The sequence below is a fragment of the Streptomyces sp. NPDC012935 genome (assembly GCF_042900345.1).
Taxonomy (GTDB): domain Bacteria; phylum Actinomycetota; class Actinomycetes; order Streptomycetales; family Streptomycetaceae; genus Streptomyces.
Genome location: NZ_JBIBBC010000012.1, coordinates 1 through 57,356 on the forward strand (window position 1 = coordinate 1; position 57,356 = coordinate 57,356).

A 57,356-nucleotide genomic window follows, 5' to 3' on the forward strand; every position below is an offset into this window, starting at 1 on the left:
GACGACCAGCTGCTTGATGTTGAGGATCAGGTCGGTGACGTCCTCCTTGACGCCCGGCACGGTGGTGAACTCGTGCAGCACGCCGTCGATGCGGACGGACGTGACCGCAGCACCAGGGATCGAGGAAAGGAGCGTACGACGCAGGGAGTTGCCGAGGGTATAGCCGAAGCCCGGCTCCAGCGGTTCGATCACGAACCGGGAGCGGAACTCGTCGACGACCTCTTCGGTCAACGAGGGACGCTGAGCGATGAGCACGAGGTATTGCCTCCAGTATTTGGCGCCCGCTATGTGACGCCGTAGACAACACGAAGGGTACGTGTGGTTCGGCGTCATTGGAGACCGAACCGCCCGTACCTGATCAGCCGGTTGCAGGGATCCGGACGGGACTCATGGCGCAGCCCGCTGCCTGCAGGGCTACGGGCGCCTGCCGTCCAGCGCCCGACGAAACGTTCGCAAGGTGACGTCGTTCCCGCGCAGCAAGCCCGCTGTGACTCAGGCGGCCTTCGACTGCGACGTCCGAATACAGCCTATGCGCCGGCTGCAGGGCTGAGACCGGCCCGGGCGATGAGCAGGGCTACGTCGTCGTGATCGCCATCAGCACGCAAGGCGTGCAGGAGAAGGTCGCAGGTGGCGTCAATGGGGCGGTCGGGGTCGTCGAGGACCTCGAGGAGGGCGTTCAGGCGTACGTCGATCGGCTCGTCGCGGGTCTCGATGAGGCCGTCGGTGTACAGCACGAGTTGGGTCCCGGGCCTGAACTCGATGGAGGTGGAGTCGAACGGAATACCGCAGCCCCCCAAGGGCGCGCCGGTGGGCAGGTGGAGCAGCTGGCGTGTGCCGTCCGGGTGGAGGAGCGCGGGCGGGAGGTGTCCGGCGAGGGAGACCTGGCACTGCGCGGTGTGGGGGTCGAAGACGGCGTAGACGCAGGTGGCGATGGTTTCGACGTCGTCCGTCACATGGTCGAGATGGTGCAGGACCTGGTCCGGGGTCAGATCGAGGCCGGCCAGCGTTCTGGTGGCGGTGCGCAGCTGTCCCATGGCGGCCGCCGCTGTGACGCCGCTGCCCATGACGTCGCCTACGACGAGCGCGGTCTTGTCGCCGTTCAGGGGGATGACGTCGAACCAGTCGCCGCCGATCTCGATGGTGGCCTGGGCGGGGCGGTACCGGAAGGCGACGTCGAGTCCGGGTCGCTGTGGAGGGGGGTGGGGCAGCAGGCTGCGTTGGAGGGTGAGGGCGGTGCGGCGCTGTTCTTCCACGGCGTGGTGCCGGTCGGTGACGTCGACGCTGGAGGTGGCCACGCCCAGCACTTTCCCATTGGGGGATTCGAGCCGGTAGAACGAGATCGACCAGGCGTGATCGTTGTCCGGGTCGGCCGCTGTGCGGCCGACGATGTAGTGGTCGACGATCGGCGTCCCGGAGGCCAGGACTTCACGCATGGCACCTTCGAGGGACTCGCCCACGAACGGCAGCACTTCGTGGACGTGGCGGCCGATGTGCTCGGCGGCCGGTACGCCGTTCATCCGTTCTTCCGCGGGGTTGACGGAGATGTACCGAAGATCGGTGTCCAGCATGCCCAGCCCGATCGGTGACTGGGACACCAGCTGGGCGGACAGGGCCAGGCTCCGCTCCACCTGCCGCACCGTCGCCTGGTCCGTGGCCAGACCCAGCGCCCAGTACTCCTGCTGGTCGTCCTGCAACCGCATGTTGCGGAACTCGACCATGCGCGTGCTGCCGTCCTTGTGCCGGACGGGGAAGACCCCTGCCCAGCTCTCGCCGCCCTGCATGACCTGCGCGAACAGCGTCAGCACCGTGTCGAGGTGGTCCTTGTCGATCAGAAGCTGGCCCGCGTACTGACCCAGGGCCTCCTCGGCGCTGTAGCCGAAGAGGGTCTCGGCCTGCGGGCTCCAGAGATCGATCCTGCCTTCGGCGTTGAGGAGGACGGCGGCCACGTTCAGCACATCCATCAGGCCGCCCGGTCTGGACGCAACCACACCCGCCGTGCCGGGATCGTCGCGGAAGGATTCGGTCGCACCCATACCTCAGGCTCCTTCCCGCCGCAGATCAGGCCGCCGCCCTGCCAGGCTGACATGTGCCGGCGCCAGTGTCCCCAGCCATCCCATCGTCCTCCTGCGCCGCCCGCGCGTGCACCCCGATGCCGACGGGTCACGTCTTGCGGATCATCGATGCGATCATCCATCTGCATCGCTGCGGGCAGGTCTTGCAGGCCGCACTCGAACCTGCGTGACGAAGGATCTTGTGATTCTTCATCCGCCGATCGCGCGCTCGACAGGCGCCGCCGCCCCTTGCGGTGCGCGGCGTAGTCCTCTGGCCCCGGTGGGTCTGCGCCGGGCGGATGCGGGACTGCGTCCGCCGTCTGCCGGCACCAGCAGGACGAACGGCTGGAGTACCTGCCGCGGGGCGCGGCCGAAATCGGTATGCATGCACCGTGTCGACTGGAGATCGTTCCGTGGCGAGCCTCCAGGACCGCTGTCGGTTGTCGCCTCCCGGCTGCCGCGCACGCCCTGCCTGCGGAGGCTGTGCGAGGCCGGGATCGGGGGCCCTAAGGCGCGTACCGCGGCACCCCAGCGGCGTATCGGCATCCCGTCGGCGCATCAAGCAGCCGCGGCCCCCTCAGCCGGGCCAGGTGCCGTCAGGCGTCGGCCCGGGATCGGGGGCCTTAGATGGCGCGTGCCGCGGCACCCCTGCGGCGTATCGGCATCCCGTCGGGGCATCAAGCAGCGCCGCGGCCCCCTCAGCCGGGCCAGGTGCCGTCAGGCGTCGGCCCGGGATCGGGGGTCCCAAGGCGGCGCGTACCGCGGCGCCCCAGCGGCGCACCCAGCAGTGCCGCGGCCCCTCAGCCGGGCCAGGTGCCCGTCAGGGGTCGGGTCACGGTGGCACCCGCGCGGTCCACCGCGGCCTTGACGCCCGCGAAGACGGCGCCCTGGAGGGTCGCGGCCGTCAGGACCTCCTGCCAGGTGCGGTCTCCTCGTCGGTGGCGTCCGGAGCGTCCATGGCGTGACCGAGCATCTTCCAGGTCTGCTTGAAGGCCGCGCTGGCCGGCCTGCCGCTGACGGCGCCGAGGGCGACGCCCGCGGGCCTGAAGGCGATCTTGAAGGTCTTCATCGGTGGGCTCCTGTGCGGCGACGGCGTGCCAGCAGTACTGCGCCGCCCAGAACGGCCGTCCCGGCCAGCAGAGCCCCGCGGTGCTGGCGTGCTGTCCGAAGGCCGGTGTCGGTCCGTGTTCGTATGGGCTCGGGCGTCCTGTCGTGCACCATGTGGCCTGCCCTGGCCGCGCTGTCCCGGACGCGGTGCGCGGCCCGGTCGGCCTTGTCGTGCACCGGCTGCTGCACCTTCTCCCGCACGCGCCGGGTGACCTGGGCGGTCGTTCGGCCGACCTGCTCCCGGGCCTCGTGGGCCTTGTCCTGGGCGCGGGCCTTGACGTCGGCCCGAGTGGCGAGCTCCTCCACGGTCCGGCCCAGTTCCTCGCGGGTGTGCTCGATCTGCTCGCGCAGTTCGTCAGGGCCCTTGCCGGATGTTGCGTCGCTGGTCATCGCTGTGCCCTTTCCCTGATCTCGGCCACGTCGGCCTTGACGCTGTCGACGGTCTGCTCGGGGGCGGGCGGGGTGGCCCCGCTAACCTTGGCCCTGCCGAGTGCCGCCATCAGCGCGGCGACGACGATCAAGGCGCCCGTGATGATCAGTCCGGCGGCCCACACCGGCAGCGGCACGGCCAGCGCCGCGATCGCGGTGGCGACCATCGCCTGCAGGGCCAGGAAGCCGACCAGCCCGGCGCCGCCGAACATGCCGCCGCCCATGCCGAGGCGCTTGCCCTTCTGCGTCATCTCTGTCTGCGCAAGCCGCATCTCGGCCCGGACCAGGTCGCTCAGCTCCTGAGAGGCCTCCTGGACCAGTTCGCCCACGGAGGCGTCGGAGCGGGAGCGGTACCGCGGGTGCGTGGTCGTCATGAGGGTCACCTTCTCCCTGCGTTGCGTTGCGCTTCGCGAATGGAACTGACGCGCCGGGTACCCGGGCGCCGGCCTCCCGTACCGCGGTGCGCCGTCATGGACCGCGCAGGCGTCGCCGGTCCTCTTCGTCCCATGCGCGGGTGTCGCGCGGCGTCACGTAGGGCTCCTCGTCGGGCGGGTGACCGCCGGTGATCGCGCGCTGCCGTACGGCTTCCGCGTCGAACTCCAGGCCGAGCAGAATGGCCAGGTTGCCGACCCACAGCCAGACCAGGAAGACGATCACGCCCGCCATGGTGCCGTAGGTCTTGTTGTAGGAGGCGAAGTTGGCGACGTAGAACGCGAAGCCCGCGGAGGCGACCATCCAGATCACCAGGGCGAGGAAGCTGCCGGGGGTGATCCACCTGAAGCCGCGCACCTTGGCGTTGGGGGACGCCCAGTACAGGATCGCGATCATGGTCGTCACCAGGACGGCCAGGACGGGCCACTTGGCGATGCCCCAGACCGTCAGAGCCGTGTCGCCGATGCCCAGCGTGGAGCCGACCTGCCGGGCCAGGGCACCGGTGAAGACGACGATCAGCGCGCTGATCACGGCCAGAACCATGAGTACGACGGTCACCCCGACCCGGATCGGGAGGATCTTCCACACCGGGCGCCCCTCGGGCATGTCGTAGACCGCGTTCGAGGTGCGGATGAAGGCCGCGACGTAGCCGGAGGCCGACCACACCGCCAGGACGAGGCCGACCGCGGCCATGATGGAGCCGATACCGGCGTTGCCCTGCAACTGTTCGACCGCGCGCGTGAGGATGTCGCGGGCCGACCCGGGAGCGAGCTGGTTGATGTTCTCCAGAACCTTGTCGGTGGCCGACCTGCCGACCAGCCCGAGCAACGACACCAGCACCAGCAGGGCCGGGAACAGCGACAGCACCCCGTAGTAGGTCAGGCCCGCCGCGCGATCGGTCAGCTCGTCGTCCTTGAACTCGCGCAGGGTGCCCTTGAGCGCTGCCCACCACGAGCGTTTGGGCAGTTCGGTCGGCGTGTCGGGCGCCTGCCGCTCCACCTGTGGATCCGGCCCGACGCGCTCCTGCGAGGACTCCGCCCCGGACTCCGCCCCGGTGGTGTCCGGTGCGGTGGCCGGTCCGTCCCGCTCAGAGTCCGGCTGCGGAGGCGGACTGTGCCGCGCCCCATGATCCTTGTGCCTGGTTTTGATAAGTCGAGTCATGGCCCCCGTGTATCCAGGCACTACTGTCCTCAAGCGCGGCAGCGTGAGTACGGCGAGTATGGCCGGACGGCCCGCCCCACCGGCCGGTCTGCGTGCATCCTCCGAGCCGGCGAGGTGGGGAGCCGTCTCTCATGGACCTCTCCTTGAGACCGCCCGGGTTCAGCTTGAGACCGCCCGGATTTCAGCCGCGAGGACGACGGGCCCTCCCTGGGCCGCGCCCAACCTTCACCAGCCCGGACTTCGGCGCGGGCCGGCGCAACGAGCACCCCCACCGCTGCTGTGTCCGTCTGTGCTGAAACGCGCGCGACCTCGCGCGAAGCGCGTCCGCCCGGTCTGCAAAGGCCTCGCCTCGACACGTTCGCCAAGCCGCCACCGTGCCAAGGCCGCCCACCGATGGACGGGACGGCTCCACCGGCCCGGATAAAGCCAGATCTGCCGACCGGTGCTCTCAAGCGATCCGCCCGGGTTCTCGTTCGGCCTGATCGTCCTTGCCCGGAAATCAGGCAACCAACGGCGCCCGGCAGCTCTGCCAACGCCCCGCGGGCTTCGTGCGTTTCGGACACCCTCACCGTGTCCCGTGCCGTGACCATGCTGAATGGCTCAATGTCACGAGGGGAGCCGCTGCCGGGAGGGGAACCTGCTCTTGACGTTGTTCCCAGTGCACTCAGGTGCAGGAGCGGAGACGAGGGATGGCCACCAGGTTGGGCGGAGCCCCGGCAGGTACGGCACAACCGGCGAGTATCCAGCTGCCGGGCATCGTGCTCGGCGTAGGCATGGGCGGGTTCCTCGACGGCATCCTGCTGCACCAGTTGCTCCAGTGGCACCACATGCTCAGCAGCACCAACCATGACCGCATCGGCGTGAAGTACTACAACCCGGATACGGTCTCCGGCCTGGAGATGAACACCGCGTGGGACGGCATCTTCCACACCGTGTGCTGGCTCTCGGTTCTGCTCGGACTCGCCATCCTGTACTCGCGTGTCACCCATCACCGGATGCGCGTGTGGACCTCCCGGGTGCTGTGGGGGTGGATGTTCGTCGGCTGGGGCCTGTTCAACCTCGTCGAGGGCATCCTGGACCACCACATCCTCGGCATTCACCACGTCTACGCAGGGGACGGCCAGGCGTGGTGGGACCTCGGCTTCCTCGGCCTGGGCGCGCTGCTTCTTGTCGGCGGCTACCTGCTCCAGCGCAGTGGCCGGCCCTTCGACCCCAACGCTCCCGTCGGGCAGCGTGAGGGCCGGCGAGCCTGATGGACCATGACATGCCCGCTCACGGGCACACGGCGGGCAGCAGCGTCCAGGAAACGCTGCTGCCCGCGCTCGCCCTGCTGGCCTGCGCCGGCGCGTACCTGCTGCTGGCCCACCGGGCACGCCGTGGCAATCCTGCCCTTGGCTGGAGCCGCCGGCGCACGGCATGGTTCATGACTGGGATCTTCCTGCTCGGCGTGGCGCTGCTGCCGCCCGTGGCCCCCTTCGCCCATGAGGACTTCCGCGGCCACATGGCCCAGCACATGCTCATCGGCATGTACGCCCCGCTCGCGCTCGTCCTGGCCGCTCCGGTCACCCTTCTGCTGCGCACACTGCCCGCAACCCGGGGACGGCAGTTGACCGCCGTTCTGCACAGCCCGCCCGCACGGGTGATCGCTCACCCTGCGGTGGCACTGGCACTGTCCACGGGCAGCCTCGCCGTCCTCTACTTCACCCCCCTCTACAACACGACCACGAGCAACCCGGCCGCACACTGGCTGCTGCACGCGCACTTCCTGCTGTCCGGATGCCTGTTCGCCTACGTCATCGCCGGCCCCGACCCCGCCCCCTCCCGACCCGGGGTGCGCGCCCGGCTGGTCTGCCTCGGCGTCGCCATCGCGGCACACGCGGTGATCTCCCAGCTGATGTACGGCGGTTTCTGGGTGGACATCCATGCACCCGTCGAGCAGGTCCAGGGGGGCGCGGAGATCATGTACTACGGCGGCGACGTCGCCGAACTGCTCCTGGCCGCCGCCCTGGTGGCGAACTGGCGCCCCGACCACCGCAGTCGGACAACACCCAGCACGGTTGCCCCACAGGGCATGTCCGAGGGGTGGGAACGTGTGCCGGGGGCTGGTGGTTGATGGCGGATTGCTGGTGAAGGCCGACGGGGCTGCGGGCCTGGCCTCACCCATCGCCAATGACGGCGATTGTTCGGTGCTGTGGGAGGCGGGTGCCCAAGGCTCCCAGAGCGCCCGCGGTGCCGTGGGTTCGCCAAGGCGAGTCATTGTCGAGATTTGTCGATCGAGTCGTTCGGGTCGTTCAGGTCGTTCGGTTCGTTCGAGTCGGTGATGCGGTCGCTCGGCTCGAGGAGGTAGGTGCCTCTTGCGACGCCTTGCAGGATGCTGTCGGCGGTCGCCTCAGCGGTCAGGTCGCTGGAATCGAGGACGTGGACCTCATAGACGCCCAAGTCGCTGAACTGGCCGTGCAGTGAGCGAATCGGCTCGGGGTCGGTCAAAGCGTCGTCGGCCCGGCTCGTTGCCCGTTCCAGTGTGGTGTGCTGGTCCGGCCGGAGGATGACGTAGTTCAGTGGCAGGGCCCGCTCCCGGGCCGTCACGCGGAACAGATCGATGAACCAGGGTCCGACGACACCGTCGCAGATCACCTGGTAGCCGCCGTCGGCGTAGCCGAACGCTGCTGAGACCAGTACCTGCAGGACCACCTGATTCTGCTGATGTGCTTCAGGCAGGTAGGGCGCGATCCAGCCCTGCTTGATGTAGCGCCAGAAGCCGTCGCTGTGCAGGTGGACGCTGGGAGTCAGGCGATCGGCCAGCAGTTGCGCCACGGTGCTCTTGCCGGCTCCGGGCGGCCCGGTCAGGACGATCACCTGACCGCGGGGAGGGGACGTCCGAGAGAGGGGCGGCGGGTTCATGCCGCCACCGTGCCACGTTCGACCAGCGCACCGCTGTCGAACTCGGCTCCTGCGCGAACACGGGCACCACGTGGCCGTCGGTGATCGCGCGCCGACGGGCCCGAGCGCATTCGACGAGCTTCGACCTCATGCGACGTGAAGCGTTCCTCAATCCGGACCTGGTGGGCTCGCTGCCGGACGGCCGACCGCGCGGCCTCTTTCCTCTCCGAGCAGGGGAGCCGTCCGTTCGTCAGGATGGCGCGTGAGCCGGGTCGGCCTGACGCGTGCTGACGTATCGTGCGGTCGGGCCCCACTTCTCCAGGGCGCGGCTCATGCACCACTGGCACAGCGGCTGGCCACCGCGGCCGTACTTGTGCGTCTTGCGGTGGCACGTGGCGCACGGCCCGACCTGGTCAACGGGGCAGGACAGTGCGGACGGGTCCGGCTCTGTGATCGCGGGCGGGGGAGTTGTCATCGCATTTTCCTGTTCTGGGTGATACGTACCCATCTCTTCGACCGCAGAATGGTTCGCCACTCGGTGCGGGTGGTCGGGTCGTGCCGCAGACGGCACGGGTGGCTAAGTCGAGGATGTGGAGCCGGTTGTCGGGCTGGCAGTGGATGCAGGCCCGTAGTCCCGCGGCGAGCAGCCGGCGGGCCTCCTCGCGGCTGACGGCTCGGCGCCGGTGTCCGGCCATGTGGCAGTCGCCGGCGTGGATCTCGATGGGCGGTCGTCCGTCGCCGATGCCGAGTTCGACGATCCACTCCGGCGGCCGCGGCCGGGTGCGCCGGGCGTGCTCCTCTTCTGCCTGCCGCTTCTGAAGGGCTGCGATCTTGTGGTCGATGCGCTGCAGCCACAGGGCATGCCAGACCCGCAAGGTGTGCAGGCGGTCTAGATCGGGCGGCAAGTCATCGAACACATTTTTGATTCTATGCTCATGATCCACCGGCTGCGCCTCGCGTGTTCGATTTCCTGTTCGATATCGTGGGGTGCGGGAGGTGGACGTCATGACTGTGGACGGACGGGCGGGTGAGGTGTCGACGGTGATGCATGTGCGTTGCCCGGACCGGCTGCCGGAGGAGGCCTACCGGCAGGTCCTGGAGCAGCTGGCAGAGCTGTCCCCGGCCGTGCAGGCGCTGCCTCCGTCAGCGGCCCTGGTGGAGCTCAAGGGCGCCCTGCGGTACTACGGCGCGGACACGCGCCGGCTCGGAGAGATGCTGCGGGTGCGCACGATCTCCCGCCTCGGCATCGATGTACGGGTCGGGATCGGGCCGTCCATCACCGTCGCGGCCACCGCTTCCGCCCAGGTCCCCGGGCCCGGGGGAGTCCTCGCCATCGACCCCGGTGAGGTCGGCGCGTGGCTGGGACCGCTGCCGGTCGACGCCCTGCACGGCATCGGCCCGGGCCAGGCCGAGGTGCTGCGCGACTACGGCATCCACTCGGTCGGCCTGCTCGCCGCCGTGGCGCCCGCCACCGTCCAGCGCCTCCTGGGCGGCCGCTCGGGGCGTACGGCCGCCGACCGGGCCCGCGGCATCGACCCCCGCCCCGTCGTCCCCCGGGCCCTGCCCGCTTCCGCAACCGTCACGTGCCGCTTCGCCCGCCACACCCTGGACGGCGCCGGCGCCCGCGCCGCCCTCCTCGACCTGGTCGTCCGGCTCGGGCTGCTCCTGCGCCGACGCGGTCAGGCGGCCCGCGCGCTGACCGTGAGGCTGACGTTCGCCGGCAACAGCAGCTGGGAGAGGACCCGCCGCCTGGCCGAGCCGTCGGCGCACGACGACGACCTGCGCAGGCTCGCCTACCAGGTGATGGACGCCGCCGGCCTGCAGCGCGGCCGCCTGACGGGCCTGACCCTGAAGGGTGAGGACCTCATCGATGCCGGCCAGGTCGCCCAGCAGATCAGCCTCGACGGCGCACGCGAGGACCGCCTCGTGGCCGAAGCCGCCGTCGACCGTGTCCGCGACAAGTTCGGCCCCCGCGTCATCGGCCCCGCTGCCGTCTTTCGCCGCGCCTCGTGACCCGACCCGCCCCCCGGCACGTGGAGGTGACACCCGTGCTCCTTGCCCCGCGCGGATGGCCGAGGCTGATGTCAACCCGGTGTCAACAAGCCCGCACCTCGACTGACTTGGGCTGACTGCGGCTGAAGCGCTGCCCGATAGGCGGCGTGATCGATCTCGCCTCCCGCCGACCGGACCGGGTGCTGTTGCGGACCCCGGCGGATCGGTACACGAGGCGGATCGGTACACGCGATAGTGCCCGCCGCCGCCTCGACCGCTTGTCACCGAAGGTCCTTTGGCAGGGGCTGTACGGCCTGGGCGACCGCAGGTATCGACGTGGTGGCGCAGGACGACCTGCGGGCAGGCAGGGAACGGGGAGCCCCGAGCACGGCGCGGGCAGCGCCGGGAGCCGAGGGCTTCCCGAGCCCCGATTCGGGGAGCCCCGGCGTCGCGAGCGGGGTCGAGCGCGTACGTGCATGTGCGAGGTCAGCCGCCGAAGTGGACGATCCGCGGCACCAGGTCGCCCTCGGTGGCGATGCCGACAGACCACAGCGCGGAGCTGCCGGGCACGGCGGCGAGCCCGCGGGTGCTGATGCCGGGCGCGGCGAGCTTCTCCCAGCGGTGCTCGGCCTGGTCCCAGCGCAAGCCGACCGAAGCCGAGCCCTCGCCGCCGACGGCCCGGACGGAACCGTTCGCCGCCTGGCCGACTGCGCGCAACCGGCCGTCGGGGACGTCGGAAGTCGCCGTCCTCGTCCCCGAGCGCCCGGAGCCGTCGTGACCGGTCGAGCGGCAGGGCAACACGCCCCGGGCGGCGGGCCGAGGCGTTCGTCCGTCGCCGCACGGGCGCCGCCGGGGGCGGTGCCCGTGCACGACCGGCGGCTGCCGTGCCTCCAAGGCCGCGGCGGCACGGTTGCGGAAGGCGCGCCGGCGGCAGGCGCCGGAGCAGTACTTGGCGGGCCTGCCGCCCTTCCCCGGGCCCCGCTCCCCGACCCGACCCGGCGCGGCCACCTCGCACGTCCGCTTCGTCGACGCCACTGCGGAAACCTCGTGTGTAAGGGCCCGAGGCAAGGCCGGTTCCGGGCGCGGTGGGACCGCGCACCGATCAGTACTTCGGCCCGAGTGGCGGCCCCGCTCGGTTCGGCATGCGCGCCCAGCAGGCGAAGACCACGCCGGTGATCACCAGGGGAGGGGACGGCCAACCGACGTTGACGCCGGCCTCTGGTTACAAGTGGTCAGTCCGGGACGATGCGATCGATCAGCGTCTGCAAATAGAGCCCGCGTTGGGCGTCCAGTTCGGCCGGTGTATTTGTGCGGACGGCCGTTGCGAAGTCGCGGCGCACGATGGGCCAGCACTCCTCATGGTCGATGTCGGCGGTGTCGTAGATCAACGGTTCGGTGGCTCCGAAGAGTTCGACGCGGGTCACGACGCGCGGCACGGTGACGGTGCCCGACAGGGATGCCTGACTGACGGCACCGTTCTCGTGGTGGCAGGTGAGTTCGATCCAGCGGCGGGGGTCGCCGGTGCTGCGGATGTGGGTGATCGGGCCGATGGCGGCGTCCAGCAGGTCGAGCAGATGCGGTCCCAGGTCGAGCAGTGCGCCGTGTTCGAGGCGCCAGCCCGTGGCGAGGTCGCCGCTGAGGAAGGCGCCGTGGAGGTAGCAGGAACGGGCGCCGGTCACGTCGTGGGCGCGGGCGGCCGCCAGGAAGGCGCGGGTGGTGGGGTGGTAGCGCTTGGTGAGGACCAGCTGGGTGATCACGCCTGTCTCGGCGATGGTGTCGGCGACACGGCGGGCTGCCGGCAGGTCGGGGCCGAGTGGCTTTTCCAGCAGCAGCGCCTTGCCGCGTTTGGCGGCGAGAGGTGCGAGGTCCGCCTGGACGGCGGGCGGGACGGCGAAGGCGACGGCCTCGCAGCGGTCGAGGAGTTCGTCGAAGTCGGCGGCGACATGGGCGCCGTAGGGAGCTGCGGTTTGTTGCGCGGCTTCGGGGCGGCGGGCCCAGACGGCGGCGAGCCGGGTCTCGGGACCGGTGGCGAGCATACGGGCGTGCATGGCACGGGCCCAGGGGCCGGCGCCCACGAGACCGACCTCGACTGGCCGGTGGCTCCAGGGGTGCGCGGAGGGTGGGGTGGTCATGGTGGTCCTGTCTGTGCGGGAAGGCCCGGCGTCGCATCGGCAGGGATGCCGAGGGAGGCGTCAGGTCGTGAGGCGGGCGTCCGCGCGGGCGGGGGAGTAGAGGACCTCGACGACCATGGAGGCGGCTCCGATGAGGCCGGCGTGGTCACCGAGGCGAGAGGTGACGATCTGCAGGTGTGCGGTGCTGCGGGGCATCGCGCGCTGGTAGAGCAGCTCGCGCACACCGGTCATGAAGGGGACGCCGGACAGGTCACCGGCCAGCATCAGAACGCCCGGATTGAGCAGGGACACGACGGTGACCAGGACCTCACCGAGGCGTCGCCCGGCGCTGCGGGCGAGTCGGATCGCGTCCGGGTGCCCTTCGGCGATCAGGCGTCCGACGTCGGACCCGGAGGCGCTCTCGAGACCGAGGGCGGACAGCTCCTTCGCCAGCGCGCGTCCGCTGGCCACGGCCGCCAGGCAGCCGTGCGAGCCGCACATGCACAACGCGTCGGGCCGGTCGTGCAGCCGGATGTGCCCGATGTCGCCGGCGCCCCCGTCGATGCCGCGGTAGAGGCTGTTGCCCACCACGACACCCGCGCCGATGCCGGTGGAGACCTTGACCAGGATGAACGCTGCGCAGTCCGGGTGGTTGGCCTGGTGCTCGGCGAACGCCATGAGGTTGGCGTCGTTGTCGACGAAGACGGGGACGGGGCCGTCGTCCATACCGGCCCCGACGTACTGGGTGTAGGCCTCCTGCAGCCGTTCGCGGATGGGGTATTGGTCCCAGCCGGGCATGATGGGCGGCTGGACGACCTGGCCGGTCTCCCAGTCGACGGGGCCCGGCACCGACAGGCCGATTCCGCAGACGTGCGTGGTCTCGATGCCGGCTGCGGTGATCAGGCCGGGGAACCAGGCCGCCACTTGGTCGAGCACCCGGTCCGGGCCCTCGTTGATGTTCAAGGGTCCGGTGTGCTCGGCGATCATGGTGCCGGCTAGGTCGAGGACGGCTGCACGGGCGTGCCGGGTCTCCAGGTCGACGGCGATCACCGAGGCGTGGGTCGGGTCGAACACGATGCGTTCGGAGGGCCGGCCGCCGGTGGAGTGGCCGGTGGTGTGGCGCAGCCATCCGGCGCGGTTGAGCACGTCGAGGCGCTGGCCGACGGTGGAGCGGGACAGACCGGTGACGCGTTGCAGGTCGGCGCGGGTGTTGGCGCTGCCGCTGCGGATCAGGTGCAGCAGCTCGCCCGCACTGACCTGGTTCGGCGTCATCATGATTTCCCCCATGCTTCAGCTCTTGTCGGCGCCGCTGGTCAGGCCCTCGGTGAGGAGACGTTCGGCGGAGAAGAACAGGAGTACCACGGGGATCGTCAGGACCACGGATCCCGCCATCAGGATCGTCTTGGAGACCTCGATGCCGTTGGAGAGCTGGGCCAGCCCGAGGGAGACGGTCCACTTGTCGGGATCGGCGGCCAGGAACAGCAGCGCGAAGAGGAACTCGTTCCAGGCGATCATGAAGACGTACAGGCCGGTCGCCATGAGGGACGGCAGGGCGAGGGGCAGGATCACCTTGCGGACGGTCTGCAGTCTGGTGCAGCCGTCCAGGGCCGCGGCCTCTTCGACGGAGGCGGGGATGGTGATCAGGTAGTTCTTCAGCATGTAGATCGACACCGGCACTGTCTGGGCGACGTAGACGATGGCGAGTCCCACGAGGCTGGAGGACAGGTGCAGCTTCGCGAAGATGACGAACAGGGGGACCGCCAGCAGCGTGGCGGGGAAGAGGTACACGGCCAGGAACAGGGCGCTGACCTGGCGGTGGCCGAAGAACTTCAGGCGGCTGATGGCGTACGCGCCGGGCACGGCGGCCAGCAGTGTCAGAACGACGGTGCCGAGCGAGACCAGCGCCGAGTTGAGGAGGAACTTCATGAAGCCCTGCCCGCCGGCGTCGGTGGAGCGCAGCACGTCGCGGTAGGTCGTGACCGTGAAGTCCTTGGCGGAGACCCACAGGGAGCCGGGGTCGAGCAGCAGCGCGTCGATGGGCTTCACCGACAGCAGCAGCATGTAGTAGAAGGGCAGCAGGGTGATCACCGCGAGGAACGCGATGACGATCCAGCGCAGCACGCCGAAAAGTCTGTCCTCGAACTGGGCCCGCGTCAGGGCGGCCTTGCTCACGATTCCTCCTGCACCTTGGTCGCGAAGAACTTGAAGTAGAGGCCCAGCAGGACCATGAGGACGACGGCGAGCACCAGGGCCTGGGCGGCCGCGGCTCCCACGTCGTAGCGGGCGGTGAGGAAGTCGTAGACGCGCACGGCGGCGACATCCGTGCCTGCACCGCCGCCGGTCAGGAGGTACACGTCGTCGAACTTGTTGAAGGTCATGATGAAGCGCAGCACGCACAGCAGCGCGATGACGGGCATCAGCTGGGGCAGCAGGATGTGGCGGAAGCGCTGGGTGGGCGTGGCCCCGTCGACGGTGGCGGCCTCCTCCAAGGTGTCCGGCACGGCCTGCAGACGGGCGAGGATGAACAGGAACGCGAACGGGAAATAGCGCCAGCACTCGAAGGCGATCACCGTCAGCAGAGCCAGCGGGATGTTGAAGTGGGCGCCGAGGAAGCTCACTTCGTACTCGCGGGTCGACAGGAAGGCGATGGGGTCGTCCCAGCCGAACAGGCGCCGGCCCCAGTCGTTGACGATGCCGTACTGCGGGCTGAGGGCGACCTCCCAGACGAAGGCGACGGCCACGACGGGGGCGACGTAGGGCAGTAGCATCGCCGCGCGCAGGAGTCCGCGGCCCCTGAAGGGCTTGCGCAGCGCGAGGGCGGCGACCAGGCCCAGCAGGACGGAGCCGGCCGTGGCGCCCGCGGTGTAGAGCAGTGTGGTGGCCAGGCTGGACCAGAAGCCGGCGGAGTCGAAGACCTGGGCGAAGTTGTCCCAGGTCCAGTTGCCGAACAGGCCCATGCCCTGGATGTCGACGAGCTTGGCGTGCTGGAAGGCCAGGAGCACGGTCCACGCGATGGGCAGGACGACCACCACGAGGACGACGAGGAAGGTGGGGGAGACGAACGCGAGTCCGGCGCGGCTTGCGCGGCGGCTGGCGGTCATCGGGCGTCGGCGGCGGGGAGCCGGGCCGTCTGCCGGTGGGAGGTCGGGTGCCCGGCGCTGCGCCGCGCCGGTGGGGGCTGTGGTCATGGTGAGACTTTCGTGACGTGCAGGCAGGCGGCTACTGCAGGGATTTCTTCAGGGCGGCGACTTCGTCGTCGGCTTCGCTCGCCGCCTGGGACGGGGAGATCTGTCCGCTGGTCATGGCGCCGATGGCCTTCGGTACGGGCAGTTCGCCGTTGGTGGCGCCGACGAGGGCGCCCTCGCCCTGGGTGATGCCCCAGCGGCGCATGTTGCTGACGCCGTCGGCGAGTTGGTTGAGCAGGCGTGTGGGGAAGACCTGATCGAAGGGCTTCTTGGTGTCGACGCCGATGTCGCTGTGCCGCCAGGCGTCGAGGTAGCGCTCCGGCTGTGCGGCCGTTCCCTGCCGTACGGGGATCTTGCCCTCGGGTGCCATGCCGATCCAGGACTCGTAGCCGCTGCCCATCATGTACTCGATGAACTCCCGAGAGGCGGCCGTCTCGGCGGTCTTGGTGGTCACCCATGAGGTGATCTCGCCGAACTGGGCGGGCTCGGCGGCGTCGGGCCCCTTGAGCGCGGCGACGATGCCGCTGTTGTCGGACAGGTACCGCGGATCCTGCTTGCACTGGGGGCAGCTGGGCAGGGCGTCCTTGCGCAGGCCGGCGAGTTCGTCGAGCAGGAACGACGACCAGACGATCATCGAGGACTGGCCGGCGAAGTAGGTGGCGCGGGTGGAGTCCACGGTCTGGGTGCCGGCTGCGCCGTAGTTGCGGGCGAGCTGGTCGTAGGTGCGGAAGGCCGCCTGGCACTGTGGCGTCTTCAGCGCGACGTCGTGCTGATCGTCCACGAGCTGGCAGTCGTTGGCGAGGGCGACGCTCTCGAAGCTCTGCGAGGTGAACACGTCGCCGGGGTCGGTAGCGGCTGAGATGCCGTAAGTGCCCTTGGTGGTGAGGGCCTTGGCGGCGGCCACGGCGCGCGCGTAGGTGTCCGGCGCCGCCAGATCCTGCCGGCTGAACCGGTCCTTGCGGTAGACGAGCAGTTGCAGCCAGGCGTCGGAAGGCACGCCGAGGCTGGTCCTCCCGTCCGACGTCAGGTCGAGCGCGTTGGCGTTGAAGGTCTCGCGGCCGAGCTCGTCGGTGATCTGACGGGGGATCTCCGTGTTGAGCAGGCCATTGCTGTACATCTGCCAGACCTGGCCCATGGGGGCCGCGCCGATCACGTCGGGCAGGGTGCCCGACGCGGCCGCCGACATGATCAGCTGAGGCATCTGGCCCTCGTCGACGCCGACGAGATGGACCTTGATCCCGGTCTTCTTCTCGAACCCGTCGACGATCTTCTGGCTCGCCGCGATGCGGTCGGGAAGGTTCTCCTGGGACCAGACGGTGATCTCCCGGTCAGGTCTGCCGGGCCCGGTGCTGCTGCTGCCGCAGCCCGTGAGCAGCCCGAATCCCAGGGCTGCGGTGATGCCCACCGCGGTCATCCGTGACCGCCGGCTCTTGGTGCGCATTGCGTGTCCTCGTTCCGACTTACGACTACTGAGAACGCATCTCAGCATCACTTTTGCTTGTTGACAAGACATAAGTCACGGCTATTGTCGACACAACGTACTGAGCCGCACCGCATCGATACGGAGCCGTCCGTTGGAACGCGTCGTCCAATTCACCGCCCCTCGCCAGGTGGAAGTCGCCGAGCACACCCCTGCCGAGCTGCCCCCCGGCCATCTGAGAGTCCGCACCCGCTACTCGGGCATCTCCGCCGGAACCGAGCTGACCGCCTACCGCGGCACCAACCCCTACCTGACCAGGACGTGGGACCCCGAAGCGCGCCTGTTCCGCGAGGGCGCCGCCGGCATCCAGTACCCCGTCGCCGGCTGGGGCTACTCGGAGGTCGGCGAGGTCCTCGAAACCTCACCGGAACTGGCCGGCACCCCGGGCCTGCCCCGGCCCGGCGACCTTGTGTGGGGCATCTGGGGCCACCGCAGCGAGGGCATCGTCCCCGCCGAGCGCATGATCGGTCACACCCTCCCGGCCGGGCTGGAGCCGCTGGCCGGAGCCTTCGCCCGCGTCGGCGCGATCGCCTACAACGCCGTCCTGGCCGGCGACATCCACCTCGGTGAGGACGTCGCCGTGTTCGGTCAGGGCGTCATCGGCCTGCTCACCACCCGCCTCGCCCAGCTCAACGGCGCCCGCGTCACCGCCGTCGACGCACTTGACCAGCGCCTGGAGACCGCCAAGCGCTACGGCGCCCACCACACCCTCAACGCCCGCACCGATCAGGTCGCCGAAAGCATCCGCGAGGCCACCGCGGGCCTCGGCGCCGACCTGGCCATCGAGATCAGCGGCGCCTACCCCGCTCTGCACGACGCCCTGCGTTCCGTCGCCGTCGGCGGACGCGTGGTCGCTTCCGGCTTCTACCAGGGCGACGGCATGGGCTTGCGCCTGGGAGACGAGTTCCACCACAACCGTGTCCAGCTGATCTGCTCGCAGATCGGCGGCGTGCCCCCGCAGCTGTCGAACCGCTGGAGTGTCGAGCGCCTCCAGCAGACCTTCCTGCGGCTGGCGGCCGAAGGCCAGGTGGATGTGACGTCCCTGGTCAGCCACGTCATTCCGGCCGCCGACGCCGCCGACGCCTACGTACTGCTCGACGAGCGCCCCGCCGAGGCGCTGCAGGTCGTCCTGGAATTCTGAAAGGCCCCCCACATGCTCAACATCGCCGCCCAGGAACAGCTCCTGCCCGGAGACACCCTGCAGGCCAAATGGGAGTTCGCACAGGAGGCCGGCTACGGTGCCATCGAACTGCGCGCCAAGGGCGACCTCCACTTCGCCTCCCGTCTCGAGGAGCTGAAGCAGGCCCGCAAGGACGGCGTCGTCATGCCGACGGTGTGCGTGGACATGCTCCACTTCTTCGGCGCCTTCGACGAGGACCTGCGCCGCGACGCCATCGCCCAGATGAAGTCGCAGCTCACCGTGATGGCCGAGATCGGCGGACTGGGCGCCCAGACGCCCGCCTCCTACGGCATGTTCTCGCGCCGCCTGCCGCCCTTCGAGCCGCCGCGTTCGGAGCAGGAGGACCGCGAGGTCCTGCTGGCGGGTCTCACGGAACTGGGCGACCACGCCCGCAAGGAGGGGGTCACCCTCTTCCTGGAACCGCTCAACCGCTACGAGGACCACATGGTCAACCGCCTGGAGCAGGCGGCCGACCTGATCCGCGCCACGGGCCTGGACTCGATCCGGATCGGCATCGACAGCTACCACATGAACATCGAGGAGAGCGACCCCGCCGCCTCGATCCTGGCCCACGCCGACGTCATCGGACACGCTCAGATCTCCGACTCCAACCGCTTCCAGCCCGGCGCCGGCCACCTCGACTGGCCCGCCTGGCTCGGCGCCCTGCACACCATCGGCTACGACGGTCACCTGGCCCTGGAATGCCGCCTGACCGGCGACCCGGCCGAGGCCGTCCGTTCCGTTCCCGCCTTCCTCAAAAGGTCCGGCGCGTGAAGACACTCCTGAACCGGCCCGCGCCCACCGCGCCCAGCCCCCTGACACTGCGGCGCGGTGCGGCGCGGGTCCTGCTCGACAACTGGACCGGTACCTCCACCGTTCCCTCCAGGACCCTCTATCCCCACCAGTGGAGCTGGGACTCCGCCTTCGTCGCCATCGGCCTGCGGCACCTGTCCGCGCGCCGCGCCCAGCGGGAGTTGGAGGCCCTCCTGTCCGCGCAATGGGCGGACGGACGGATACCGCACATCGTCTTCAACCCCGAGCTGCCCCTCGGCGCCTACTTCCCCAGCCCCGATTTCTGGCGATCGTCCCGGGCGGGCCGCGCCGCCGGCGCTCCGGCAACCCCCGAAACCTCCGGGATCGTCCAGCCTCCGGTGCACGCGCTCGCCGCCTGGCTCGTGCACCGGGCCGATCCGGAGCTCTCCGAGCGCCGCGGTTTCCTGGCCCGTGTCCACCCGCGCCTGGTGGCCTGGCACGACTATCTCCTCTCCCGCCGTGACCTCGCCGGCGAGGGTCTTGCCGCCGTCGTGCACCCCTGGGAGCCCGGCATGGACAACAGCCCCTGCTGGGACCGGGCACTCGCCCGCGTGGAACCCGCCGACACCGGCGCATTCCACCGCGCCGACCTGGACCACGGCCACCCCGCCGACCGGCCCACCGACCTCGACTACGGCCGCTACGTGCGCCTGGCCACCGACTACCGCACGGCCGGGTACGACGACCGCACCGCGCAGCACCACTTCGCGATGGAGGATCCGGCGTTCAACGCGCTGCTGATCGTCAGCGAACTCGCGCTCGCCGACCTGGCCCGGCATCTGAACCTGCCGGACCAGCCGCACCGGGATCGCGCCGCCGCCCTCACCCAAAGGCTCGTCACGCGGCTGTGGGACGAGCGGGCAGGTCAGTTCCTGGTCCGCGACCTGACCACGGACAGCCTGGTCGCCGAACGCAGCGTCTCCGGCCTTGTCCCTCTGATCGTTCCGCACCTGCCCCAGGACATCGTCGACCAGCTGCACACCACCCTCGCCGGCGAGCACTTCACCGCACCCGGCACCAGGCTGGTACCCAGCTACGACCTCACGGGCCACGCATTCGCCGCCACGCGCTACTGGCGGGGCCCGGCCTGGTTCAACACGGCCTGGCTCATCCACCGGGGCCTGCGCACCCACGGCCTGCACGCACAGGCCCAACGGCTGCGCACGGGCATCCTGGCCGATGCGGGCCGGTCCGACTTCGCGGAATACATCGACCCGATCACCGGCGCCGGTCGCGGGGCCCGCCAGTTCTCCTGGACCGCCGCGCTCACCCTGGACCTGCTGTGCGCCCCCGACGAGGAGCCCGACTCATGACCACGGCCGGCGACCACGTGCAACTGGTACGCGACGCCACGATCGTCCACCTCCGGCCCGACGGGAACATCAGCGCCACCGACGGCACCGTCCCGGGTGGCATGTTCCTGCGCGACGCCCGGCACCTCAGCCGCTGGCACCTGACCGTCGACGGCACCACCCCCATCACCCTGATCCCGGCCGAGACCGAATCGGGCAGCACGGCCGCCTGCGTCCTGACGCCGCGCGGTACCCGGGACAAGCCGCCCGCGTACACGGTCTTCCGCGAACAGGCCGTCACCGCAGGCACGTTCACCGAACGCCTGTGTCTGGTCAACAACCGCCCCGAAGCGGTCACCGCGCGCCTGGACATCGCTGTGGACGCCGACTTCGCCGACCTCTTCGAGCTGCGCGGCGACGACCGTGTCTACGACAAGGGCGACGCTCGCCACGAGGTCACCAGTGGTGACGAAGGACTCGTCCACGACTACCGGCGGGCCGACTGGCACTCGCGCACGACCCTCACCTGCCGGCCGAACCCCGACGCCGTCCACGCGGATGAGAACACGCCGGCACATACGGCCCGGATCCTCACCTGGCACCTGCGCTTGGAGGGCCACGGACAAACCGAAATCCAAGTCGTCGTACGCGCACGCCCCCACGGCCTGCCACCGCATGTCCCTGCGGTGCCGCACCCCGCCCGGGTGCGGCAGGATGCGCGCGACGACCTGGATCGCGCCTGCGAACAGGGCCTCGACGACCTCGACCTGCTGACGATTGCGGCCACCGGTGTGGACGGCGAGGACGTGTACGTGCCCGCTGCCGGCATCCCGTGGTTCCTGACCCTCTTCGGCCGGGATTCCCTGCTGACGTCGTACTTCCTGCTGCCGTACCGCCCCGAGACCGCGGCCGCCACCCTGAGCGCACTCGCCGCCACCCAGGGCACGCGTCACGACCCCGCGAGCGGAGAGCAGCCCGGACGCATCGTCCACGAAACCCGGTACGGCGAACTCGCCCACTTCCGCCAGGTCCCCTACGGCCGCTACTACGGCACCGTCGACGCCACCCCGCTGTTCCTGACCCTGCTCCACGCCCACCACGAGACCACCGGTGACCGCACGCCGGCCGCACGGCTGGAACAGCACGCCCGCAACGCCGTCGACTGGATGTTCACCGACGGCGGTCTGAACGACCACGGCTACCTGGTCTACACGCCCGACCCCGACGGTCTGCTCAACCAGAACTGGAAGGACTCCCAGGACGCCATCTGCTTCACCGACGGCACGCAGGCCGAAGGTCCCATCGCCGTGTGCGAAGCCCAGGGCTACGCCTACGACGCACTGGTGCGCACCGCCCAGCTGGCGCGGCACGTCTGGAACGACGAGTCCTACGCACGGCACCTCGAGGAAACGGCACACCGGTTGCGCCGCCGCTTCCTCACGGACTTCTGGATGCCGCAGGCCGACTTCCCCGCGCTGGCCCTCGACGGCACCGGCCGTCAGGTGGACGCCCTGGCCTCGGACGCCGGCCATCTGCTGTGGTCGGGGATCCTCGACGAGGAACAGGCCCGGCGCGTGGGGCGGCGCCTGGTGGCACCGGACTTCTTCTCCGGCTGGGCGATCCGCACCCTGGCCGCGGGACAGAAGCCCTACCACCCCCTGTCCTACCACCGCGGCAGCGCCTGGCCGCACGACAACGCGGTCATCGCCCTGGGCCTGGCACGCCATGGCCTCGCCGACGAGCTCGCGACCCTCACGGAAGGCCTGGTGGCGGCAGCCGCCCACCATGGCCACCGCCTGCCCGAGGTTCTTGCCGGCTACGACCGCTCGGCCACACCCCAGCCGGTCCCGTACCCCCACTCGTGCTCACCCCAGGCCTGGGCGGCGGCGACACCACTCGCCCTGCGCACGGCGCGGCAGACCGTCTGAGGAACGCATGGGCCGTCGGGGGCTCGGCGGGCCATGAAGGCGGCTTGCTCCCGGCTTCCGCCCGCGGGAACCCGGGGGCCGTCCCCCGCGCCTGCGTCTGCCGCTGAACCAGTCAGGTGACCAGCAGGCGGTTGAAGAAGGAACGGTAATGGCGCAGGGCCTGGCGCAGGTCCTCCGTGTTCGCCTGTTCGCCGCGGTTCCACTGTCCTTCCAGTTCTTGTTTGTGGTCGGCGAATGTGGTGGCCAGCTTCTGCATCACGTCAGCGACGAGTGCGTCGGCCGTGTGCACGGCGTCTCGAGGGTCGTCCACGAACTTGCTCTGCACGTCCTGCCAGCGGGTCCGGAAAGCTTCCTCGTCCTCAGGGGTGAGGATCTGCGGAGCCTCGTCCTCGGGGCGGGAGCCCTGGTCGCCGGCCTGACGCTCAGCCCCGCGTTCTGCTCCCACCGCCTCGTCCTGAGTTCGCTCGTCGGCTGCCGCGGCCTCGTCTCGTGGCGGCTTGCCCGGCGTGGCCGTGCTTTCGCCCGGGAAGGTCGGCACGGCGGTCGGCGCGGTCGCCTCGTCCTGCTGCCGGGACCCGTCGCGAGGGCGGGCCAGATCGTCGGTGGACAGACCGCTCGCCGCGGCGGTGTCCGGTACGTCCTTGCGTTGCATTTCTCCTCCGCTCCCGGAAGGCCTGGCTTCCCCGGGCCGGGCGGCGGGCTGGTCGCTGTGCCGTTCAGGCCGGCGCAGTGCGGCGGGGTTCGCCGCCGTCGGCGAGCAGCTCGTCGAACAGGGCCCGGTAGTGCACCATGGCACCCCGCAGTTGTTCGGTGGTCGCCTCGTGCCGGGTGCTGAGCGCGTCGACATCGTGGGCGGCCCGGTAGTGCTCGAGTGTGCGGCTGTGCTGGACCGAGAGATCCCTGAGCTGTTGCTCGAAGTCCTGGGTCGGATAGCCGCGCTCATGCATCAAGGAGGTCACCAGGCGGTCGGCGTCGTGTACGGCGTCCTCCGGTCGGTCCACGAACTCGTCCTGCACGCTGGTCCAGTCCCGGGTGTATCGATCCCTGGTGGTGCTGTCCAGTGGCTTGATGTCGAGCGAGTCATGACGCTTTTCACGGGCCCTGAGCTCACGCTCACCGGCCGCGCGGCTGTCGGCACCCTCCATCGTGCGCTCGTACTCCGGGCCGAAGCGCTCGCGCAGCTTGCGGCGGCGCATGATCAGCGTTGCTGCCACGGCCACCACCACGATGACCACCGCGACGGGAATGATGATCGCCAGAAGTGTTCCTGTTGACATGGGGCAGGCCCCCTCACATCCAGCAGCCTTTACAACCCTTTTATGCCGAATTACCGCATCTTTGGCTTTCAAACGAGAAACGCGGACCAACGCCACTCAACTGCGTTGTACGCAACCCATTGCGTCGGCAAGCGAGCGGCCTTCGGGGCGTAGGCCACTCGAGTGGTGACGGGCAGCCGTGCGCGGTAGCTTCAAGAAGGCCCTGCCCGCTGTCGCACCGCTCCTCCGACCAGCGGGGTCTTCGGCCGCTCTGCCCCCGTGCCGGGGCGGTCTCCGGAGCCCGCGGCCCTGCGACGGTCGGGGTACCAGGAGCTGTGATGGTGGGCCTGGGCCCTGGCATCGACGCAACCGTCATCGGGTCGATCGGCAGGACGACGTCGCCGCTGTGGCCGTACACACATGCGCAATGAGGTGCTGACGGCGGCCACGTACGACGCAGGTAGCGGCGGTCTCCAGTTGCCGTGCCCCTCCTGCCGCGGCGCACGCCCGAGAGCGTAGCCATAGCCGACGACCCTTTGAGAGAGGCTCCACCATGGACATGAGACTCGAAGTCGTAGTGATACCGGTGGCGGACACAGACCGGTCGAAGGGCTTCTACGAAGGACTGGGGTGGCGGCTGGACGCCGACTTCACCGCCGATGACGGCTTTCGCGTGGTGCAGCTGACGCCTCCGGGTTCGGCATGCTCGGTGATCTTCGGTGATGGAGTCGGCGAGGCTGCCCCGGGATCCGCCGAGGGGCTCCACCTCGTTGTCTCGGACATCGAGGCGGCGCGGGCGGAGTTGGCCCGCAGCGGGGCGGACGTCAGTGAGGTCTTCCACGACTCCGGTGGAGTGTTCCATCACGCCGGCACGAAGGGCCGTGTTTCCGGCCCGGATCCCGAGCGACGTAGTTACGCCTCCTTCGTCTCGTTCAGGACCCGGACGGCAACGGCTGGACCGTGCAAGAAATCACCGAACGGCTTCCGGGCCGCTGAGGCCGACTCGTCGGCGCCGACGGCGACGCCAACTCGCTCTCCCCGACAGGCGAGGAGGCCGAAACCATGGAGGGAACAGGCATGGACAGCACTTCCCGCGTCTACGACGTGGTCGTTCTCGGTGCGGGTCCCACGGGAGAGAACCTCGCCGACCGCACCCGTGCCGCCGGGCTCACCACGGTGATCGTGGAGAACGAGTTGCTCGGCGGAGAATGCTCGTTCTGGGCATGCGAACCGAGCAAGGCCCTGCTGCGCCCCATGGTTGCGCGCGCCGACGCCCGCCGGGTCCCGGGACTCAGGCGCGCGGTCGAGGGCCCGCTGGACGTGCCCGCGGTCTTCGACCACCGCGACAGGATGGCCGCCCACTGGCAGGACGAGGACCAGGTCGAGTGGCTCAATGCGGTGTCAGTGGACCTGGTGCGCGGCCACGGCCGGCTCAACGGTCCGCGGCAGGTCGTCGTGGACACCGCGGACGGCGAGATCGTACGTCTGAACGCCCGGCATGCCGTCGGCGTGTGCACCGGGACGGTCACCGCCTTCCCCCCACTGCCGGGGCTGGAGCAGGTGCGACCCTGGACGAACCGTGACGCGACTTCCGCCCGGCACGTACCGGACCGGCTGGCCGTGGTGGGAGGCGGAGTGGTGGCCGTCGAGATGGCCGCGGCGTGGCAGGCTCTCGGCTCCCAAGTCACCATGCTGGTCCGCGGGGACAAGGGACTGCTCAACAGGATGGAGCCGTTCGCCGGCGAGATGGTGGCCGACGCGCTGCGCGCCGCCGGAGCCGACCTGCGCTTCGGCACGTCGGTGACCGCGGTCTCCCGGGAGGACGGTGAAGGAAGTCCCGTGAGCATCACCCTGAAGGAGGCGGACACCCTGGTCGCCGACGAGATCCTGATCGCAACCGGCCGCGCACCGCACACCGCGGACATCGGCCTGGAGACCGTCGGCCTGACCTCCGGCGAGTGGCTGACCGTGGACGACTCGTACCGGGTGACGGACATCGCCGACGGGTGGCTCTACGCCGTCGGTGACGTCAATCACCGGGCCCTGATGACGCATCAGGGCAAATACCAGGCGCGGATCGCGGGCGGCGTCATCGGAGCGCGCGCCAATGGTGAGCCGCTCGACGACGGCAGGTGGGGCAAACACGCTTCCACGGCCGACAGCGCCGCTGTGCCGCAAGTGGTCTTCTCCGAACCCGAGGTGACCAGCGTGGGGCTGACAACGAGGGAAGCGGAGCGTACCGGGCGCCGTGTCGACGTCGTGGACTACGACATCGGCCGGGTCGCCGGCGCGGCCCAGTACGCCGATGGCTACCAGGGCAGGGCACGGGTGCTGATCGACGTCGATCGCGGCACGCTTGCCGGTGCAACCTTCGTCGGTCCCGGGACCCAGGAACTCCTGTACTCGGCGACCGTCGCGATCACCAGTGAGACGCCGGTGGAGCGGCTGTGGCATGCCGTCCCCGCCTTCCCGACGATCAGTGAGGTCTGGCTGCGCATCCTCGAGACGTACCGGGATCGCACCGCCAGTTGACGGGAAACGGCAGTTGACGGGAACCGGCCCAGCGGCCGCGCGACCGAGCGGCCGCGCGACCGCGCCGGTCAGCCGGTGGTGAGCACCATCCGGAATCGTGCGGCACCCGAAAGCATCTTCTGATAGGCCACTTCAGCCTCTGTCAGCGGCACGGCCTCCACCGTCGGGCGAATTCCGTGGAGGGCACTGAACGCCATGGTGTCCTGTACGTCCTGCGCGGTGCCCGACGGGTGGCCGCGTACGGTTCTGCCGCGCATGATCAGCTGCAATGGGCTGATTCCCAGCGGGTCGGGGCTCACGCCGATGACGACGAGTTCGCCGCGGTGCGTCATGCCGTCGACCGTTGCCGCGATGGCGTCGGAGCTTCCGGCCGTGGCCAGTACGGCCTTGGCGCCGCCCAGAGACAGGAGGGATTCCGCGACCGGAGTCGTCCCCGTGCTGTCGATGTAGTGGTGCGCTCCCAATTGCTTGGCGAACTCGGCCTTCTCCGCGCCTCGGGCGATGGCCACCGTCTCGAAACCCATGGCCACCGCGTACTGCACCCCCAGGTGGCCGAGACCACCGATGCCCAGCACGGCCACGAGATCGCCGGGCCGGGCCGAGCTGTGCCGCAGACCGTTGTACGTCGTGACGCCCGCGCAGGCCATGGGTCCCGCGTCGGTCGCGTTCAGGGCTTCGGGGATCCGGGCCAGGGCGTCGATCGGCGCGATCATGGCTTCGGCGAAGCCTCCGTCGTAGGCGTAGCCGGGAATCTTGAGGTTGTCGCAGACGATGAAGTCCCCCTGGCGGCAGGGAGTGCAGTGACCGCAGCTCCCTCCGAACCACCCCACTGTGACCCGGTCCCCCACGCTCCAGTTGCCGGCCTCGGCTCCTTCACCGAGTTCCTCGATGCGCCCGGCGACCTCGTGGCCCGGAACCAGCGGGAACCGCACGCCGGGCATGCCGGCGCTCACGAAGACGTCGTCGCTGTGGCAGATTCCGCAGGCCTCGACGGCAATCCGTACGTGACGCGGACCCGGGCGCGGCACCTCACGCTCGACGATCCGGAAGGACCCGTTCGCGGTGTCGACCTGCGCGGCTCGATAGGTGTTCATATGTGTCTCCGGGACCAGGAGCGGCGGCCTTGGAGTCAGTGGACGACTGCGGGTCAACCGCACGCTGGGAGGGGTTGAGGGCCGACTGCGCCGGACCGCACGGCTACGGCCGTCCGGTCGGGCGGTGGGGGTTCGGGTAGGCAGGCCTCGCCTGGCGGTTACCTCCTCCCGCTGTCGGACGCGAGAGCAGTTCCATCCCACCATCGCCCGGTGGGCTCGGCAACGTGGCAGCACGCGTCAAGATCGCGAAGGCTCACAGTTGAGCAGGTGCCTCGCCGCCGAGGAGCTTGATCAGCCGGGTGAGGAGGGTGGCGAGCTCGCGGCCGACCTCGGCGACCTGCTGGTTGCCGTAGCTGTCGAACAGCAAGCTGGGCTGATCAACGGCAAGTTTGGTGTCGCCGTCTGGGTCCGCGTAGATCACAGCCGGCATCGGCGCCTGCAGCACGGCTGACGCGTCCTCGTCACCGTCCGCACCGCCTCATCGCCGCCGCTCGACCGGGCCTTGTCGGCGGGATTCGAGCGTGGGCGTGCAGGCTGCCATCTGCTGGGAGAGTTACGGCTCCCGGTGGGTGATCGGGCTTTTGTCGATGCGGTTGTCGTACGAATGATCTAGGGTCGCGCTGTTCTCAGGGGAGGGGATGGCGCATGGTGCGTGGGGGACGATGGGCTGTTGTGTGCGCAGCCGCGGTGCTGGTGGTGGCGGGGTGCGGGCAGCGATCTTCGCAGTACGGGCCTGACTACGCGAGCGTCGAGCAGCTGCCGGAGAGGCTCAGTGCGGACGGCGTCACCATCACGGTCGGCGATCCCGACGCGCCGGTGAAGGTGCAGCTGTACGAGGATCCCCGCTGTCCGTACTGCGAGGAGTTCGAGAGCACCGGCGGCGGTCCGCAACTGCGCGAGGCGATGCTCGAGCGCTCGGCCAGAGCCGAGTACACCCTCGCCTCTTTCCTGGACGACCGGGTCGGCGGCACCGGTTCGAAGAAGGCCGTCAATGCGCTGCGCGCCGCATTGGAGGAGGGCAAGTTCGTCGAGTACCACGAGGTGCTCTACGCCAACCAGCCCGAGGAGAGTGTCGACGGCTACACCGACGCCTTCCTGCTTCAACTGGCCGACAAAGTGGAAGGCCTGCGCAGCGCGAAGTTCGACACGGCCGTGAGATCCATGAAGTACCGCGCCTTCGTCACCGCCTCGGAGAAGGCCTACGAGAAGGCCGGGGGAGCGGAGGAACCCGAAGGCCCCGGTACACCCACCGCGGTGATCAACGACAAGCGGATCCCGCTGGAGTACAACGGCATCCTCTTGGAGGGAGAGGCCTTCGCCGAACTGCTGCAGCGGATCTACGACCAGCCGGGGGAGTGGGAAGACGCCACCCTGTGAAGGGGGCCGACGAGATGCTCCACGAAATGCTCTGGTGAGAAGAGCTGCAGCGAACGCCGACTGCAGTCTCCATGACCAAGTCACGCTCCGCGAACCAGGCTTGAATTCAGCCCCAGCTCAGCACCCGTCTTGCCGAGGATGATTGCAGGCGGATTTCGGGGTACCCACGTCGACATGGCACCGGAAACTGATCACGCTGAATCCGTACGAGCCCTGCGGCAGCTGCGCCGGATCCGCACCTTCTACGCCGGAGGTGCCGCCTTGTGGGCGGCTTCGGCTGCACTGGCTGGGTGGGATGACCCTGGAAGCCGACAGATGTGGGTATCGCTGGTGCTACTGGTCATCTTTGCGGCTCTGTCGTCCATGACGTCCCTGTGGTTGTGGCGTCAACAGGCTGTCCGCTCGGCGGAGTCCCCGCACCATGCCGCTCCGCGGAGGACGGCGTGGCGTCGCCACGCCAGCGCATAGGCGGTGATCCGGGCTCCCGCGCACGCCGGCGACTTGCGATGTCGTCAGCGTGCCGGATCCCGGATCCTCCGCGCCCCCATCTTCGAAACGCGGCAGCGCGGCATGGGCGTCCCGTGAGGAAGTGCGGAGGTCAGCCGGGGTGCTGAGTGGCTCTCCCGAGTTGCTCAAGGAGGTAGGGGTCCTCAAGCCGTGCGTCGTTGACGCGCTGGCGTACATCGGTGAGGAGCCAGCCCAGCAATTCATCCGAGGCGTGGTACTCGCCGTAGAAACCCATGTGCAGGTCTGTGATCTCGAATTCGACCATCACGTCGTCGAGGAGGTCTGCCAGGTGCGCGTCGGCGGTCGACGTGGGGGTGGCGGTCCATATGTCCAGCCAGGGGCGCAGGCTGCCGGTGGCGACAGTGACGAGGCTGAGGGTTTTCCTGATGCTCACGGGGCTGGGGTGAGTGTGCAGTGTGGCCTGCCACCAGGCGTACCAGACGTCGCGAACAGCCTCCGTCAAAGGCGTGTCCCAGGTGGTCCAGCCCGCCTCGACCAGACGGGACGCGATGAGCTCCTCGTCGACGTGGAACTGACCGGTGACGACGGGGCGAATGATGCGCGCGGCAAGACGGCGGTACAGGCGCGGGAAGTCATCCCAGTGGCTGGGCACCTCTGCGGCGACCGAAGACACGAGGTCGTCCGGTAGGAGGTGCAGTGGCCCGGAGAGTGCGGCTAGGTCCTGCTCGCCGTAGCAGTACAAGCACCCCGTGACGTGAAAGGGCTCCTCGGAGGCTGAGGCGCGATCCAGGGCACTGAGCGCTGTCATGAGTTGCTGGGAGTGGGGCATGGAGACCTGCCTGGGGACTCCGTCCGGGCAACCGGCGAAGAGCGCAGGCTATCAGGTGTCCCCTGCGGCGGGTGGGCAGCCGGCCAGGCGCTGACGTGTCGCCACCGACCGGTCGGCAGGCGCGTCCAGTTCGGCTCCGTCGCGGCCTGAAGCGGCCAATGGCCGTAGCCGTTGCGCCCCGGTTGAGATGCTCGTGAGCATCGTCCAGGAAGCCCAACAGGGCCACACGAGATGCGCCGTTGAGCCGCCGCTAGGAGCCACTAGGAGCCAGTAGGAGGCGGGTGGCGGTGTAACGCCACCGCGGAGCGCCACCCGTAGCCACGCCTGCACCGAACGCCAAGCCCGGCACTGGTTCATGTGAACTGCGGTGGCCCGATCACTTCCTGTCCGATCTGCTTGGCGAGCCACTGAGCGAAGCGGTCCTCGTAGCCATCGCGGTTGCGGCGCCGGACGTGGACGAGGACCAGGTGCGTGTCGGCAGGGGCATCCAGCTCAATGTACTCGCAGTTGAGCAAGAGCGTCACCTCGGCGTGCTTGCTCTCGCCGTGCAGGTCGTGCTCGGGAGCTTCCGGCCAGATCAGAGAGGTCCAGTGGACCTCGGCCGGGTGGTGGGCGGCTCCCGATGTGAAGCGGTCCTCGACGCTTCCCACTCTCCGGTCCAGCATTGAGACGGAGAAGGGCGGGAACTCCGCCACCGGGGCCAGATCACGGGGAAGGTCGCCTTCGGGAATTGAGCGGGCCAGCTCCGGGGCCAGGTCGAATGGTGCGGAATGGCTCACGAACCAAGCTTCGGGAAGGACATCGAGCAGGTCCTTCACCTCGGCCAGGGTGGACACTTCGGCTTCCACCGACACCTCGGAGTGGGGGCTGGACACCGAACGCCACCATCTGGCGGGCAACGCTCAACGCGAGTACAGGGTCGGACGTACGGAAGATGGGATAGGCGACGCCGTTGGACATGAGAAGACTCTGACAGGGCCCCTAGACATGGCCCCTATGGACCTGTCCTTGCCACCGGACGCCATGAGCGCATCGGGGAACGCTACGCGTGGGCCGAACCGCTCGCCATGGCCGCCACCATCCTGCGCCACCGGCACTGGAGCCGGCATCGGGCAGCAGGGTCAGGGAAAGGGCTTGGGAGGCCGCGCAGCCCTCAATGCGCCTCCGCACGGCTATGAGACATCTGGTCACGTGGAGGAAGGGCGATCAAGGATCTGAGGTAGGCCAGACCATCCGTTCCGCCCGTGCCCGAAGCGTCGCCGAACATCCGCTCGACGGGAAGGAGAGCTCCGACCCGCAGGCCGCCGGCGCGCCCAACCGGCCGTTGTCCGGCCGCTCCGAGCGCCACCCGACGCAGCTGCCCACCCGACGACGGCGCAACCGCCGAGTCGTCCCCGTGGACCGCCGACCCTGCCGTGAGTGACACTCTCCGCAGGGGCAAGCGCTTCCAGCACTTCCGACCTGCCGGACACCCAGCTGTGGTGGTGGGGCAGGGCGCCCGCCCAACGCCTTGTCAGTGCGCTGAAGGCAGATGTATAACGTTGTAAATCTCAAGCACTGGGACTCGGCGCCAGGCTCACGGTGACGACACCGTACCCGCACCGACCACCCGAGTCGGGCCGCTTTGAAAGGGAATGCCGTGCGGGTCAGCCTCAAGGACGTCGCCGCCCACGCGGGGGTCTCCATCAAGACCGTCTCCAACGTGGTGAACAATTACCAGCACGTCACCCCCGCCATGCGTGAACGCGTCCAGCGGTCCATCGACGCGCTCGGCTACCGGCCCAATCTGGCCGCCCGGCACCTGCGCAAAGGGCGCACGGGCATGATCGCGCTCGCTCTGCCCGAACTCGGCAACCCCTACTTCGCCGAACTCGCCGCCGCCGTCATCGACGCCGCCGCCGCCCACGACTACATCGTTCTGCTGGACCACACCGGCGGACGCCGTGAACAGGAGCTCCTGGTCAGTCAGGGCTTCCGCGCACGCGTCATCGACGGCCTCATCCTCAGCCCCATCGAGCTGGAGACCGAAGACCTGCGCGACCGAGCGGAGAACGTACCGCTGGTACTGCTCGGAGAGCGTGACTACGACCTGCCGTACGACCACATCGCCATCGACAACGTCGCCGCGGCCCGCGCCGCCGTCCGGCACCTGGTCGGCCTCGGACGCCGGGAAGTGGCGTTCATCGGCGACCGGCGCGGCCGCAGCGAGCCCGCGCAACTGCGGGTACGTGGCTGGCGCGAGGAACTCACCGCCACCGGACTTCCGGCCGACGACGGGCTCGTGGCCGCCACCGACGGCTGGGGGCACGCAGACGGCGCGTCGGCCATGACCCGCATCCTCGATGCCGGACGGCGCCCCGACGCGATCTTCGCGTACAACGACCCGATGGCCATCGGCGCGATGCGCGTCCTGCACGAGCGGGGACTGCGCGTTCCCGAGGACATCGCGGTCGTCGGCTTCGACGACGTGGTCGAGGGGCATTTCGGTGCGGTGACGCTCACCTCCGTGTCGCCCGACAAGGAGGCCATTGGCCGGCTCGCCGTGGAGTCGGTGCTGGCCCGGCTGGGCGGTGCGGCTCCCGAACCCCGGCGTGTCTGGGCGGACTACCGGCTGGTCGAGCGGGAGAGCACCCTCGGGCGCGCCGCTGCGAAGGATGGGCTCCAAGGCTGACGGGCCCGGAAGCGACTACGCCACGAACCCCGTCAGCCGGCGACCGGCACGGCGAGGTCATCCGCCGTGCCCTTCCGTGCACCGGCAGAACTCCCTGACGGCGGAATCAGAAGGCCTGGTCCACTGAGGCCCTGAGGCCCTGAGGCCCTGAGGGTAAACGGTAGTTCGTCGGCGCCCGGCCCCTCGCCGCCGACCGGGCCGGCACCACCGTCGAGGTCCTGCCCGCGGACGCATCTTGCGCATGCATTCGGGCAAGCGCTTCCCGTCCCACCCCTCGCCTCCTCACGATGCACACAGGTGTGCGCACAGGGGGTTTACAGCTTTCTTCCAACGATGTAAAACCTCCTTGCAGCGAGTCCGACAACGTTGCCCTCCGGGGGAGACGCACCGCTTCTGCTCGTGCGTCAGCTCCCCAACTCCCTTTCAGCGTCGCCCGGATCGGGGTCACCATGCAGCGCACCACTCACCGTCCTCGTCTCGTCGCCCGCCCCGGGATCGTGGCCCTGGCCGCCGCGGTGGCATTGACCGCCGGAGCTTGCGCGAAGTCGGAGGACGACGCGTCGAAGGACACCCAGTCCCCGGCTGCCGCAGGCGCCGAACAGAAGGTGGTCACGCCGAAGCCGGGCAGCAAGACCTGCGCCATCGACGCCTACGGCGGCAAGAAGCTGGATCTGAAGAACGCCACCGTGGGCTTCTCCCAGTCGGAGAAGGAGGCCAACCCGTTCCGCATCGCCGAGACCCAGTCCATCAAGGACGAGGCCGAGAAGCGCGGCGTCAAGTTGCTGACGGCCAACGCCCAGTCGCAGTTCTCCAAGCAGATCAGCGACGTCCAGGATCTCCTCGCCAAGGGCGCCGACCTGCTGGTGATCGCCCCGCTCAACTCCGACGGCTGGGACCCGGTGCTGCAGGCCGCCGCAGCCAAGAAGGTCCCGATCATCACGATCGACCGCAAGATCAATGCCACCGCCTGCAAGGACTATGTCTCCTTCATAGCCTCCGACTTCGTCGAGCAGGGCAGGCGGGCCGCCGACCGGATGATCGAGGCGACCGGCGGCAAGGGCGAGGTCGCCATCCTCCTCGGCTCGGCCGGCAACAACGTCACCACCGAGCGCACCAAGGGCTTCAAGGAGCGGCTCGCCGAGAAGGCACCGGAGTTGAAGGTCGTGTTCGAGCAGACCGGTGAATTCGCCCGCGAGAAGGGCCAACAGGTCACCGAGCAGCTCATCCAGTCGAAGCCCGGCATCAAGGGCATCTACGCGGAGAACGACGAGATGGGGCTGGGCGCGGTGGCCGCGCTCAAGGGCGCCGGCAAGAACGCGGGCGACGTCAAGATCGTGACGGTCGACGGCACCCGCAACGCCGTCCAGGGCATCGTGGACGGCTGGATCAGCGGCGTCATCGAGTCCAACCCCCGGTTCGGACCGCTGGCGTTCCAGACCCTGGACACCTTCACCAAGGGCGAGGAGGTCCCGCAGGAGATCATCATCCAGGACAGCGCCTACACCGCGGACAACGCGAAGACGGACATCGCCAAGGCGTACTGACCCACAGGGGGCACGGGCAACCGTGCCCCCTCCGCCTTTCCTTCACCACGTTCCGCACCCTTCCCCTCCTGGAGGCGCAGGTGGCACCCCCCGCCGAAGTCCTCGCCGTCCGCGCACTGAGCAAGACCTTCCCCGGCGTCCGGGCCCTGGACGACGTGGACCTCACCCTGCACGGCGGCGAGGTCCACGCCCTGATCGGCGAGAACGGCGCCGGCAAGTCGACCCTCATCAAACTCCTCACCGGTGTCCACCGCCCCGATGCCGGCGACATCACCTTCCAGGGCCGCAAGGTCTCCTTCGCCACGCCACTGGAGGCACAGAAGGCGGGCATCTCGACCATCTACCAAGAGGTCAACCTCATCCCGCTGCTCAGCGTGGCCCGCAACCTCTTCCTGGGACGGGAACCACGCAGCCGCTTCGGTGTGCTCGACGTGGCCCGCATGAACCGGGAGGCCGAGGAGACCCTGCGCGGCTACGGCGTCCGCGTGGACGTCCGCCGGCCGCTGCGCACCCTCGGGGTCGGCGCCCAGCAGATGGTGGCCCTGGCCCGTGCCGTGGCCACCGACGCCCGCATCGTCATCATGGACGAGCCGACCTCCTCCCTCGAACCGCGCGAGGTCGAGACCCTGTTCACGGTCATCCGGCGGCTGCGTGACGCGGGCATCGCCGTCGTCTACGTCAGCCATCGGCTGGACGAGCTCTACGCCGTGTGCAGCACGGTCACCGTGCTCCGCGACGGCCGGCGTGTCCACCACGGCCGCCTGGCCGACCTCGACCGGCTCGCCCTGGTGTCCACGATGCTCGGCCGGGACCTGCGCGAGGTCCGCGAGGAAGGCCTCACCAAGTTCACCGGCGACCACGAGGCGACCGGCACTCAACCGGTGCTGGACGCCAGGGAAATGACGGTGCCGCACAAACTGCACGGGGTGTCCCTGAGCATCCGGCCCGGCGAGGTCGTCGGACTGGGCGGACTCCTCGGCTCCGGACGCACCGAGACCGCGAAGGCCATCTCCGGTGCTCTGCCCGTCCGTTCGGGACGTGTCACCGTGGCGGGCGTCCCCCTGCGCAGCGGTTCCGCACCGGCCGCCATCCGGGCAGGTGTCAGTCTCCTTCCGGAGGACCGCAAGAGTGAGGGCATCGTTCCCGGTCTGTCGGTCCGGGAGAACATCGCCCTCGCCGTCCTGCCCCGCCTCTCCCGCTTCGGCCTCGTCTCCGAGGCCCGCGTCGACAGCGTCGTCGACACCTTCATCAAGCGGCTGCGGATCAAGGCCTCCTCACCGCACCAGAAGGTCGGCGAACTGTCCGGCGGCAACCAGCAGAAGGTGCTGCTCGCCCGCTGGCTCGCCATGAACCCCAAGGTGCTGCTGCTCGACGAGCCCACCCGCGGAATCGACGTCGGCGCCAAGGCCGAGGTGCAGAAACTCGTGGACGAACTGGCCGCGGACGGCCTGGGCGTCCTGCTCATCTCCTCCGACCTGGAGGAACTGATCGAAGGATCCGACCGCGTGGTCGTACTGAAGGACGGCGCCGTCGTCGGCGAACTGACCGGCGACGACGTCACCGAGGACGAGCTGATGCGCACCATCGCCGGGGACTCCGCCACGACCGGCACCGCGGAGAAGGAGGTGGCGACCGATGGCTGAGGCCACCCTCCGCACCGCCCCGCTGGACAAGGCCCGCCTGCTCCAGTGGCTGCAGACGTACGGGGTCTACGCGGGCGTGGCGGCGCTGCTCGTCGTCAACACCGTCATCACCCCGCACTTCCTGTCCGCCGAGAACTTCCGCACCCAGGCCGTCCAGGTCGCCCCCGTCATCATCGTCGCCCTCGGCATGGCCCTGGTCATCGGCACAGAGGGCGTCGACCTGTCGGTGGGTGCCGTCATGGCGCTGGCGGCCTCCGCCACCGCGCTCTACCTCGGATACGGACTGCTGCCCGCGCTGCTCGTGGTCGCGCTGTTCGCCGCCGGAGTCGGACTGGCCAACGGCGCGCTGGTCGCGCTCGTCGGAGTGCAGCCGATCGTTGCGACCCTGGCGCTCATGGTCGGCGGCCGTGGCCTCGCCCTGGTGCTGCTGCCCCAGCTGGAGGACCTGCGCAACCCCTCCCTGGCCTCGCTGGGTTCCGGCGACATCCTCGGCATCCCCTACCTGATCCTGATCGCCGCGGTCCTGGCTCTGCTGGTGGCCTTCGTGGTACGCCGCACCACCTTCGGCCGCCAGCTCCTCGCCATCGGCGACAGCCGCCCCGCGGCGCAGCTCGCCGGCCTGCCCGTACGACGTGTGCTGATCATTGTGTACGTCGTGTGCGCACTGCTCGCCGCCGTCGCGGGTGTGCTGGCCACCGCCCGCCTCCAGGCCAGCGACCCGACCTCGCTCGGCAACCTGATGGAGCTCTCGGCGATCACGGCGGTCGTCGTCGGTGGCACCCCGCTGACCGGCGGCCGGGTCAACATCGCCGGCACCGTCGCGGGAGCCGTCCTCATCCAACTGCTCACCGCCACCCTCATCAAGCACGATCTGCCGCCCTCCTGGACCCAGATCGCCCAGGCCATAGTGATCGTCGCCGCGGTCTACGCGGCACGGGGACGGGGGAAGCGATGACCGTCACGAAGACGGACGCGCCGGTGACCACCGCGAGCAACGATGCGACGGGGGAGACCGAACCGGTCGGCGCCGCCCGCTCCGAGAGACTGAGCGCCCTGATCCAGCAGCACGGCGCCCTGGCCGTCCTGGTGATCGTCTCCCTGGTGGCATCGTTCTCCTTCGACGCCTTCGCCACCGGCGACAACGTCACCAACATGGCGACCAGTTCGGCCTTCCTGGCGATCGTCGCCCTCGGTATGACCTTCGTGATCATCACCGGCGGCATCGACCTGTCGGTCGGCTCGCTGTTCGCCCTCGGAGGCGTCCTGGCGGCCTGGGGGTCACGCCACGGCACGCTGGTGGCCCTGCTGCTGCCGCTGGCGGTGTGCGGACTGATCGGCGTCGTCAACGGCCTGCTGGTCGCCCGTTCCCGACTGGCCCCGTTCATCGTCACGCTCGCCGCCATGCTGGGCGCGCGCGGCCTGCTGCTCGCCCTGACCGACGAGGGCGCGGACACCTTCCTGATAGGCAAGGGCTCCTTCCTCGCCGAACTGGGCCAGGGCACCACCCTGGGCCTCGGCAACCCGGTGTGGATCACACTGGCCCTGTTCGTCGCGGGCGCCGTCGTGCTGCGCCGCACCCGCTTCGGACAGCACGTGTACGCGGTCGGCGGCAACGAGGACGCGGCGGCCCTGATGGGCGCCCCCGTGGCCCGCACAAAGATCCTCGTCTACACCCTGTCGGGCCTCCTCGCCGGCTTGGCCGGCGCGCTCAACGCCGCCTGGCTCGCCTCCGGCGTGACCATCCTCGGCAACGGCATGGAGCTGGAGGCCATCTCCGCCGTGGTGATCGGCGGGACCCTGCTGACCGGTGGTCTCGGCTACGTCAGCGGCTCCCTGGTCGGTGTGCTGCTGCTGAAGGTCATCCAGAACGTCATCAACCAGATCGGCTCCCTCGACTCCTCCTACCAGCAGGTCGTCAGCGGCGCCTTCCTCGCCGTCGTCGTCATCGCCCAGACCTGGCTGGGCCGCAGACGGCAACTCATGTGACAAGCCCCGGACCCGGCGGCCGAGTTCCTCCGACGGCCCGGCCGCCGGTCCCGTTCCAGGCGACCGGACTCCCTCCGGCCGCCGCCTGCGCGCGCACGTCTCCCCACCCCACGATTCAAGGAGGCACGATGCGTCGAGTACCCGTAGGCCGAAGGCCGTTCGACTCGCTGAGACGACGAGCGCGGTGGGCGACCACCGCGCTCGCCGCGCTCGCCCTGGTCGGCGGCACCGCACTGACGGCCACCGGTTCCGCGGCCGCCGCACCGCGGGCGTGGACACCCAAGCCGTCCCCCATGACCACCCCGTGGACGAACCAGGTTCCCACCGACAACCCGCTCCCGGAATACCCCCGTCCCCAGCTGACCCGCCCCGACTGGGCCAACCTCAACGGCATCTGGGACTTCGCCGTCACCTCGGCGGACGCCGGACAGCCGGCCACCTTCACCGAGCAGATCCGCGTCCCCTTCGCCGCCGAGTCAGCGCTCTCCGGCATCCAGCGCAAGATCACCCAGAACGACAGGCTCTGGTACAAGCGCACGGTCACCGTCCCGGCGAACTGGAACGGCCGCCGCGTCCAGCTCAACTTCGGCGCCAGCGACTGGCGTACGACCGTATGGGTCAACGGCCGTCAAGCCGGCGCCACCCACAGCGGCGGCTACGACGCCTTCTCCTACGACGTCACCGACCTCCTGGGCGGCGGCACCAACACGATCGTCGTCTCCGTCTGGGACCCCACCGAGACCGGCGGCCAAGCGGTCGGCAAGCAGCGGATCCGTGATGTCGCCCCGCACCCCGGCGGCGGCATCTTCTACACCGCCGCGTCCGGCATCTGGCAGACAGTGTGGCTCGAACCCACGGCCCCCGCGCACATCACCCGTCTCGACATGGTGCCGGACCTCGCGAACAACCGTCTCAAGGTCACCGTCCGAGGCGCCGGGACGAGCGGCCACCAGGCCCGCGTCACCGTCTCCACCGGCGGCACCACGGTCGGCACCGCCACCGGCCCGGTCGGCACCGAGTTCACCGTGCCCGTCCCGAACCCGCACCTGTGGACCCCGGAGGACCCCTTCCTCTACGACGTGAAGGCCGACCTGCTCTCCGGCGGCACGACCGTCGACTCGATCGGCAGCTACACCGGCATGCGCTCCATCGGCATCGCCCGGGTCGACGGCCTCCTGCGCCCCGTCCTGAACGGCAAGTTCGTCTTCCAGACGGGCACGCTGGACCAGGGCTACTGGCCCGACGGCATCTACACCGCACCCACCGATGCCGCCCTGCGCCATGACCTCCAGAAGCACAAGGACCTCGGCTTCAACATGGTCCGCAAGCACATCAAGGTCGAGCCGCAGCGCTGGTTCTACTGGGCCGACCGGCTCGGACTGCTGGTCTGGCAGGACATGCCGTCCATGGAGCACACCCCCGACACCGCCGCCCGCACCCAGTGGGAGGCCGAGTACGACCGCATCATCGACCAGCACCGCAGCTCACCGTCCCTCGTCATGTGGGTCAACCAGAACGAAGGCTGGGGCCAGTACGACCAGGCCCGCATCGCCGACGAGGTCAAGGCCTACGACCCCGCCCGCCTCGTCGACAACATGAGCGGCGTCAACTGCTGCGGCGCCGTCGACGGCGGCAACGGCGACGTCGTCGACCACCATGTCTACGTAGGACCCGGCACCACCGTGCCCAGCGCCACCCGCGCTGCCGTGCTCGGGGAGTTCGGCGGACTGGGCTTCAAGGTCGCCGGACACGAGTGGTACCCCGGCGGCGGCTTCAGCTACGAGGACCAGCCCGACCTCGCCCACCTCAACAACCGTTTCGTGGGCCTCATCGACGCCATCCGAGAGGTACGCATGCCCCGCGGCCTGTCCGCCTCGGTCTACACCGAGATCACGGACGTCGAGAACGAGGTCAACGGCCTGCTCACCTACGACCGTCAGGTCGTCAAGGTCGACGAGGCCCGGGTGCGCGCGGTCAACCGCGCCCTCATCGATGCCTCCCGCGGCTCGACGGCCCCCATCACGCTGCCCACCGGCCAGTACAAGTCCCTGCGCGTGACGACACCGGGCTACACCGACCGGTACGTGCGCCACAAGGACGGAGCGGCCTTCACCGAGGTCGTGGGCAGCGGCAGCGACGCCCTGCTGAAGAACGACGCCACCTGGAAGATCGTCGCCGGTCTGGCCAACAGCTCCTGCTACAGCTTCGAGTCGCGCAACTACCCCGGCGAGTACCTGCGCCACCGCGAGTACCGCGTGTACAAGGAAACCGGCAGCGGCGACCTGTACCGGGCCGACGCCACGTTCTGCCCCGTCCGGGGCGCGAACGGGGGAGTGCGGCTGTCCGCGTACAACTTCCCGGAGCAGTACCTGCGCCACTACAACGCCGAGTTGTGGCTCGCCACCCCCGGCGGCACCCACGCATGGGACAACCCCGCCCTCTTCACGGAGGACACCACATGGGCCGTGGAGGCCCCATGGGCGCCGTGACCGGGGGATAGGCGAACCGACCGGGCCCCGGCGGGGAGCACGTCCCGCCGGGGCCCGTTCGCAGCCGCTTCTGCTACGGCTTCTCGTCCGTGTGGAGCGCGCTCACCTCCTCGGCGGTCAGCGCCTTGTCATAGGCGTGGACCTCGTCGACCGCGCCGTTCCAGAAGTCGGTGTCGCTGCCGCCCCACTGAGCCCGGCCCACAGCCAGGGCACCGGTGCTCGGGTAGGCCGCTCCGCCGGTGGCACTCGCCGCCGGCTTTCCGTCGACGTACAGCTCGATCGTGTTGTCGGAGCTGTCGCGGACACCGACCAGGTGGTACCAGCGGCCCTTCTCCGGGGTGGTCGCCAGGCGGGCGCGGTTCTCGCCCGGCGTGCTGAAGGCGAACGCGCCCTGCCCGTACTGGAGGTAGAACGGGCTGGCCTGGCGCCGGGTGTCCTGGCTGACCGCGGTCGCGTAGTTGCCGGGGAGCTCGTCCAGCCGGACCCACGCGGACACCGAGTAGCTTCCGGTGGTGTCGAGCACCGGCCCGTCGGTCTCGGCGTACTGCCCCTGACCGTCGAACTTCAGTGCGCTGCCACTGACACCCGGCGTCCAGGCAGTGCCCTCGCTGAGGGTCAGGGCCTTGGCGTTCGGACCGGTGTCCTTCGCCGTGCTCCCGGTGCCCTCGTCGAGGGCCCAGGACCCGCCGCCCTTCAGTGACTGCCGATCGCCCGCGGCTGCGCCGGCGGCGATGACCCTGCGATTGAGCTCACGGACCCTGACCGGGTCGACCTTGATCTCCCGACGGTCGTACGTGTACAGGCCGTTGAGCTCGTTCTCCAGGTCGGAGATCTGGGTGTAGACCGACCCGGACAGCTCGGCACCGGCCTGGTCGAGATAGAACTTCTCGGTGTTCTCGACGTACTTGCGGGTCAGGGCCTCCTTGTCGGCGACACCGCTGTAGATCACCGTCGGCGCGCCCGGCCACATGTGTCCCGGGGTGCGCAGGGTGAAGCCGCCGTGCTCACCGTCCATCGCCGCCCGCCTGCCGTCGGGGAACGGCGGGTCCTCGTTGTTGTAGTCGTGGTGGTCGATGATGTCGCCCTTGCCTGAATCCCCCTTGGAATTGCAGCAGTTGACACCGCTGTGGGCGTTGACGACGCGGGACGGGTCGGCCGCCTTCACGGAATCGGCGATCTTGCCGGTCTCCGTGCGGTCCCATTCGCCCCAGCCCTCGTTGAAGACGATCCAGCCGATCACGGAGGGCGCGTTGTGGTGCTCCCGCATCATCTCCCGGCCCTGGTCGACGAAGGCGCGCCGTCCGGTCTCGTTCGTGATGTTGCCGGAGACGAAGTCCTGCCAGACCAGCAGACCGAGCCGGTCGGCGTGGTAGAACCAGCGCGCGGGCTCCACCTTGATGTGCTTGCGCACGGCGTTGAAGCCGAGTTCCTTGTGCGCCTTCAAGTCGAAGGCGAGGGCCTCGTCGCTCGGCGCGGTGTACAGGCCGTCGGGCCAGAAGCCCTGATCGAGGGTGGCGAGGGAGAAGACCGGTTTGCCGTTGAGCACCAGCTTCTGGAAGCCGCCGACCTTCTCGACGCCTGTCTCGCGCATACCGAAGTAGCTGCCGACCTTGTCGGTCGACCTGCCGTCGGTGAGCTTGACGTCGAGGTCGTAGAGGTAGGGGTCGTCCGGGCTCCACAGGCGCTGGTTCGCCACCGGCAGCCGCAGTTGCTTGTTGGCCGGCCCGCTCACCCTGCCGACGACCTTGCCGCGCTTGTCGCGGGCGACCGCCTCGACCCGGGCCGAGGCGGACGCCTTGTCGGACTCCACCGTCACCGCGAGGCTGCTCGTGTCGATGTCGGGCGTGGAGACAACGTTATCGACCGCGGCGCCCGCGACCGGCTCCATCCAGACGGTCTGCCAGATGCCCGACGACTGGGTGTAGAAGATGCCGCCCGGGTGGGTGGACTGCTTGCCCATCGGCTGGTCGGCGCCCCCGGTGTCGGTGACCGCGACCACGACCTCCTGCGGCCCCGTGCCCTTGAGCGCGTCGGTGATGTCGGCGCTGAAGGCGTCGTAGCCGCCGGTGTGTTCGGCGACCTTCGTACCGTTGACGAAGACGCGGGCCTGGTAGTCCACGGCGCCGAAGTTGAGCTTCAGCCGGTTGCCCATGCCGTTTTTGCCGTCCTTGCCGTCCCTGCCCTCCGTGTCGACCTTCCAGTCCTTGGGGACGGTCACCAGCTTGCGGTAGAACATGTGGTCCTCGTGCCGCTCAAGACCGGAGAGCTGCGACTCCACCGGGTACGGCACGACGATCTTCTCGACGAGGTCCTTGCCGAACACCGGCTGCTCGCCCGCCTCGGCGCCGCTGAACTGCCAGGAGCCGTTGAGGTTCTTCCACTTGGAGCGCACCTGCTGCGGACGCGGGTACTCAGGCAGCGGGTTCTTCGCGTCGACCTTGTCGCCCCACTTGGTGGTGAGCCGGTGGGTGGAGGCGTTGTCGGCGTAGCGGATGACCTTCGGGACGGTCTCGCCGCCGGAGGTCAGTCCGCCCTCGCCGTCGTAGGTGACCCGCACCTGCTGGTTCCTCTGGATGGGTTCGGCGAGCGTCACGAGCAGGGAGTTGCGATCCCCGGGAGCCGCGGCGACCGACTTCAGAGGCATGGCCGTGGTGTCGGCCTCGACCTTCAAGTGGTCCTTCACCGCCCGCAGGTCATCGACCCTGTCTTCGAACCTGGCCCGCAGGCGGCGTCCGTCCGCCGCTACGGACATCTCGACCGGGTAGACCTCGAAGCCCTCGGGCGGAGTGAACGCCGACATCGGCACGAACTGTTTGGACAGGCCCGGCCCGGCCCAGCGCAGGAACATGTTGGAGCCACCGAGGTCCTGGAACATCTCCAGGCGGAAGTCGTGCTTCTCGCCGGCGTTGAGCCGGATCGCGGCGCTGGTCTGCTCCTTGTCCCAGTCCGGCTCCCAGTGGTCGATGACCGGCTCGCCGTCGATGTAGAGGCGGAAGCCGTTGTCGCCGATGGCGTAGAAGGTGTAGTCGCCGGTGGCCGGTGCCTCGATCTGGCCCGTCCAGCGGGCGGTCGTGTGCTCGGTCTTGCCGGTCAGCTCCTGGAAGGTGCTGGTCAGACCGGAGAAGTTGATCTGCGGGTCGAGCAGCGTGCCGCCGAGTTCGGCGAAGTCCCGGGCGCCCGGGGCCGACATGCTGAAGTATTCGCCCTTCAGGCCGTGCACCTGGACGTCGGTTGCTTCGGCGGAGAGCGCTGAGGCGCTGCCGGTCGGCTCCGCGGCCGACGCGGTGGCGGCAAGACCGCTCGGGGGCACGACGAGAGCGGCCGTAGCCAGCAGCGCCCACAGTCTGGTCCGTGGGCGGATGTGTTGTCTTGTCATCGAACCTTTCCTCGCACAGAGGCCGCGGACCGGGGCCGGTCATCTGGAAAGACCAGGCCCGCAGGAATGGCGGAAGACCGGCACCGGACGCGGTCGGGCGGCTCTTTCAACGTTGGAAATCCTGCGACAGCCGAAATGACAACACGGCCCTCGACTGCTGTCCAGACCTCGCGCACCACTGTGTCCGTCACGGTCACCAGGCTTGTGCGGCAGGCGACTTGAGGCTCTCGGCTCTCCGCGGCATTGACATGCTCGCGACTCGTAACGATGCTGCAGGAGAGCTGTTCCATCGATGGAAAGCGGGACGTCGCGGTGACCATGCAACTTTCTCGCCGCATCACCTGCGCCGCCGCGGTGCTGCTGTCCGGCGTCCTCGCTGCCGTGCTGTCCCTGACGTCCGCCGATCCGGCCCAGGCGGGGCAGACGAGTCTGCGGGCCGCGGACCCGAGCGTGCTGCGGGTCGGCGGCACCTACGTGTCGGTGCAGTCTGCCGGTGGCGGCATCGTCGTACGGCAAGCTCCGTCAACGGACGCTCTGGCTACGGCTCCCGCCCGCCAGGTCTGGTCCGACACCCGCAACCTCGGTGAGGTCTGGGCTCCCGAGATCGTGCGGGACGGCGGGCGCTACTACATCTACTTCTCGGCGGGCCGCGGACCTGCCCACCGCATGTACGTCATCAACTCCGCCAGTCCGGACAGTGGATACACGGCCGAGACCGAACTGGCCCTGCCGGACGACAAGTGGGCCATCGACGGAACCCTGTTCACCTTCAACGGGCAGCGCTGGTTCGTGTGGTCAGGTTGGGCCGGCGACACCAACGTCGAGCAGAACCTCTACATCGCCCGCATGAGCAGTCCCACCGCGCCGACCGGCGCGCGCCACATCATCTCCCAACCCCGGGAGAGCTGGGAGCGGGTGGTGGGCAACCCGTTCATCAACGAGGCCCCCGAGGCCATCAAGGACCCGAACGGGCAACTGCACATCGTGTACTCCGCCAACGGAAGCTGGAGCGAGCAGTACTGCCTGGCCGACCTGCGACTGCGCGCCGGGGGCGACCCGACGTACGTATGGGACTGGTACAAGTCGAACGGCTGCCTGTTCGGCTCCAACCGCGCGACGATGATGCCCGGTTGGGACCCGACCCTCCACGTCGACGGCCCCGGCCACCACAGCTTCGTCCTGCTCGACGGCGACATCGGCACGAGCCCGCCCGCCGGACCCAGGTTCCCCCTGATGTTCCACGCGGTGCCGAAGGGGACGCCGTACGCGTGGGAGAACCGGTACTGGTACACCGGCACGTTCTGCTGGTGGGGCAACACCACCTACAGCCGGGCCAACGTTCCGGGTTCGAACACGGACACCGGCTGGAGTCTGAAGTTCTTCGAGTAGGGAATGCCGACCATTCACCGGACCCGAACGGCGTCCGGGGCAGACCCGGGTGACCGTACCTTCCCTCCAGGCCGGGCACTGTTCGCTCTATCTCCAGGGGCAACGATCCGGCCCTTTCGGCAGTCGTAGGGAGCGACGGACTTCCCGTCTCCGGATCCCTCTGCCGACTACCGTTCCCCTTCCGGTGGTTGGCAGCAGGGCCTGTCACCCCTGGGAGGGTTCATGAGCCGCTACGCCGAACCGCTTGGCGACAGACCGAGCGGCGGGCGCGACATCATTGCGCCCACTGCCGGCGCACGTGCCCCGCAGGGTAGGCCCGTCGGTAGCGGCACAAGCCGCGTTGTCGTGCTGGGGGCTGCCGTGGTCGTACTGGCTGGCCTCGCCGCTCCGGCCGATGCCGCGGCCGGCGAACCGGTGGTCAGCGGTGCCACCGTCAACTCCGGACGGGACGTCATCGTCGGTCTCACGCACGACGTGGGGTTCCCGGTCACGATCGGTGGATCGGACGACTCCGGCCTGTCCTTCGTCGAGGTGGATCTGAAAGGACCGCACGGCGGCTTCTACACCACCGACGCGTTCTGCGAGAGCGCGACGGCCTGCACGACGGTGTTCACCGTCAACGCCCACCCTGCTCCAGGCAGCGACGATCCGGTGGACCTGGCCAACTCCAACGCGGGAACATGGTCGGTCGACGCCTTGGCCGACGCCAACGACGGCGAATCCGTCTTCGCCCCGCGCGTCGGGTCGTTCAGCCTCAAGCGCGCCGCGCAGCTCACGGTCAACGCGTCACCGGAGCCGGTGACCAAGGGCGCCCGGTTCACCGTCACCGGCAAGCTCGTGCGGGCCAACTGGGACACGTATCGGTATGCGGGATACGCGGGCCGGACCGTGCACCTGCAATTCCGCCCGAAGGGCAGCAATACCTACACCACGGTGGGCGCGGTAAAGACCAGCGGCACCGGCACATTGCGCACCACGGCCAAGGCGGTCAAGGACGGCTACTGGCGTTGGAGCTTCGCCGGCACGAACACGACCGGCCCGGTCAAGGCCACCGGTGACTACGTCGATGTACGCCCCTGATCCGACAAACACCGCGGCCCGCAAACCGGGTAGCCGGCCCGCCCGGCAGCAGTGCGCCGCGACCCCGCACCTACGACGCCATGTCGTCGTCTCTCTGCGCGGACCAGGCGTCGACGCGTCGTATGGTTCGCGCTGAGGTCGCTGCCGCGGCCATGTGAGGATGTGCAAATGTCGCCCCTGACGGAACCCGGAAGGCAGACGGTCGGGCTCGTGGCCGCGGTCAGTGCGGCGCTGGCGCTTACCGCCTGCGGACCGGGAGGAGACGACGGCGCGTCCTCGGCGGACCGTGAGGCGAAATACAGGCGCGTCATCGAAGAGCCTCACCCTCGCCCCGCCGATGTCATCGAGTTGGCCGGCGCACCCACCGGCGTGGTCCGCGCGGGCGACGGCTCGCTGCTTCTGACGTACGACGTCGGCAATGTCGAGGACGACGAAGGGCCGGCCGCGGCCGCGTGGCGCATCATCGGCCCGGACGGCGCCACGGTCGCCCAGCACGCGGAACACACCGACGCGGAGGCGACACCGGCCGCATACAGGGGAGTGACCGGCGGCTTTGTGCGGGTGCCGCCGGGTGAAGGAGCCGAAGGAGCCTACGCCCTCGACGTACGTGGCAAGCGGCAGAAGGTCGTCATCACCGGGACCCCGCTGCGCACCCGCCCCGGCGACGTCCTGCTCGCCGAACTCGAGCCGACCCTCATCTACCGCACCGCCACACGCACCGTGGCGCCCCCGGCCGGAGTGCCGGAAGACGCCGTCCGCTTCGCCGTCGACGAGCGGGGCACGGTCTGGAGCCTGGACCAGTCCCTGACCGAGGAGCCCGACCACGTCCTGTGGCAGCGCGACGGCCGCACCCTGGGCTCCACGGCGGTCCCGGAACCGTACGCGGGTGGCGTGCTCGTCGCGCGCGGTGGCACCGCGGCGGTGTCCCTCACCCGGGGCGAGAGCGTCAGCGGTCTGCTGGTGACGACGGACAGCGGTGAGCACTGGCGGACGGTCCTCGGCGGCGGCGTTGCCTGGAGGGACCTGAAGCGTGGCCCGGAGTCGCTGGTCCTGGAAGTCCTCGCCGACGGGCGACTGCTCGTCGGCGAGGAAGGCGGCCGCTACTGGATCGCCGACGACCACACCAACAGGGCCTTCCACCAACTGAAGACGCCGACTCCGTTCACGTCGCTCACCGTCCACGGCAAGACCCTCTACGGCATCGCGGACGCGATGACAGCGACGTACAGCCTGGTGCAGGGCGAAGGGCTGTGGATGTCTCGTGACGGCGGCCGTGATTGGCGGCGCCGCGAGTAAGCGCGGAGGGCGACGCTCGCCGAGCAAAGGAGGGCGGTGGGGGTGGCGCTGCACCCTCGTACCTGCACGAGGCCAGGTGTTCCGCTTTGTCCTCTGGCCAACGCGCGTAGACCGCGGGCACCATTCGTCCTGCACCACCTGCACAGCCGCCCCACAGCAACCGTGGCCCACCGCAGGAAGGTCCCCGTATGAAGGTCACCCAGGCCTTGAAGCTCCGCTCGGTCCTGACCGCTCTCGCTCTCGTCATCGCCCCCAGCGCCGTCGTCATCGGCACGGCCGGCGATGCGTTCGCCGTCACCAAGATCAGTCACGCCACGGCGACCTCGATGTTCCAGCAGGTCGGCATCACCTGGTCGTCGTCCGGGAACTGCTCCAACCGCAACAACCCCACCTGTACGTCCTTCGAGCAGCTCAACCTCGCCACCGCCCAAGGCGCACAGACGCTCAAGCGTGCCAGCGGCTGTGCCCTGAACATCACGGGCGGCACCGAGACCGGACACGCCTCCGGCACGTACTCGCACTGGAACGGCTACAAGCTCGACTACGCCAAGTACACCTGTCTCGGGAACTACATCAAGAACAACTTCACTTACATCGGCCCGCGCGGCGACGGGGCTCTCCAGTGGCGCTCCGGCTCGGGCAACATCTACGCCGACGAGGGCAGCCACTGGGACGTCCTCTACTACAACTGCGGCGGTTGCTGACCCTGAGCCGCACGGCACCGAGAGGTCTCAGCTCTTCCGGCAGCCTTCCGGGGAGCCGCCGGAAGAGCTCGCAGGTTTCTGTGTTCGTCGCGCTCTGATCCCGTGCTTCTAAAGCGCCGCCCAGGGGTGCTCCGCAGCCGTCAAGGTCTCCAAAGCCGGATTCAGTTGCCTCGGGCTTCGCCGGTCGCCCGGCCGCTCGATGACGAGCTGCGCTCTTACGCCTTCCGGGCGAGTCCGCCGTGTTCCGCGACGACCTCCGCGGTGGGCAAGCCGGGCTCCGGCCGCCACTGCGTAACGGAGACGACACCAGGTGCGATCAGGTCCAAGCCGTCGAAGAACGTGGTGATCTCATCGACCGTACGCAGGTTGTAAGGGACGGCGCCGCTGTCGTTGTAGGCGTCCTGGGCCTGCTCGAATACCGGGTCGATGCCGCGCGACCCGTCGTTGATGGAGAGGTAGCTGCCCGAGGGCAGGGCACCCATCAGCCGGGTGACGATGGCGCGGGCCTGATCGTAGTCGGCGACGTGGCCCAGGATGTTGCTGAGGATGAGCGCGGTGGGACGGCCGAAGTCCAGTGTCGCGGCGGCGGCTGCCAGGATGCGGTCCGGGTCCGTCACGTTGGCGTCGATGTAGGCGGTCGCGCCCTCCTGGGTGGAGTAGAGCAGGGCGCGAGCGTGGGCGAGCACCATCGGATCATTGTCGACGTAGACGATCCGGGTCTCGGGGGCCAGCTGTTGGGCGACCTCGTGGGTGTTCTGGGCGGTCGGAAGGCCGGTACCTATGTCCAGGAATTGCCGGATGCCCGCCTCGGATACGAGATACGTGATGTTACGGCGCAGGAAGGCGCGACTGGAACGGGCGATGGTGACGATGCCGGGGAAGACCGCGGTGTACGCGTCGCCCGCTTCCTCGTCGACGCGGTAGTTGTCCTTGCCGCCGAGCCAGTAGTTCCAGATACGGGCGGAGTGCGGAACCGAAGTGTCGATCTCCGGACGGTGCGCCGGTTCTGGAGTGGTCGCAGGGTCGGTCATAAGTCGTGTCCGTTCTTGAACCGCGGCGTGGATGCTTCACGGCACAACCTACGTCCGAACGCCCTGTGTCTCTGCAGCAGTTCACACCTTGGCGGTGGGCTGTCGGCCGGCTGGTAGGCCACCGCCCGCGCCGCGGTCGCCTTGATGTGCAAGACCTCGGGCTGCTCCGCCTTCGGTCGGGCACGAACCGGGCATCACGCGACTACGCCGAAGCCGTGGCTCCCGCACCAACGACGACAGGAGCCACGACTGCGGTGTCAGTCCTCTGTCGTATCCTTCCGGCTGCCGCACACCGACTGGGAGGACCAAGAGAATTGACTGGCCTGTCTGCTTTCCCACTGCCCTTTCACGCTTCCCGTTCCATATCGTTCGCTACACCCCGAACGCTGCGGGAACTTCAGATGATGCAGTGCAGCGCCCACATTCGGGCGAAGCCGGGGTGGTTCGACAAGATGAACGACGCAGACATCGTCGCCAGATGGACGCGAGAAATGGTCGCCCAGGGCCTCACCGAGGCGCAGGTTCGTTACGTGCTTGCCGAACTCGCGCATTACGCCGCCCTGCGGGACGGACGAACCGGCATCGAGGTCTCCGCGGTCGACGGGGTGTGGCAGTCGGACGCACTGATCGACAACGAGCTCAGATCCCGGCTGCGCGAGGCGGTTCGGGTTCTGGAACAGGTCCCCGAAGCGGAGAAGGACTGGCATCCCGGATCCGATGGTCAAGTACTTGACCTCGTTCATCCCTCACTGTTCTGCCTGGTGCGCGAGGCGAGCGGCGCGCCCGAGCGGGCCTGGCAGAACCCGACCGACCGCTATTCGAGGTACGAGTTCTCGGAGAAATTCCAGTGGCTGCCCACTGACGTCGACGTCAGCATCGACGGCGATGTCGCCTTCCGTTCGTACGTCAACAACGTCCACCCCGATACTCATCGCGAACTGGCCGCCGTCCTGCCGGACTTGTTCGGGCGCATGCGCCCGGTGCTGGAGAACGTCCTCACCGATCTGCGCCATCCGCGGCCCCTGCGGATCGAGGTCGACCCCTTCGGGTGGTACGACTCGGAGCCGGAGCATCCGGACAAAGCAGCCTACAGTGATGATGGAGCCTACGAACAAGCCGTCCGTGCCTGGGCAGAGGCCCAGGACGATTGGTGGGAAAACCGTCGCCCGGTCATCCCGGACGCCCCGGACTTCACCCCGCCCGAGTTGCCCGATGACTCCGCCCGAGTCGACCTGCGCGACCGCCGCCTCCAGGTCATCGTCAAGCTCGCCACCATTCATCTCACCCCGGACAAGCCCGAGTACACCGGCGGTTCCTGGCATGTCGAGGGGATGATGAACGAGCGGATCGTCTCGACCAGCATCTACTACTGGGACAGCGAGAACATCACCGAAAGCCGGCTGAGTTTCAGGGCGGCACTCGACGACCCGAGTTATGAGCAGAGCGACGACAACGGTCTGCGTGAGGTGTACGGCCTGGAGGACGAAGACGCACTGAACCAGATTCTCGGGTCGGCGTCGACCCCCGCGGGCCGCTGCCTGGCGTTCCCGAACATCCTGCAACACCGCGTCGGCTCATTCCGCCTCACGGACCCCACCCGCCCGGGACGCCGCAAGATTCTCGCGTTCTTCCTGGTCGACCCGTCGGAAAAGATCGTCTCGACTTCCGATGTGCCACCGCAACAGCCATGGTCCGGCACCTCGACGATGACGCTTGAACAGGCCAAGAGCTACCGCGAACAACTCATGCAGGAACGCAAGTTCTTCGTGGACGAACACAACGAGCAGCTCTACGAACGAGAGTTCTCCCTCTGCGAGCACTGAGGAGCTTTGCGGCTGGCTGCGCTCCCTGATCCGCACCGTCCCCGAGCCGGGCACCGGGAACGCATAGCCCGGTGCCCGCCGGTGCCCGCCGGTGCCCGCCGGTGCCCGCCGGTGGCGTAGCGCGGTGGAGCCACTGGTGTCCGGGGGAGGGGAGAGCGCGGGGCGAGCGGAGTGTGAGACAGCTGACAATCAGCCCCTGCTCTCACGCCTCCACGCCGGCGTCGACACCGTCATGACCCACTGCCATGAGCGGCCAGCACTGCCGCGAGGCCCTCTTGTAGATCCTTGACGAAATACTCGGGAACCTCCAGCGACGGGAAATGTCCCCCGGTTTCGGGCGACCTCCATCGGACGATCTGTCGGTACCGCTCCTGTGCCCAGACGCGCGGACACTTCTCGATGTCGCGGGGATACACACTGATTGCTGACGGGACGTCGACCCGAAGTTCGGGGTCGAGCGAGTCGTGGCTTTCGTAGTAGATGCGGGCTGACGATGCGCCGGTTCGCGTCAGCCAATACAGGGTGACGTCGTCAAGAACGCTGTCTCTGGAAACCGTCTCGAACGGACTGTCCTCGGTATCTGTCCACTCGGCGAACTTGTCAAGGATCCAGGCGAGAAGCCCGACCGGTGAGTCGACGAGCGAGTATCCGATGGTCTGCGGTCGGGTCGCCTGCTGCTTCGCGTACGCCGCGTGGTGGCGCCAGAAGGCGCGGGTCTCCTCGGTCCACTTGCGCTCGGCCGCGGTCAGCCCGTCCGTTGGCAGCCCTGGCGGTGCCTGCGCGGTGGTTGTGTGGATGCCGAGAACGTGCTCCGGGAACCTGCCACCAAGGACCGTGGTGATCACACCTCCCCAGTCGCCGCCGTGGGCTACGAACTTGCTGTAGCCGAGCCTTGCCATCAGTTCTACCCATGCGGCCGCGATCTTTTCGATTCCCCACCCGGTGGTGGCCGGCTTGTCGCTGTAGCCGAAACCTGGCAACGACGGGACGACGACGTGGAACGCTGGTGCGTCCGCGTTTTTCGGATCTGCCAGTTCGTCTATTACATGGGTGAACTCGGCAATGCTGCCTGGCCAGCCGTGTGTCAAGACCAGAGGGGTGGCGTCTGCGCGGGTGGATCGGCGGTGCAGGAAGTGGATTCCCAGATCATCAATGATCGTGCGGAACTGGCCGATCTGGTTGAGGCGCGTTTCGAACGGTCGCCAGTCGTACCCGGTGCGCCAGTAGTTCACGACGTCCACGAGGTCGGCAAGAGGAACGCCCTGTTCCCATCGGTGAGGGTCGGGCGCGGCGCGGTGAACCGTCTCAGCTTCCGGCAGCCGTGCCGCGGCCAATCGCGCGCGAAGGTCGTCGAGTTCGGTGTCGGTTGCGTGGGCTTCGAATGCTTGGACGTCGCTGGTTCGACGGTTCATGAGATGCCCCCGACGAGGTGAGCTGACGTGGTGACAGCGCCACGATCCACTGCGGCCGCAGCGTCGGTGACGCACCAGTGTGTGGACATGAGACCTCCTGGCCATCGGTGGAACGGGCTCGGGATCTGTCGGAACCGGCTAAGACGGTTCTAACAGGTCTCGATGTCGGCGTGCAACCAGCTAAGGTGGTTCCATGAGCACTCGGTTCCCTGACTTCCGCCTCGGTAAGGTGCTGGCGACCAGCTTCACGGGGACCCTGTCGGAGCGGCACGGCGACCCTGTGGAGCGCATCCCCACGCCGCACCGACTCGCTGACTGGCTGGCGGTTAGTGGCCTCGCCGTGGAGTCCTGCACCACCGCCCAGCTCGAACGCGCTCGGGAGCTGAGGGAAGCAATTCACGCCGCTGCGACAGCGGCCGCGCGCCGAGACCCTCTCCCTGTGTCTGCTGTCCAGATCATCAATGACTGCAGCACTCAGGGTCGGGCCGCGCCCTTCTTGACGCCCCAGGGCAATCTGCAATGGCGACTCGGCTCGACTTCCTCCGTGGAGGATGCCCTGAGCGTTATCGCCGCCGACGCGATCAGCATCCTCGCAGGCGAACGAGACGGAAGATTGGCCTTGTGCGCATCGGCAACCTGCCAGGCCGCCTTCTTCGACACCAGCCAAAGTCGCACCCGTAAATGGTGCGACATGAACACGTGCGGGAACCGTCAGAAGAAGGCACGCTTCAATGCCAGCAATCGCAAGAACGCTGGATCAGCAAAGTAATCGCTGCTCTCGGTACCTCCAGCCCCTCACCGCTGCGACACATCTCTCGCACTGAACAGGTGGCGCCTCCCATGGACTGGAGATAGGAACGGGCTCGGCGCTACTGAACTTCAATGCGTGACGTCGGTCTGTCATCTGTGCCAGCCGGCGACGCACCTGGGCGATGGACCTCGACGCACAGTGGCCGTCAGTAGACGATGGACACGATCTGGCAGACGGCTTCGGCGATCTGGCGCTCTCCGCTGATGTGGGCTCGGGAAAGGGCAGTGCCAGGATCGATACCGCGGGTACATAGGCGCCAGGCGGTTTCTGAGTCCAGCTGCACGGATGCGGCCAGTCGGCCGCCGGGTGCTTCGGCCATAGACCAGCGCTCCGCGGTGGCGGTCACGGTCCAGGTGCCGACGGCTGGCTCATCGATGACCACCTGGAGTTGTGTCCCGGCGGGTGCCGGCGTGTGACGCAGTGTGTGGGGCAAGGCCCGCATGAAGGTGTCCAGGACCACGGACAGAACGGCGGGCGCCGAATCGGTGTCCTGGCCGGTGGCGTGCCTGATCTGCTGGCGGTGGGTCCAGTACTCGGTGAACTCCCGGGCGATGTCCAGCCACTTGGGTGCCGGGTCGGCCCCTGCCCAGGACACTCCCAGGCCCGTTGCGCCGAGGTCGGTTCCCTCGAATTGTCGGGCGACCTGGGTCCCGGCCAGTTCTAGGGCCTCGATGAGCTCTGCGGGGCTGTGACCGGCGTGGAGGTCGATCCAATCCTGGTTGACCCGGTGGATGAACGCTTCCAGTGTCTCTCCAGGCGCCATCGTGCGCTGGTGTCCCTCAGCGCTCCGGCCGAGACGGCCTTGGTAGTCGCCGAGGATGTGGGCGGCGAGATCGTGGACGGTCCAGCCCGGGACCGCAGCCCTGCTCCACGCATTGGGCCGCAGACCGCGTAGCAAGTCGAGGAGCGACGCCAGTTCCGGCCCGAACAGCGGGCGAGCGTCAATCGGCTTGCCCAGCCACGAGTGGTTGGATTCATCGTTCGGCTGGAGACTCATGGCCCCAGCCTGTCAACGGCAAGGCTCGGTCTTCCATCGAATACCCCCTCACCTCACGCGGGGGATGTCGGTCTGCCTCCATGATCAGGCCAGTTCCGTTCAGACAGCCGTCGACCAGGTCGCGACGGGTCGGGTCGGGTTGGGTCGGTAGTGGATCTGCTTGAGTCTGCGCTTCGCAACCCGGGTGATTTGCGCCGGGTCGGCTGCGGCGAGGCTGCCGAGGTCGCGTTTGACCAGCGACCAATTCCCTCCTGCGGGTTCAGGTCGGGTGCGTAGGCGGGCAGATGGAAGAAGGTGAGCCAGGCCGCGTTTGCAGCGACGAAATCCCGCACCCCGACAGTGAGATGGAGGCGTACGTTGTCCCAAACGAACACGATGAGCCACCGAGCTGGATGCGGGACCGCACGACCAGGTTGCGCAGGTCCCGCCAGCCGAAGCCCGCTGGAAGGACGTCTGGCCGCGGGTAGAAGTATCGCGGCGGCGCCCGGTACCTGGCCAGGCCACCAAGCTCAAGCAGTGGCGCGGCCTGGCAACCCGATACGACAAGACCGCCACCATCTACCTCGCGGGACTCCATCTCGCCGCCATCTTCATCTGGTCGGCGAGGCGATCTCACACGTCAGGCCACGGCGCGAACTGCCACTGCGGTCAGGGCGATACCAACCGTTGCGCCGAACGCCAGGGCGGTGACAGCCGCCGTCCTGCCGACACCCTGCTCGATCGGGACACTCGGCACAACCCTGTGCAGGACTGGTGCCACCAAGAGGATGAGACCGAAGCCGAAGCCGAGGCGCCAGTACGTCTCACCTGAGCACGAAGCGCGAAAGCGCCCGCCACAACCACTCGGTTCTACGGTGAAGCCCGTCACCACGAGGAACAACGCACTGGCATAGACAGCGCCGAACAGCATCACAATGCCGAAGTCGACAAGCCGCGCTCTGCCAGAGCTGTCACCGTCACCTGCCATGTCGCCCCCGCCGAACCCCCCGAATCAAGAGTTCGGAGTCTAGGCCACCGGCGCCGCGGCCCATCAGCGACTCCAGACTCTCTGATCCGAAAGAAGCGTCCTAGGTGCGTACCCCGTCCGCATGGCTTCGTGGGATGCCGCCAGGAGCCGGTCCTGTGTCCAGGCGTAGGCCTCATGTCAGGGTGTGGGCAAGGGGCCTTCGGGGTCGGGCCCCTCCCAGAATTCGGGGCCGAGCGTTTCCTTCAGCAGGGCGTACATGTTCTTTCGGAAGTGGGCGGTCACGAGCCATGGGCGGGTGAAGATGCGAATCGCCCCGACCTCGCCCGCATCGTTGAGCGTGAACATCTCGACGAGTTGCTGTACGTGACCGTCCACGTATTCGTCGATCACCACCGCGAATCCCGATTGGCCCTCTATGTCGAGGACGGCACGAACCTTGAGGTCGCTGAAACTTTGCGCCGCTGCTTTGAGGACAGGCCCGACGACACCCTTCCCCGTCGGCTCTTCGCTCAGGATCGGGGAGTACAGGGTGACGTCCTGCGCCAGCGGGGGGACGGCTGGATGCTCGACCCAAATCGGCGTCGGCCCTTCCGGGGTATACGGTCCGGCTCCGAGGCTCGGGTCTGCGAGGGTGGGGTCGGTCTTCGCGATCACTTCACGCAGAGCGGCCATAAATGGCCAGGGCCGGCCGTAGACGTCGATGGTGGCGATCAGGCCCGCAGCGTTGTGCCGGGCGAGTGCCGCGATCTCTGTCTCTCGTCCACCGGGGCTCGCACTGTAGACGACCCCCTCCACCCCGTCTCCCTTGAGCCGGACTGTAGCTTCAGGCGCGGCGAGGGCCTGCTGGTACGTGTCGAGAGCTGCCGCAACAGCGTCGGGACCGGCGATGCGGGGTGCGGTCAGGGGGGTCGCGAGAGATACGTCTTCGGCAAGCGCTGTTGGGGCCTGTCCCGAAAGTGCGGCGTTCAACTGATCCGACATCGCGCGCTCCTCGTGGTCGCGATCAAGGCGAGCCTCGGGTTTCGGGGAATACGCGGGGCACGAGGTCATGCGAGCGCGCTCGGCGCCGGCACCCTTGGGTCACCAAGAACCTTCTGATGTGCCGCGGCTGTATCTCAAGCGGTGTCACAGAATCTCTGCGCCGCAGCTAAGTTCGTCGCCGCACTCCCAGCATGCGCCTGGACCATGGCGCGGCGCATGCTGGAGGACATGGGCGCTCGTTTACCTGGGAATCAGAGGCCTGGAGGTTCGGGTGCCAAGCCCGGCCGATGGGGCACGGTGAGCATGACGAGCGGTAGCGGCATGGACCCCTAACCCTGCAAAAAGACAGCGAAGCCCTCAGGCCGCCGGCCCCGCAGCGCCTAGTAGTGCTTTTGCACGTCCCTGCGCTGCAGCATGTCAGGCCAGCTCGAAGCCGCTCCGGAAGACGCCGCCGTACTCCCCAGGTGTCTCCCAGCACGTGTAATGGCGGCCAGGAAGATCGGGCAGGTCAATCCCCAGTTGCTTCGCCAGGTCGGCGGCATGGGTCTTGCGGGTCCGAGAGGGCTCATCGGCAGCTTGATAGAGGGCATGGGCGCCGCGCAGTTCGATCACTACGTACTCCACACGCCTCCCCGCGCTGACCACCGATTCCTCGTGGTGCTGCTCGTGCCGGGCATTCACAACCTGCCCACAGAGCCCGCATCGCGAGTCGTCCCGTGAGGTGTCCACGGCAGGCATCGTACGGCTCCCTCGAACACGTGTGGCTACCAGCCAGCCATCCTCAGCCCAGAACACCCGGCATCGGCTCGCCTGGCGGCCCCACTCTCATCACTGATCCGAAAGAAGCGCCCTAGGGCCTGTCGTTTTGGATCACGCCGCAGACGCGGGGTTAGGCACGTGCGTCTGCGGCGCTGACGAGATGCGATCGGGTTCCCTGCGACCTGCTAAACAACAGGCTTCACCGAGGCGCAGTGCGACCACTGGCTCCTTACCCCTGTCGTCCCGTGTCGCGCGGCCAGATGGCGATGGCGATCAGCACGGCCGCCCACACCCCCAGCGGCGTGGCCGGCCAGTAATAGGTCAGCTCTCCCTTCTGCGTACAGCGTGTGCCCCAGATCCCGGACATGATCACCGCTCCACCGAGCCAGTAGCGCCATTCGGCCAGCCACTCCCTGAGGTCCTTGCGGTCCTGCTCCGAGCGGGCCGGTGCCGGTGCGGGTAAGTCGGATGTCAGCGCGGCGAGTTCATCAGCAGTACGCGCCCGCAGGGTGCGTGTGGAACGGATCTCGTGCTCGTGCGGATCGAGTCGCCCCTCGGCGAGCGCCGCGGCCAGCACGCCGAGCGCCTCGTCGCGGTCGCGGTCCGAGACACGCACAGTGGGCAGGGCAGGCTCACGTCGGTCCACTTGTCTCCTTTCGGCTCCGTGCAGCACCTCGCCTGACGCAAGGTTAGAATACGACTGTATCTTAAAGATGGGAGCGCGACCGATGCCCAAGACCGTCGACAGGGAGGAACAGCGTCGGCAGATCGGTGCGGCCCTGCTCCAGCTGGTCGCCGAA

49 protein-coding genes and 3 pseudogenes (1 of these 52 running past the window's edge) are annotated in these 57,356 nt (G+C 68.8%); 23 read left to right on the forward strand and 29 right to left on the reverse strand.

Features of this window, described 5'->3' with window-relative positions:
- The 6 genes and pseudogenes from ACFY5C_RS26295 to ACFY5C_RS26320 form a co-directional block, all read right to left on the reverse strand.
- A pseudogene (locus ACFY5C_RS26295) lies at positions 1-255 on the reverse strand (DNA-directed RNA polymerase subunit alpha); the annotation flags it as partial.
- Between the two features lie 272 nt (positions 256-527).
- Positions 528-2,033, reverse strand: a complete 1,506-nt coding sequence (locus ACFY5C_RS26300) for a SpoIIE family protein phosphatase (RefSeq protein WP_389448076.1) — start codon at positions 2,031-2,033, stop codon at positions 528-530.
- A gap of 818 nt (positions 2,034-2,851) precedes the next feature.
- Positions 2,852-3,120, reverse strand: a pseudogene (locus ACFY5C_RS26305) (DUF4235 domain-containing protein).
- On the reverse strand, positions 3,117-3,548 hold the full coding sequence (locus ACFY5C_RS26310; protein ID WP_389448078.1) for a DUF3618 domain-containing protein: 432 nt from the start codon (positions 3,546-3,548) through the stop codon (positions 3,117-3,119). Before ACFY5C_RS26310 ends, ACFY5C_RS26305 begins: the two are co-directional and overlap by 4 nt.
- Positions 3,545-3,961 carry a phage holin family protein gene (locus ACFY5C_RS26315; RefSeq protein ID WP_389448080.1) on the reverse strand — a complete coding sequence of 139 codons (417 nt, stop codon included), beginning with the start codon at positions 3,959-3,961 and terminating at the stop codon, positions 3,545-3,547. The genes ACFY5C_RS26310 and ACFY5C_RS26315 overlap by 4 nt, the downstream gene beginning before the upstream one ends.
- Before the next feature lie 94 nt (positions 3,962-4,055).
- Positions 4,056-5,180 carry a YihY/virulence factor BrkB family protein gene (locus tag ACFY5C_RS26320; RefSeq protein WP_389448081.1) on the reverse strand — a complete coding sequence of 375 codons (1,125 nt, stop codon included), beginning with the start codon at positions 5,178-5,180 and terminating at the stop codon, positions 4,056-4,058.
- 689 nt (positions 5,181-5,869) lie between these two features.
- Between ACFY5C_RS26320 and ACFY5C_RS26325 the strand changes: the two genes are divergently transcribed.
- Together ACFY5C_RS26325 and ACFY5C_RS26330 are read left to right on the forward strand one after the other, a co-directional pair.
- Positions 5,870-6,433, forward strand: coding sequence for a DUF2243 domain-containing protein (locus ACFY5C_RS26325; protein WP_389448083.1), 564 nt, complete (start codon positions 5,870-5,872; stop codon positions 6,431-6,433).
- Between the two features lie 11 nt (positions 6,434-6,444).
- On the forward strand, positions 6,445-7,293 hold the full coding sequence (locus ACFY5C_RS26330; protein ID WP_389448085.1) for a cytochrome c oxidase assembly protein: 849 nt from the start codon (positions 6,445-6,447) through the stop codon (positions 7,291-7,293).
- A 140-nt stretch (positions 7,294-7,433) separates the two neighbouring features.
- On the opposite strand, the gene ACFY5C_RS26335 is transcribed toward ACFY5C_RS26330, so the two are convergent.
- Entirely contained in the window at positions 7,434-8,036 is a 603-nt protein-coding gene (locus tag ACFY5C_RS26335; RefSeq protein ID WP_389448087.1) for an AAA family ATPase, read from the reverse strand.
- A gap of 437 nt (positions 8,037-8,473) precedes the next feature.
- Positions 8,474-8,977 (reverse strand): DUF6233 domain-containing protein, encoded by a 504-nt coding sequence (locus ACFY5C_RS26340; RefSeq protein WP_389448089.1) that lies wholly within the window; start codon positions 8,975-8,977, stop codon positions 8,474-8,476.
- An 88-nt stretch (positions 8,978-9,065) separates the two neighbouring features.
- On the opposite strand from ACFY5C_RS26340, the gene ACFY5C_RS26345 reads away from it, so the two are divergent.
- Positions 9,066-10,073, forward strand: coding sequence for a hypothetical protein (locus ACFY5C_RS26345; RefSeq protein ID WP_389448091.1), 1,008 nt, complete (start codon positions 9,066-9,068; stop codon positions 10,071-10,073).
- A 465-nt stretch (positions 10,074-10,538) separates the two neighbouring features.
- On the opposite strand, the gene ACFY5C_RS26350 is transcribed toward ACFY5C_RS26345, so the two are convergent.
- From ACFY5C_RS26350 to ACFY5C_RS26375, 6 genes are all read right to left on the reverse strand, one after another.
- Positions 10,539-11,087, reverse strand: coding sequence for a hypothetical protein (locus tag ACFY5C_RS26350; RefSeq protein WP_389448093.1), 549 nt, complete (start codon positions 11,085-11,087; stop codon positions 10,539-10,541).
- Between the two features lie 197 nt (positions 11,088-11,284).
- Positions 11,285-12,184 (reverse strand): Gfo/Idh/MocA family protein, encoded by a 900-nt coding sequence (locus tag ACFY5C_RS26355; RefSeq protein WP_389448095.1) that lies wholly within the window; start codon positions 12,182-12,184, stop codon positions 11,285-11,287.
- A gap of 60 nt (positions 12,185-12,244) precedes the next feature.
- Positions 12,245-13,450 (reverse strand): ROK family protein, encoded by a 1,206-nt coding sequence (locus ACFY5C_RS26360; RefSeq protein WP_389448097.1) that lies wholly within the window; start codon positions 13,448-13,450, stop codon positions 12,245-12,247.
- Positions 13,451-13,453: 3 nt separating this feature from the next.
- Complete coding sequence (locus ACFY5C_RS26365) at positions 13,454-14,338, reverse strand: carbohydrate ABC transporter permease (RefSeq protein WP_389448594.1); 885 nt, start codon at positions 14,336-14,338, stop codon at positions 13,454-13,456.
- Complete coding sequence (locus ACFY5C_RS26370) at positions 14,332-15,351, reverse strand: carbohydrate ABC transporter permease (protein WP_389448099.1); 1,020 nt, start codon at positions 15,349-15,351, stop codon at positions 14,332-14,334. Before ACFY5C_RS26370 ends, ACFY5C_RS26365 begins: the two co-directional genes overlap by 7 nt.
- Positions 15,352-15,382: 31 nt before the next feature.
- Positions 15,383-16,789, reverse strand: coding sequence for an ABC transporter substrate-binding protein (locus ACFY5C_RS26375; RefSeq protein ID WP_389448100.1), 1,407 nt, complete (start codon positions 16,787-16,789; stop codon positions 15,383-15,385).
- A gap of 133 nt (positions 16,790-16,922) precedes the next feature.
- Between ACFY5C_RS26375 and ACFY5C_RS26380 the strand changes: the two genes are divergently transcribed.
- From ACFY5C_RS26380 to ACFY5C_RS26395, 4 genes are read left to right on the forward strand one after another with little or no spacing between them, the layout of a single operon-like run.
- Positions 16,923-17,969 carry a zinc-binding alcohol dehydrogenase gene (locus tag ACFY5C_RS26380; RefSeq protein ID WP_389448102.1) on the forward strand — a complete coding sequence of 349 codons (1,047 nt, stop codon included), beginning with the start codon at positions 16,923-16,925 and terminating at the stop codon, positions 17,967-17,969.
- A 12-nt stretch (positions 17,970-17,981) separates the two neighbouring features.
- Entirely contained in the window at positions 17,982-18,782 is an 801-nt protein-coding gene (locus ACFY5C_RS26385; RefSeq protein ID WP_389448104.1) for a sugar phosphate isomerase/epimerase family protein, read from the forward strand.
- Positions 18,779-20,134 (forward strand): trehalase family glycosidase, encoded by a 1,356-nt coding sequence (locus ACFY5C_RS26390; protein ID WP_389448106.1) that lies wholly within the window; start codon positions 18,779-18,781, stop codon positions 20,132-20,134. Before ACFY5C_RS26385 ends, ACFY5C_RS26390 begins: the two co-directional genes overlap by 4 nt.
- Positions 20,131-22,041, forward strand: coding sequence for a glycogen debranching N-terminal domain-containing protein (locus tag ACFY5C_RS26395; RefSeq protein WP_389448108.1), 1,911 nt, complete (start codon positions 20,131-20,133; stop codon positions 22,039-22,041). Before ACFY5C_RS26390 ends, ACFY5C_RS26395 begins: the two co-directional genes overlap by 4 nt.
- Positions 22,042-22,153: 112 nt before the next feature.
- Here ACFY5C_RS26395 and ACFY5C_RS26400 read toward each other — a convergent pair whose 3' ends face one another.
- Positions 22,154-22,693 carry a hypothetical protein gene (locus ACFY5C_RS26400; protein WP_389448110.1) on the reverse strand — a complete coding sequence of 180 codons (540 nt, stop codon included), beginning with the start codon at positions 22,691-22,693 and terminating at the stop codon, positions 22,154-22,156.
- 64 nt (positions 22,694-22,757) lie between these two features.
- Positions 22,758-23,318 (reverse strand): hypothetical protein, encoded by a 561-nt coding sequence (locus tag ACFY5C_RS26405; RefSeq protein ID WP_389448112.1) that lies wholly within the window; start codon positions 23,316-23,318, stop codon positions 22,758-22,760.
- 532 nt (positions 23,319-23,850) lie between these two features.
- Between ACFY5C_RS26405 and ACFY5C_RS26410 the strand changes: the two are divergent.
- Together ACFY5C_RS26410 and ACFY5C_RS26415 are read left to right on the forward strand one after the other, a co-directional pair.
- Positions 23,851-24,293, forward strand: a pseudogene (locus ACFY5C_RS26410) (VOC family protein).
- An 81-nt stretch (positions 24,294-24,374) separates the two neighbouring features.
- Positions 24,375-25,829, forward strand: a complete 1,455-nt coding sequence (locus ACFY5C_RS26415) for a dihydrolipoyl dehydrogenase family protein (RefSeq protein WP_389448114.1) — start codon at positions 24,375-24,377, stop codon at positions 25,827-25,829.
- A gap of 68 nt (positions 25,830-25,897) precedes the next feature.
- Here ACFY5C_RS26415 and ACFY5C_RS26420 read toward each other — a convergent pair whose 3' ends face one another.
- Complete coding sequence (locus tag ACFY5C_RS26420) at positions 25,898-26,923, reverse strand: alcohol dehydrogenase (protein WP_389448116.1); 1,026 nt, start codon at positions 26,921-26,923, stop codon at positions 25,898-25,900.
- A 253-nt stretch (positions 26,924-27,176) separates the two neighbouring features.
- Entirely contained in the window at positions 27,177-27,368 is a 192-nt protein-coding gene (locus tag ACFY5C_RS26425; protein WP_389448117.1) for a hypothetical protein, read from the reverse strand.
- Between the two features lie 200 nt (positions 27,369-27,568).
- Between ACFY5C_RS26425 and ACFY5C_RS26430 the strand changes: the two genes are divergently transcribed.
- Positions 27,569-28,300: a DsbA family protein gene (locus ACFY5C_RS26430; RefSeq protein ID WP_389448119.1), complete on the forward strand. Its 732-nt coding sequence runs from the start codon at positions 27,569-27,571 to the stop codon at positions 28,298-28,300.
- A gap of 598 nt (positions 28,301-28,898) precedes the next feature.
- Here the strand turns inward: ACFY5C_RS26430 and ACFY5C_RS26435 are convergent.
- Together ACFY5C_RS26435 and ACFY5C_RS26440 are read right to left on the reverse strand one after the other, a co-directional pair.
- The gene (locus ACFY5C_RS26435) at positions 28,899-29,441 is read right to left on the reverse strand and encodes a hypothetical protein (RefSeq protein ID WP_389448121.1); all 543 of its coding nucleotides are present in this window, start codon (positions 29,439-29,441) and stop codon (positions 28,899-28,901) included.
- A gap of 509 nt (positions 29,442-29,950) precedes the next feature.
- Complete coding sequence (locus ACFY5C_RS26440) at positions 29,951-30,433, reverse strand: hypothetical protein (RefSeq protein WP_389448123.1); 483 nt, start codon at positions 30,431-30,433, stop codon at positions 29,951-29,953.
- Between the two features lie 803 nt (positions 30,434-31,236).
- Here ACFY5C_RS26440 and ACFY5C_RS26445 point away from each other — a divergent pair.
- The 6 genes from ACFY5C_RS26445 (at position 31,237) to ACFY5C_RS26470 (ending at position 39,930) form a co-directional block, all read left to right on the forward strand.
- The gene (locus tag ACFY5C_RS26445; RefSeq protein WP_389448125.1) at positions 31,237-32,268 is read left to right on the forward strand and encodes a LacI family DNA-binding transcriptional regulator; all 1,032 of its coding nucleotides are present in this window, start codon (positions 31,237-31,239) and stop codon (positions 32,266-32,268) included.
- 449 nt (positions 32,269-32,717) lie between these two features.
- Positions 32,718-33,812, forward strand: coding sequence for an ABC transporter substrate-binding protein (locus tag ACFY5C_RS26450; RefSeq protein ID WP_389448127.1), 1,095 nt, complete (start codon positions 32,718-32,720; stop codon positions 33,810-33,812).
- 80 nt (positions 33,813-33,892) lie between these two features.
- Positions 33,893-35,455, forward strand: a complete 1,563-nt coding sequence (locus ACFY5C_RS26455; protein ID WP_389448129.1) for a sugar ABC transporter ATP-binding protein — start codon at positions 33,893-33,895, stop codon at positions 35,453-35,455.
- Positions 35,448-36,410, forward strand: a complete 963-nt coding sequence (locus tag ACFY5C_RS26460) for an ABC transporter permease (RefSeq protein ID WP_389448131.1) — start codon at positions 35,448-35,450, stop codon at positions 36,408-36,410. Before ACFY5C_RS26455 ends, ACFY5C_RS26460 begins: the two co-directional genes overlap by 8 nt.
- Entirely contained in the window at positions 36,407-37,441 is a 1,035-nt protein-coding gene (locus ACFY5C_RS26465) for an ABC transporter permease (protein WP_389448133.1), read from the forward strand. Before ACFY5C_RS26460 ends, ACFY5C_RS26465 begins: the two co-directional genes overlap by 4 nt.
- A gap of 128 nt (positions 37,442-37,569) precedes the next feature.
- Positions 37,570-39,930, forward strand: coding sequence for an AbfB domain-containing protein (locus ACFY5C_RS26470; RefSeq protein ID WP_389448135.1), 2,361 nt, complete (start codon positions 37,570-37,572; stop codon positions 39,928-39,930).
- A 73-nt stretch (positions 39,931-40,003) separates the two neighbouring features.
- Here ACFY5C_RS26470 and ACFY5C_RS26475 read toward each other — a convergent pair whose 3' ends face one another.
- Entirely contained in the window at positions 40,004-43,306 is a 3,303-nt protein-coding gene (locus ACFY5C_RS26475; protein ID WP_389448137.1) for a LamG-like jellyroll fold domain-containing protein, read from the reverse strand.
- A gap of 318 nt (positions 43,307-43,624) precedes the next feature.
- Between ACFY5C_RS26475 and ACFY5C_RS26480 the strand changes: the two genes are divergently transcribed.
- The 4 genes from ACFY5C_RS26480 to ACFY5C_RS26495 all read left to right on the forward strand — a co-directional run bounded on the left by ACFY5C_RS26480 (position 43,625) and on the right by ACFY5C_RS26495 (position 47,775).
- Positions 43,625-44,695: a glycoside hydrolase family 43 protein gene (locus tag ACFY5C_RS26480; RefSeq protein ID WP_389448139.1), complete on the forward strand. Its 1,071-nt coding sequence runs from the start codon at positions 43,625-43,627 to the stop codon at positions 44,693-44,695.
- Between the two features lie 360 nt (positions 44,696-45,055).
- Positions 45,056-45,775 (forward strand): calcium-binding protein, encoded by a 720-nt coding sequence (locus ACFY5C_RS26485; protein ID WP_389448141.1) that lies wholly within the window; start codon positions 45,056-45,058, stop codon positions 45,773-45,775.
- A gap of 168 nt (positions 45,776-45,943) precedes the next feature.
- Entirely contained in the window at positions 45,944-47,071 is a 1,128-nt protein-coding gene (locus ACFY5C_RS26490; protein WP_389448143.1) for a hypothetical protein, read from the forward strand.
- Positions 47,072-47,259: 188 nt separating this feature from the next.
- Complete coding sequence (locus tag ACFY5C_RS26495) at positions 47,260-47,775, forward strand: hypothetical protein (RefSeq protein WP_389448145.1); 516 nt, start codon at positions 47,260-47,262, stop codon at positions 47,773-47,775.
- 215 nt (positions 47,776-47,990) lie between these two features.
- On the opposite strand, the gene ACFY5C_RS26500 is transcribed toward ACFY5C_RS26495, so the two are convergent.
- Positions 47,991-48,806 carry an SAM-dependent methyltransferase gene (locus ACFY5C_RS26500; protein ID WP_389448146.1) on the reverse strand — a complete coding sequence of 272 codons (816 nt, stop codon included), beginning with the start codon at positions 48,804-48,806 and terminating at the stop codon, positions 47,991-47,993.
- 314 nt (positions 48,807-49,120) lie between these two features.
- Between ACFY5C_RS26500 and ACFY5C_RS26505 the strand changes: the two genes are divergently transcribed.
- A complete protein-coding gene (locus ACFY5C_RS26505; RefSeq protein ID WP_389448148.1) occupies positions 49,121-50,629 on the forward strand; it encodes a DUF4246 domain-containing protein in 1,509 nt (502 codons plus the stop codon).
- 230 nt (positions 50,630-50,859) lie between these two features.
- Here the strand turns inward: ACFY5C_RS26505 and ACFY5C_RS26510 are convergent, their stop codons facing one another.
- Complete coding sequence (locus ACFY5C_RS26510) at positions 50,860-52,041, reverse strand: epoxide hydrolase family protein (RefSeq protein WP_389448150.1); 1,182 nt, start codon at positions 52,039-52,041, stop codon at positions 50,860-50,862.
- 193 nt (positions 52,042-52,234) lie between these two features.
- On the opposite strand from ACFY5C_RS26510, the gene ACFY5C_RS26515 reads away from it, so the two are divergent.
- Positions 52,235-52,810: a CGNR zinc finger domain-containing protein gene (locus tag ACFY5C_RS26515; protein WP_389448151.1), complete on the forward strand. Its 576-nt coding sequence runs from the start codon at positions 52,235-52,237 to the stop codon at positions 52,808-52,810.
- Positions 52,811-52,997: 187 nt separating this feature from the next.
- On the opposite strand, the gene ACFY5C_RS26520 is transcribed toward ACFY5C_RS26515, so the two are convergent.
- The 6 genes from ACFY5C_RS26520 to ACFY5C_RS26545 form a co-directional block, all read right to left on the reverse strand.
- The gene (locus tag ACFY5C_RS26520; RefSeq protein WP_389448153.1) at positions 52,998-53,849 is read right to left on the reverse strand and encodes a maleylpyruvate isomerase family mycothiol-dependent enzyme; all 852 of its coding nucleotides are present in this window, start codon (positions 53,847-53,849) and stop codon (positions 52,998-53,000) included.
- 53 nt (positions 53,850-53,902) lie between these two features.
- Positions 53,903-54,223 (reverse strand): transposase, encoded by a 321-nt coding sequence (locus tag ACFY5C_RS26525; protein WP_389448154.1) that lies wholly within the window; start codon positions 54,221-54,223, stop codon positions 53,903-53,905.
- Between the two features lie 245 nt (positions 54,224-54,468).
- Positions 54,469-54,816 (reverse strand): hypothetical protein, encoded by a 348-nt coding sequence (locus ACFY5C_RS26530; protein ID WP_389448156.1) that lies wholly within the window; start codon positions 54,814-54,816, stop codon positions 54,469-54,471.
- 177 nt (positions 54,817-54,993) lie between these two features.
- Positions 54,994-55,797, reverse strand: coding sequence for a hypothetical protein (locus ACFY5C_RS26535; RefSeq protein WP_389448158.1), 804 nt, complete (start codon positions 55,795-55,797; stop codon positions 54,994-54,996).
- A gap of 417 nt (positions 55,798-56,214) precedes the next feature.
- The gene (locus ACFY5C_RS26540) at positions 56,215-56,526 is read right to left on the reverse strand and encodes a hypothetical protein (RefSeq protein ID WP_389448160.1); all 312 of its coding nucleotides are present in this window, start codon (positions 56,524-56,526) and stop codon (positions 56,215-56,217) included.
- Between the two features lie 259 nt (positions 56,527-56,785).
- Positions 56,786-57,202 carry a DUF1707 domain-containing protein gene (locus tag ACFY5C_RS26545; protein WP_389448162.1) on the reverse strand — a complete coding sequence of 139 codons (417 nt, stop codon included), beginning with the start codon at positions 57,200-57,202 and terminating at the stop codon, positions 56,786-56,788.
- 82 nt (positions 57,203-57,284) lie between these two features.
- Between ACFY5C_RS26545 and ACFY5C_RS26550 the strand changes: the two genes are divergently transcribed.
- Positions 57,285-57,356 carry the beginning of a TetR/AcrR family transcriptional regulator gene (locus tag ACFY5C_RS26550; protein WP_389448164.1) on the forward strand. 525 nt of this gene lie beyond the right edge of the window, so the window shows 72 of its 597 coding nt (coding positions 1-72); the start codon lies at positions 57,285-57,287; the stop codon falls past the right edge of the window.

Excerpts from the sequence above, each read along its gene's own strand:
- ACFY5C_RS26300 (WP_389448076.1), bottom strand. The coding sequence starts at position 2,033 with ATGGGTGCGACCGAATCCTTCCGCGACGATCCCGGCACGGCGGGTGTG.
- ACFY5C_RS26310 (WP_389448078.1), bottom strand. The coding sequence starts at position 3,548 with ATGACCAGCGACGCAACATCCGGCAAGGGCCCTGACGAACTGCGCGAG.
- ACFY5C_RS26315 (WP_389448080.1), bottom strand. The coding sequence starts at position 3,961 with ATGACGACCACGCACCCGCGGTACCGCTCCCGCTCCGACGCCTCCGTG.
- ACFY5C_RS26320 (WP_389448081.1), bottom strand. The coding sequence starts at position 5,180 with ATGACTCGACTTATCAAAACCAGGCACAAGGATCATGGGGCGCGGCAC.
- ACFY5C_RS26325 (WP_389448083.1), top strand. The coding sequence starts at position 5,870 with ATGGCCACCAGGTTGGGCGGAGCCCCGGCAGGTACGGCACAACCGGCG.
- ACFY5C_RS26330 (WP_389448085.1), top strand. The coding sequence starts at position 6,445 with ATGCCCGCTCACGGGCACACGGCGGGCAGCAGCGTCCAGGAAACGCTG.
- ACFY5C_RS26345 (WP_389448091.1), top strand. The coding sequence starts at position 9,066 with ATGACTGTGGACGGACGGGCGGGTGAGGTGTCGACGGTGATGCATGTG.
- ACFY5C_RS26355 (WP_389448095.1), bottom strand. The coding sequence starts at position 12,184 with ATGACCACCCCACCCTCCGCGCACCCCTGGAGCCACCGGCCAGTCGAG.
- ACFY5C_RS26360 (WP_389448097.1), bottom strand. The coding sequence starts at position 13,450 with ATGGGGGAAATCATGATGACGCCGAACCAGGTCAGTGCGGGCGAGCTG.
- ACFY5C_RS26370 (WP_389448099.1), bottom strand. The coding sequence starts at position 15,351 with ATGACCACAGCCCCCACCGGCGCGGCGCAGCGCCGGGCACCCGACCTC.
- ACFY5C_RS26375 (WP_389448100.1), bottom strand. The coding sequence starts at position 16,789 with ATGCGCACCAAGAGCCGGCGGTCACGGATGACCGCGGTGGGCATCACC.
- ACFY5C_RS26385 (WP_389448104.1), top strand. The coding sequence starts at position 17,982 with ATGCTCAACATCGCCGCCCAGGAACAGCTCCTGCCCGGAGACACCCTG.
- ACFY5C_RS26395 (WP_389448108.1), top strand. The coding sequence starts at position 20,131 with ATGACCACGGCCGGCGACCACGTGCAACTGGTACGCGACGCCACGATC.
- ACFY5C_RS26400 (WP_389448110.1), bottom strand. The coding sequence starts at position 22,693 with ATGCAACGCAAGGACGTACCGGACACCGCCGCGGCGAGCGGTCTGTCC.
- ACFY5C_RS26405 (WP_389448112.1), bottom strand. The coding sequence starts at position 23,318 with ATGTCAACAGGAACACTTCTGGCGATCATCATTCCCGTCGCGGTGGTC.
- ACFY5C_RS26415 (WP_389448114.1), top strand. The coding sequence starts at position 24,375 with ATGGACAGCACTTCCCGCGTCTACGACGTGGTCGTTCTCGGTGCGGGT.
- ACFY5C_RS26420 (WP_389448116.1), bottom strand. The coding sequence starts at position 26,923 with ATGAACACCTATCGAGCCGCGCAGGTCGACACCGCGAACGGGTCCTTC.
- ACFY5C_RS26430 (WP_389448119.1), top strand. The coding sequence starts at position 27,569 with ATGGTGCGTGGGGGACGATGGGCTGTTGTGTGCGCAGCCGCGGTGCTG.
- ACFY5C_RS26450 (WP_389448127.1), top strand. The coding sequence starts at position 32,718 with ATGCAGCGCACCACTCACCGTCCTCGTCTCGTCGCCCGCCCCGGGATC.
- ACFY5C_RS26460 (WP_389448131.1), top strand. The coding sequence starts at position 35,448 with ATGGCTGAGGCCACCCTCCGCACCGCCCCGCTGGACAAGGCCCGCCTG.
- ACFY5C_RS26465 (WP_389448133.1), top strand. The coding sequence starts at position 36,407 with ATGACCGTCACGAAGACGGACGCGCCGGTGACCACCGCGAGCAACGAT.
- ACFY5C_RS26470 (WP_389448135.1), top strand. The coding sequence starts at position 37,570 with ATGCGTCGAGTACCCGTAGGCCGAAGGCCGTTCGACTCGCTGAGACGA.
- ACFY5C_RS26475 (WP_389448137.1), bottom strand. The coding sequence starts at position 43,306 with ATGACAAGACAACACATCCGCCCACGGACCAGACTGTGGGCGCTGCTG.
- ACFY5C_RS26480 (WP_389448139.1), top strand. The coding sequence starts at position 43,625 with ATGCAACTTTCTCGCCGCATCACCTGCGCCGCCGCGGTGCTGCTGTCC.
- ACFY5C_RS26490 (WP_389448143.1), top strand. The coding sequence starts at position 45,944 with ATGTCGCCCCTGACGGAACCCGGAAGGCAGACGGTCGGGCTCGTGGCC.
- ACFY5C_RS26495 (WP_389448145.1), top strand. The coding sequence starts at position 47,260 with ATGAAGGTCACCCAGGCCTTGAAGCTCCGCTCGGTCCTGACCGCTCTC.
- ACFY5C_RS26500 (WP_389448146.1), bottom strand. The coding sequence starts at position 48,806 with ATGACCGACCCTGCGACCACTCCAGAACCGGCGCACCGTCCGGAGATC.
- ACFY5C_RS26510 (WP_389448150.1), bottom strand. The coding sequence starts at position 52,041 with ATGAACCGTCGAACCAGCGACGTCCAAGCATTCGAAGCCCACGCAACC.
- ACFY5C_RS26515 (WP_389448151.1), top strand. The coding sequence starts at position 52,235 with ATGAGCACTCGGTTCCCTGACTTCCGCCTCGGTAAGGTGCTGGCGACC.
- ACFY5C_RS26520 (WP_389448153.1), bottom strand. The coding sequence starts at position 53,849 with ATGAGTCTCCAGCCGAACGATGAATCCAACCACTCGTGGCTGGGCAAG.
- ACFY5C_RS26530 (WP_389448156.1), bottom strand. The coding sequence starts at position 54,816 with ATGGCAGGTGACGGTGACAGCTCTGGCAGAGCGCGGCTTGTCGACTTC.
- ACFY5C_RS26535 (WP_389448158.1), bottom strand. The coding sequence starts at position 55,797 with ATGTCGGATCAGTTGAACGCCGCACTTTCGGGACAGGCCCCAACAGCG.